The organism is Acinetobacter sp. 1294243, from assembly GCF_000588015.1.
Classification (GTDB): Bacteria; Pseudomonadota; Gammaproteobacteria; order Pseudomonadales; family Moraxellaceae; genus Acinetobacter; species Acinetobacter pittii.
The window spans coordinates 57,672-115,342 of the sequence record NZ_JFXG01000002.1 but is presented as its reverse complement, the minus strand read 5'-3'; the positions used below and the strand labels follow the sequence as shown (position 1 = coordinate 115,342).

Sequence of the window (57,671 nt, the reverse complement as noted above, 5' to 3'; positions counted from 1 at the left end):
GATTGCAAAAGGCGAAGCAACTTCACCACTCGTTTCTAAAGAACGTGCAGTTTACTTACTTGGTACTATGCTAGGTGGTTATAACGTAGCACCACTTGTTGAGCTTCTTGACAATGCTGAACTTGCAGGCTTAGCTGCTGAGGCATTAAAGAAAACTCTTCTTGTATTTGATGCATTCCATGATGTAGCAGATAAAGCAAAAGCTGGTAATGAAGCTGCTAAAGCTGTTTTACAATCTTGGGCTGAAGCAGAATGGTTCACTAGCCGTCCTGACGTTCCAGAAGAAATCAAAATCACTGTGTTCAAAGTAACTGGTGAAACAAACACTGATGACTTGTCTCCAGCTCAAGATGCTTGGAGCCGTCCAGACATTCCATTACACGCAAATGCAATGTTGAAAAACGAGCGTGATGGTATCAACCCTGAAAAACCAGGTGAAGTTGGTCCATTAAGCCAAATTAAAGAACTTATCGCGAAAGGCAATCAAGTTGCTTACGTAGGTGACGTTGTTGGTACAGGTTCAAGCCGTAAGTCTGCAACTAACTCTGTTCTTTGGTTCTTTGGTGATGAACTTCCACACATTCCAAACAAAAAAGACGGTGGTGTGTGCTTAGGTTCTAAGATCGCTCCAATTTTCTTCAATACTATGGAAGATGCAGGTGCATTACCTGTAGAAATCGACGTTGCTAACATGAACATGGGCGACGAAGTAGTATTGAAAATTGACCATGCTGCTGCAAAAGTAACTGCTTTTAAAGATGGTGTACAAATCTCTGAAGCAGATCTTAAAACTCCAGTACTTTTAGACGAAGTACGTGCTGGTGGTCGTATTAACTTGATCATTGGTCGTGGTTTAACTGCTAAAGCACGTGAAGAATTAGGTCTTGCACCTTCTACATTATTCCGTACTCCAGTACAACCTGCTGACACTGGCAAAGGTTTCACACAAGCCCAAAAAATGGTTGGCCGCGCATGTGGTTTACCGGAAGGCCAAGGTATCCGTCCAGGAACTTACTGTGAACCTAAAATGACTACAGTTGGTTCTCAAGATACGACAGGTCCAATGACTCGTGACGAGTTAAAAGACTTAGCATGCTTGGGCTTCTCATCTGACTTGGTAATGCAGTCTTTCTGTCACACTGCTGCGTATCCAAAACCAGTTGACGTAACAACTCACCATACATTACCTGACTTCATCATGAACCGTGGTGGTGTATCTTTACGTCCAGGTGACGGTATTATCCACTCTTGGTTAAACCGTATGTTACTTCCAGATACAGTAGGTACTGGTGGTGACTCACATACTCGTTTCCCAATCGGTATTTCATTCCCAGCGGGTTCTGGTCTTGTTGCATTCGCAGCAGCAACTGGTGTTATGCCACTTGATATGCCTGAATCTGTACTTGTTAAGTTCAAAGGTAAAATGCAACCTGGTATCACTTTACGTGACCTTGTACATGCAATTCCTTACTACGCAATTCAAGCGGGTGATTTAACTGTAGAGAAGAAAGGTAAGAAAAACATCTTCTCTGGTCGTATCCTCGAGATCGATTTATCAGAAATGGAAAATGACTTGACTGTTGAGCAAGCATTCGAACTTTCTGATGCTTCTGCTGAACGTTCTGCTGCAGGCTGTTCAATCACACTTTCTGAAGAGAAAGTTGCTGAATACCTACGTTCTAACATCACGATGTTGAAGTGGATGATCGCAGAAGGTTATGGCGATGCACGTACACTTGCTCGTCGTGCTGAAAACATGCAGAAGTGGTTAGATAACCCAAGCTTGTTAAAAGCTGATGCTGATGCTGAATACTTAAAAGTTTACGAAATCGATCTAGCTGACATCAAAGAACCAATTCTTTGCTGCCCGAACGATCCAGATGACGCGAAACTTCTTTCTGACGTTCAAGGCGACAAGATTGATGAAGTATTCATCGGTTCTTGTATGACTAACATCGGTCACTTCCGTGCAGCTGGTCAGTTACTTGACAAAGTACCTGGTGGTTCATTATCTACTCGTTTATGGTTGGCTCCACCAACTCGTATGGACGAGCACCAATTAATGGAAGAAGGCTTGTATAACATCTATGGCCGTGCTGGTGCACGTACAGAGATGCCAGGCTGTTCATTATGTATGGGTAACCAAGCACGTGTAGCGCCGAACACAACTTGTGTATCGACTTCTACTCGTAACTTCCCGAACCGTTTAGGTCAAGGTGCAAATGTTTACTTAGCGTCTGCTGAGCTTGCATCAGTAGCTGCGGTTCTTGGTAAATTACCAAGCCCAGAAGAATATCAACAGTACGCGTCGCAAATCGACAGCGCTTCTGCTGACATCTACAAATACTTAAACTTCGACAAGATGAGCGAATATACTAAAGAAGCTGATCAAGTTGATACTAAGAAAATCCAAGCTGCTCAATTGACTTAATACGTCGATTTAGTACAAAAAAGGAGCTGATTATTCAGCTCCTTTTTATTTTAAATGAGACTTTGTACATTATTAGACTTAGAAAATAATAAATAGGTCAAATTTTATTTAATGAAAATGTAAAAATAAATATTACTCTAGATATTAAATTGATTTTTGTTTTAAAATAATTAAACGAACTTAAAAATAATTAAAAAAAATATGGGTATTTTATATAGGGAATTTGAGAATGCTAAAGACAATAGTTGAATTTAAATTTGATGATTATCAACTATATGAACAAAAAATACACTCTAATGAAGGAGGAATTTTAGTTCAAAAAACTGAAGACATCGCGCAATATATTTTTAGTATATTGAGAAATAGATATCATTTAAATGTTGAACTATATAGCGAAAATTGGGGATGGCAAATTGAAATTCCATTGCCTGAAATAACGATGTATCTTGGAATAAGTGTCTATGAAGAATATAGCAATGGATTCGCAATTTTTATTTCACCGAATACACCTATTTTAAGAAAGTTTTTATTTCGAAAAATTGATATTACCCATCATATTATGGTGTTGCAAAATTATATAAATATTATCTTAAAATCACATCCGGGAATCTATGATGTGATGTGGTGGAGAGAAAATGAATTCCGATGTGTAGCGGCGAGCTAAAGTAGAAAAATATAAAATTTTAATTACCGAAGCGTGTTAAGGAAAATTTATTAAAGACTATATTGGTGAATAGACAGTGAGAGCTTACTATATCTTCAATATCAAGTGGTCAGATCAATATGCCTAATTCAGTTTGGAAGAGATTACGTAAGTTTTTTTATAATAATCTTCACAACCATGACTATGAAACGACGGTAAGTAAATGCATTAACTATTTTTTAGTTATTTTAATTATTGGTAACGTTGCTGCTGTTTTATTGGAAACAGTAAATGATTTGTACTCAAATTATCGTATTTGGTTTGACTACTTTGAGAATATTTCAATCGCAATTTTTAGTATTGAGTATTTATTAAGGTTGTGGAGTGTTGCAGATCGAGATACGACACAATCCGCATGGAAAACTCGCTTGAATTGGATGAAAAGTGGGGAAGCAATTATTGATTTGATGGCAATTTTGCCAGCTTACCTGAATTTCTTTGTACGAATCGATCTTCGTATGCTTCGGATTTTACGTCTACTTCGTTTATTAAAATTAACACGCTATTTTATCTCACTACAGATATTGTTATGTGTGATTAAACGCGAGAAGGGATCTTTTCAAGCAGTTATCTTTATTTTAATTATCATGATTATTATGACTGCTTCTGGAATTTATGTGGTTGAAAACAAAGCTCAGCCAGAAGCTTTTAGTTCAATACCTAAATCTATGTGGTGGGCAGTGGTTACCTTAACTACAGTGGGGTATGGCGATGTCACTCCTGTAACTAGCCTAGGAAAGTTATTAGGGGCGCTTATTACTATTTTAGGTGTGGGTATTGCAGCATTGCCTGCTGGTATTTTGGCGTCTGGACTTGCAAATGAGCTTAATCAACGGAATCAGAGACTAGAGCAAGAGTTTCGTGAGCTACTTCAAGCACGAGGTATTGATATTTTACATGATGAAATTGAAATAGAGCGGGTTCGTCAAAAAGTAGGATTGCCAAAAGAGCAAGCGCATAACCTGATTATTCAAATTATGCGTGAAAAAGTATTAGAGGAAGAAGAGTCCGTCCGAGAGAAAAAATGTTATTGCCCACACTGTGGTGGAAAGCTAACTGATTAGAAGTAATAAGTTAGCCTTTTCTTTAATTAAGCTTTTTTGCTGGCTTTTTCTACTGCAAATGCGATAAGTAAAATAACCAGACCGGCAAGGCTTAAAACAAAACCTACCCAGATTGGAGCGATCCAACCCATTTGGTGACTGAGTACCCAGCCCCCTAAAAATGCACCTAATGCATTGGCCATATTAAATGCAGAGTGGTTGAGTGAGGCAGCTAAAGTTTGGGCGTCACCTGCGACATCCATTAGACGAGTCTGTAATGCTCCACCTAACCCCATTACCGTGAGACCAATTAAGAATAAAGATGCGATGGCAGTATAGATATTACTCATTAAAAAACTAGCGACAACAAAAGCGATAGCTGAGCTAATTAATACACCCACTATAGTTTTGTTGAGGTTCTTATCTGCAAGCCATCCTGCTGCTAAACCACCAATAACCATACCAATACCCCAGATAGCTAAAGCGATAGGGACGATTTGGATATTAACTTGTGTGTATTCAGTCAAAATTGGTGAAACATAGCTATAAACTGAAAACATGCCTCCAAAACCGATTGCACCTACTGCTAGTGTTAACCACATGTTGATATTTTTAAGGCCAGCTAATTCAGTTTTGATACTGGCGGTAGCCTGAACTGGAATATTGGGTACAAAGAAGCCAACAGCAATTAAAGTGATGAAAGCAATAGTTGCTGAAAACTCAAAACCTGCTCTCCAACCAAAGTTTTGGCCTAACGACGTTGCTAAAGGAACGCCAATGACAGTTGCCACTGTAAGACCCATCATCATTTGGGCAACCGCAGAAGCTCTTTTTGATGGACCAGCTAGTTCTGCTGCAACTAAGGCACCCACACCAAAATATGCTCCGTGTGGTAAACCTGCAATGAAACGTGAGACTAAAACAGTTTCAGGTGTATGAGCTAAAGCAGTACAGGCATTTGCAACACCATAAAACAGCATTAAGCCAAGCAATAAAGTTTTCCTAGGTACTTTAGCTCCAAGAATAGCGATGATAGGAGCACCAATAACTACACCCAATGCATAAGCACTAATAAAGTGACCAGCTTCAGGTACTGTAATATTTAAATTATTTGCAATTTCCTGAATCAGTCCCATTGCGACGAATTCAGTGGTTCCAATACAAAAACCACCTACAGCGAGTGAGAAAATTGCTAAAAAGAGAGAGTAATGTTGAGGTGTGGAAAGAGGAGATTGCGGGGACGCCATAATAAGTTAAAGCAAGACTCAAAAAGAGAAGTATAAGGGAAAAGAGAACAGAATAATAAAAAACTAAAATATTGAGAGAAAGATTACGTATTTCTTTTTAAAGTAAAATTAAATTTATTAATGATAATAAGAATTATTTTTATTTGTGTATACTGTATCCGCTTATATTTTGTCTGAAATTTTTAACTTTGCGTATAACAGGATTTTGTAATAATGAATAGATTTCTAATGACGTCACTTGTATTGATATGTACAACAGGCTTTGCTCATGAACCTTATGTAGCTCCTGTAGCTTATAAAACTGAACAGACTCAAGTACCCGTAATTGCTGGTTATGCGGAAGAAGCATTAAATAGTGAATATGCTTTAAAGGATGCTAAGCTTATTGTAATTACACCTAAAAATGAGCTTAAAACCGTCAATTCAGAAGCCCTGCATAAGTCTGCTACTGTTTTTGATGTAGATTTACCTGAAGAAGGCACATACATTGTTCAAACTCAGGCAAGTTATCCTTTGAAATATGTATACGACCAAAAAGCATGGCATTTATTTTTTGATATGCCAGCTGATAAAGCTCCACCGAAAGCAGAACGTGAATATTTGATTCCGACTGACCTTAAAACAAAAACAATTAAAACAGAACAAGTAACACGTGAGTGGATATTGCAGAGTTATCTTTCTAAAGGAAAAGTTTCAGATATTCAGCTTCCGAATACACCGATTAAAGTTAGTTTCTCTGTACATCCTAACCAGATTAAAGCTGCTCAACCTGTTAAATTAACCATAACTGAAAAAGGACAGCCTTTAGCTTATGCTGAAGTGAATTTAAGAGAAAAGGGTGCAACTGACAAGCAAGTGCAGCAGTTTAAGGCGGGAGGCAACGGTCAAGTCGAACTTACGTTTCCAAAAGTTGGAGAGTACCTAGTAGAAGTAACAGCTCCTCTAAATTTGAAATTAAAACCTAAAGATCAGAGCTATACGATTATTAGCTTAAATGTTTTAGCGCAATAGTTTTTAGTGTTTTAAAAAATAGGTCTTTATTAGGCCTATTTTTAGTTTTCATATTCTTACTCATTAAAAAAACTTCATTAAAACGTTTAATTTCACTTTAGTTTCAGAGGAAACAAAAATTCATTGCAAGTAAAAGATAATGAAATAAAATCCATGTTGAGACAAACTAACTAATTTTATGTTAAAGTGAATAAAATTCATTAATAAAGATTTGTCGAAAGTTTTATGGAAAAGCAAAGATGAGCTTTATCCATTTATAGATAAATCTGTTTTTTAGGCTTGGGCCCATGTTAGAAATACGCCACCTTAAAACTTTAGTTGCTTTACGTGAGCATGGTTCATTAGTTTCCGCAGCTAATGACCTTTGTTTGACGCCATCTGCTATTTCCCATCAATTAAAAGAATTAGATCATTGGTACGGGGTGGAAGTAGTTAATCGTCGAAGTAGACCTGTTAGTTTTTCTAATGTTGGACAGCGTTTATTAAAATTGGCTGATGATGTTTTACCACAAATCCAGATTACACATAGTGATATCACACGCATTGTGCATGGACAGACAGGTAGAATTATTTTTTCATCGGAATGCCATAGTTGCTTTGACTGGTTAATGCCTTTATTAAATCAGTATCGCCAGCAATATCCTGACGTCGATTTAGACTTTGCTACGGGGTTTGAAGCTAATCCACATGAACTCTTACAAAATGCAGAATTTGATTTACTGATTACAGCTGATCCAATTGCGTTAAAAGGAATTGAGTATTTTCCGATTTTTGAATATGAGTCACGGTTAGTCTTATCAAATACTCACCCTTTGGTGCGGGCTGAAAATATTACAGTTCAAGAGTTGGCCGAAGAAGTTTTAATTACTTATCCGGTTGATAAGCACCGTTTAGATATTATGTCTAAACTTTTCATCCCCGCGAATATTCAGCCTAAACAAATACGGACAACAGATTTAACTCAAATGCTTATTCAACTCGTTGCAAGTGGACGAGGTATTGCTGCTTTACCTGATTGGGTAGTCAATGAATATGAACAAAAGGGATGGGTTACTAGTCGTCGTTTAGATTGTGTTTCTCCTACAGGTTTAAGACGAACTTTATATGCAGGCTACCGAACTGAAGAAAAAGAGAAAAGTTATTTTGAAGGCTTTTTAAAGCAGTTGGAAAAGTTCTCTTTAAAACGAAACGCCTATTACTCTGGCTAAAAAATAATTTAGCCTAAGTCTTAAAAAGGTGCTTTATTGCACCTTTTTCATGTTGATTTTTTATTTGCCAATAAATAAAGAGAGTAAGCCTGCTGCAATTAGAGGACCGACTGGTACACCACGGAGTAAGGCGACGCCAGCAACTGTACCAATGAGTAAACCTGCAACCACGTCAGGTTGGCTCGACATTAGTTTTACTCCGCGACCACCTAGCCAGGCGACTAACAGGCCAATTGCGATAGCCATAATAGACTTAACACTAATAAAGGATTTTAAAATACTCTCTCCACTGAGTTTCCCACTGGCAATTGGAGTGAGTACGCCAATGGTTAAAATAAGAATTCCTAAATTAAGACCATGAGCTTGAATATAAGGGAAAAACTCATTTAATGGTGTGATTTTAACGACAATCAACACACCTGCTGCAATAGTTACAGCTGCATTTTGACTTAATAAGCCGCAGACAAGCAGAACGAGTAGAACAACTAAATTAACATCAAATTGGGCAAGCATGGCGAGCGGAGGGCATTATAAATAAATGGAATTGTATAATATTTAAGAGTTGGAATGTGAAAGCTTTAAAAGATACAGCTGATTTCAGCTCTTCTTAATTAAAAATTGAGTGTATATCTCTCAATGATAAGGAGTTTTAATTTTTGGTTACGCTTGGACACAATGTTATATAAATTAACAAGTTAAAAATTATAGTGTTTAAAAATTATGATATAAAAATAGTCATTACTCATGAGTACGGGATATTTTTATGGACATTATAGATATCAAGATCAAAGATCAGTTTGATAAGATTCATGATGCAAAAGCACAACTAAAGAAAAATTTAGTGGAACATGAAAATGAATCTTTAAAGCTAAGCCAACGTATTGAGCATATTATTGTTGATAATGAAATTATTTTGCCTACTACCGAATTATTATTTGAAAGCGAACAGAACGAAAATATTTATCGAGTCGTTGAAGAGTAAGGGTGCGAGCTAGTTCAAGTAGATGAAAACAGTAGCGAGTAGTGTTTAGTAAAAAATGGAAACTACGTTAAAATAACAGCTTAGTTCTAATGAGAAAACTTCATGCTGCTGGAAAAAATTTTACAATCACAAGGGTTTGGTTCTCGTAAATATTGTCAGCAGTTAATAAAAAATGGATCTGTAAGTATTGATGGAGAGGTTGTAAGTGACCTTAAAAAGCAATTCTCTCCAGAAAATTTAGAATTTTCTCTTTTCGGGGAAACTTATCAATATCGAGAAAAAGTTTATCTTGCGCTAAAAAAACCGAAAGGTTTTGAATGTTCACACCAACCTCACCATCATCAAAGCGTGTTTAGCCTTTTACCGGAAATCATGATTCAACGTGGTGTGCAAGCCATTGGCCGTCTAGATCAAGATACAACAGGCTTACTTTTGCTTACCGATGATGGTAAATATCTTCAAGCTTTAACTCATCCCCGTAAGCATGTTCCAAAGGTTTATCATGTTACGACCATAGATCCGGTTACACCTGAGCAAATTGAAATGCTGAGCCAAGGCGTGAGCCTACATCAAGAAAAAGGTGTTTTCTCTGCAACGGATGTAGCGATATTAGAAACGCATCAATTAACCATGACGATTCATCAAGGTGTTTATCATCAAGTAAAAAGAATGATTGCAGCTGTGGGAAATAAAGTAGAAGCATTACATCGCCATCAAGTCGGGCAATTGGTTTTACCTGAACTTGAAGATGGTGAGTGGGTTTATTTATCTGAACAACAAAAACAGCTTGCTCAAAATATCATTTGAGAAAACAATGGAAGGTTTGGAACTCACTATCTCGAATAAATCCCATTTGTTCATATAAGCGATGAGATTCATGATTGTTGCTTTGAGTTTCCAAACTAATCCGCAAAGCATTCTCTTGCTTTGCAAATAAGATTGCTGTATCGATTAGCTGTTTAGCAGAACCTTGACGACGAAAAACGGGCGTAACATATACATCATCTAAAATATAGTAAGTTGAACAAGCAACTGAAGAAAAACCTAAATAGAGTAAAATAAAACCCGTAATTTTATCGTCTTTAATATGAATGAAGAACACACTTTCTCTATTCTCAAAACGTTGTTTTAGGAAGTGAAGTGATTCATTAAAATTAGAAGAGGCCCCATAAAATTGGCGATATTCATCAAATAAAACGGCGAGTTGCTCTAAATCTTCAAAAGTCGCTCGTCTAACGATCATTTGGCACTCCTTGTAACTTATCATTATGTTTTTACAAAGAGAGCATAACGAAAAAAAGAGCTTTTTGACGTTAAAACTTGTTTATAAATGCAACAGTGTTAAGTTTTGTCGCTTTCACCAAGAAGTGCATTCAACTCTTCAAATAAATCTTCATGGTCATCATCTTCAGCTATAGTTGATGAGTTTTGGTTTAATGAAGATGCTTTTGCTTTTCTCAGTTTTAATAATTGTTCCATATTAATATTCTGATTTTCGATAGCAAAAGGAATAGATTTAGTTAATACGACCTGTTTAAAAAAAAGTCGTACTGCTTGGGCAGGGGTAATTCCCAGTTGTTTAAAAACAGCAAAAGCCTGCTTTTTTTCTTGGGAGTCAAGTCGAACCTGATAAACTTCTGTTTTTCGCATGAATAACAAAACCAAATGATTTTAATTTTTAGGAATTTATTTTAAACCATCGCAATGTAATTTCAATGCTTTTTGGCATAAAAAATAATCTTTTTGTCATTACGGTTACATTACAATGTCAATTCAAACTCGGAATTAAAAGACATTCCCTCTTTTGTGAGGGGGTCTGTAAATGAAATATGCTTAGCCAGAAGCTGTAATGGTTCCGAGAAGTCATCTTCAGCTTTGTGCTGAACTACTGGATAAAATGGATCATTTTTAATCGGAATTTCTAAATAATTAAGATGCACTCGAAGTTGGTGCTGTTTCCCCGTTGTAGGAGTTAAGCGATATTTTGCCCAAATCTGATTGTGCTCGATAAGCTCAATATCAGTCTGGGTATTGGCTTTCGCATTTTCTATAACCTGCATAGTATAAAAAGGATGGCCTTTATCTAAATGCAAATATAATGTTTGAGGAAAATTTAAATCTTTTCTATAAGCTGCAATAGCGTGATAAATTTTATTGACTTGGCGCTCTGCAAATAATTGTTGGTATATACCACGCGATTCAACACGTTTGCAAAATAGAACAACACCCGCGGTTTCGCGGTCTAAGCGATGAATAGGGGTTAAAAATTCATTGCCTGTTTGTTTTTTTAGCCGTACTAAAAGCGTTTCTTGAACATATTGTCCTGTCGGGCTAATTGTTAAAAAATGTGGTTTATCGACCACCAGTAAATCATCATTTTCAAATAAAATGTGATGCTCAAAAGGTACATGTGGTTCATATGCAAGAAAGCGATAATAAAAAATATGGGTGTTGCCGACATACGGACTGGTTAAAGTTAATTTATCCCCATTTGCTGCATATATAAGGCCGTCCTGAAATCTTTGTTCCCATTCTTCAGTTTTAATATGTGGAAAGTGACCACAGAGATACTCATAAATCGTTTGAGCATCTGTTTGTACAGGAAGATAGACTTGACTCGCACTTACTCCATCAATCATGGGCGGTAGAAATTCGTTTGGACTAGACATAAAAAAGTGTGAATATTTAAGAAAATTGATATAAAAAAAGCCAACTTCTAGGGCTTAAGTAGGCTTTTAAGGCAGGGCAATGTTATCATATCGATTATTTTGAATCATGTTATGTGTGCTATGTCGTATTCATTGAAATTGGTCTTAAATCATGAAGAAGATACTGAGCGTTTAGCTCAAGCTTTGGCGCAGCATGTTCAGTCGGGTGTAATTTATTTAATTGGGGACCTAGGTGCGGGTAAAACCACACTTACGCGCTATTTCTTACAGGCTTTGGGTCATAAAGGTTCTGTTAAAAGCCCAACTTATACGCTTGTTGAGCCGTATAAAATTAATGATAAAGAAATTTTTCATTTTGATTTATATCGTTTGAATGACCCCTACGAACTTGAATTAATGGGAATCCGTGATTATTTAGATATCACAGATGCGTTATTTCTATTTGAATGGCCTTCTAAAGGTGGTGATGAAATTCCACAAGCGGATATCATCATTGACATTCAGAAGTCAGATGATGAGTTGACTCGTTTAGTAATGTTAACTTTACCAACAGAAAATTTGTATCAGACTTTGCAGGAACAGCTTCATGACTGATGAAAAGCTAACACAACGTCGTATTCATACATTAGACGCAGCGTTAGCGAACCAGATTGCAGCAGGTGAGGTGATTGAGCGTCCTTCTTCTGTGGTCAAAGAATTATTAGAAAACTCAATTGATGCAGGTGCAACTGAGCTGATTGTACGGATTGCTCAAGGTGGTTCGACTTTAATCGAAATCATTGATAATGGGCATGGTATTCATCCGGATGATTTAGCGCTTGCTGTCATGCGTCATGCCACAAGTAAGATTAAAACTGCTGAAGATTTACATGCGATTGTGAGTTTGGGATTCCGTGGGGAAGCCTTAGCTTCGATTGCTGCTGTCTCAAGATTGACTTTGACCAGTAGCCAAGATGAAAGTGGTATCGGCCATCAAGTTGAAGTAAATGGAACAGCATTTGATCATCAAGAGGTACAAGCTGTTGCAGCGCAAAAGGGTACCCATATTCGAGTTCAAGACTTATTTTTTAATGTTCCTGCTCGCCGTAAATTCTTAAAAAAGCCAACTACAGAATTTGGTCATATTGAAGAGATTGTTCGTCGTCTAGCCCTAACACATTTCGATATACGTTTTGTGCTTGAACATAATGATAATATAAGAATTAATTTACCTATAGCGGATAGCGGAGAGCTACGTTTTCAGCGAGTTCAGCAATTATTAGGCTCACAATTTGTTCAAAATGCATATTGGATTGATGCTGAAAGTATTAGTATGCGTTTATCAGGTTGGCTTGGTCATCCTTCAGATGCACGTGCACAGGCTGATATGCAATATGTCTATGTAAATGGTCGTATTGTCAAAGATAAAACGATTTCGCATGCGCTACGCATGGCCTATGACGGTATTTTACATGGTCATCAACATTCATCTTATTTACTTTTTTTAGAAGTTGACCCTGAAAATATTGATGTCAATGTCCATCCTACTAAACATGAGATTCGATTTTTAAATCAAAGAGAGGTGCATGAGTTTGTAAGACATTATGCAAAAGAAACTCTCGCACAATTTCAGACAGCGAGTGCTGATCTAGCTCAAGCGATGAAAGCGGATGAAAGCTCAGATTATTCAGTACAACCTCAGCCCAAATATCAAGAGCAATTTTCATTGCACCGTGCAAATGAAACTTTAAATTCTGACAGTGAAGCACGAACTCAGCCTGCACCGACAGAATTATTAACTGATTTTAACGCTAGTCGTCCGCAAGCTGTTCACTATGCAGATCAAACACCAAAATATAATGGTTCTGCTCAACTAAATAATGCTTTAAAAACTTATTTAGCCCCACTTCGCGACCAACCTACTAGTTTTTCGGTAAATGAGGATATTGAGCCAGTTGCTAAAGTAGATGAATTTCCATTAGGTATCGCAATTGCTCAACTGCATGGAATTTATATTTTAGCGCAGAATACCGAAGGGCTTATTATTGTTGATATGCATGCGGCACATGAACGTATTTTATTACAGCAAATGAAAAACGCTTGGGATAAACCTGAATTTTGGACATCTCAGCAATTGCTTATACCTAAGGTGATTTCCATTAGCCGTATGCAAGCCGTTAGGGTCGAAGAATTAAAACCTCAGCTTGAGCGCTTAGGTTTGGAAATTGATTTATATGGTGATGAGCAAGTTATTGTTCGCGGTGTGCCAGCTATATTACAAAAAGCTGATTTTGAAAATCTTATTCCAGAGCTTTTAAATGATTTAGATCCAAATGATGAAGCACAAGGATTACTTCAAAAAAGAGATGAGTTGTTAGCTGGAATGGCATGTCATGGAGCAGTACGTGCACATCGACAACTCAGTCTTTCAGAAATGAATGCTTTACTTCGTCAAATGGAACAAACCGAATTTGCGAGCCAATGTAACCATGGGCGGCCAACTTGGCGTGCATTTCCATTACCTCAATTAGATAAATTATTTGCTCGAGGAGAGTAGTTTTACATGTCAAATCAATTGCCCGTCATCAATTTAATGGGACCAACTGCGAGCGGAAAAACCGCTTTGGCATGTGAATTATACGAGCGTGGAAATTTTGAGCTAATTTCTGTTGATTCCGCTCTTGTCTATAAAGATATGGATATCGGCACGGCTAAACCAACTCGTGAAGAGCAAGAACTCTATCCTCATCATCTTATTGATATTATTACTCCTCTGGAAGTCTATTCAGCTGCTCAGTTTGTTGAAGATGCATGTAAATTGATTGATGAAATGCATTCACGTGGCAAAACTCCTATTTTAGTAGGAGGGACAATGTTATATTTTAAGGCATTGTTAGAAGGATTATCTGGTAATCTACCAAGTGCTGATGCTCAAGTTCGAGCTGCAATTGAAGAAAAAGCTCTAAATGAAGGATGGCAAGCAGTTTATGATGAGTTGGTTTCTGTAGACCCTGCTGCCGCTATAAAGTTTAATGTAACTGATAAGCAAAGAATTATTCGGGCACTGGAAGTTTATAAAATTACCGGTGAACCAATTACTAAATTGCAGGCAGAACAACCAAAAAACGTACCATATCGATACATATTTCATAACTACGCTTTACTTCCAGATCGGGTAGAATTACATCAACGCATTGAGCAAAGATTAAGCAAAATGTGGGATATCGGTTTTTTGAGTGAAGTTGAAGCTCTAATTGAAAAATACGATTTAGATGAAAATTTACCCTCAGTGCGTTCGGTGGGTTATCGACAAGCACTAGAATTTCTATTAAAAAGTGATCTAAGTCTCAAAAGTAAACGTGAAATGGAGGATAAAGCTTTATTTGCAACACGACAACTTGCCAAACGTCAATATACGTGGTTACGTTCTTTGCAAGAAATACACGATTTTAAAACTTACTTGACGATAAAGCAGGCGAAAGAAGACTTGCGAAACTCTTATGGATAAAGCAAAATTTGCACACTGTCTTTTTATAATTTTTAGTTGAAAAATAAAGATAGTTTTTTTGCGCTGATTTAAAAATTTTTTTTGGAGTTAAAAATGTCTAAAGGTCAAACTTTACAAGATCCGTTCTTAAATTCTCTCCGTAAAGAACGTATCCCTGTTTCTATTTTCCTTGTGAACGGTATTAAATTACAGGGTCATATTGAATCTTTTGACCAATATGTTGTTTTATTAAAAAATACTGTAAGTCAAATGGTTTACAAACACGCGATTTCAACTGTTGTTCCAGCACGTAACCCTCGTCCAGCAGGCGCTCAAGGTACAGGCTTCCCAGCACAAGGCGGCACTCAAGGCGGTTTTGGTGGTCAAGGTAGCGGCTTTGGCGGCGGTCAAGGCGGTGGCTTCGGTGGCGCTCAAGGTGGCTTCGGTGGCGCTCAAGGTGGCTTCGGTGGTCAAGGTGGCTTCGGTGGTCAAGGTGGCTTTGGTGGTCAAGGTGGCTTCGGTGGTCAAGGTGGCTTCGGTGGTCAAGGTGGTTTCGGTGGTCATCAAGGTGGTTTTGCCAACGATTCTAAATTTGAAGATGGTCAAGACGACGAAAATAATCGTTAATTGAAATCTTAAAAAGAAACCAGTCAGACAATGACTGGTTTTTTTATGTGTATTTAAAAGTTGATTCAGAATATTTAACTGGTCATGGAGAATGATTTGCCATGATGACTAATTTTATTTAAATAAATAGGGCTTTAATGAATGCTATTAATATTAGCTGCTGCTTTTAGCAGCGTCTTGGTATCTATCCTATTAAAAAATTTAAAGAGAAAAGGTTATCAACCACTACAAATGATTGCATGGAACTATGCAAGCGCAAGTCTTTTTTGTTTTTGGTGGTTTCAGCCTGATATTCAACATGTTTCAATACAACATACGCCTTGGTGGTTAATCTTTGCTTTAGGAATAATTTTACCTAGTATTTTTTTATGTCTTGCTAAATCATTAGAGTATGCAGGAATTGTGAGAACCGAACTTGCACAGCGTCTTTCAGTTGTTCTTTCTTTACTTGCGGCATATTTCTTTTTTCATGAACAATTTAATACCTTAAAACTGTGGGGTGTAGGCCTAGGGATTTCTGCGGTCTTACTCGTATTATTTGGGCAAATCAATTCTTCAGCAAATCACCAATCTCGAAAAGCGATCTTTGCTCTTTTAAGTGTATGGTGTGGTTATGCAGCAGTAGATATTCTCTTGAAATATACAAGTAGTTTAGGTCTGCAGTTTGCACTCACTTTAAATCTTATTTTTATTACTGCTTTTATATTGTCGATTTCATATTTATTGCTACAGAAGACTCAAAAGTGGCAGTTTAAAAGTACGATAGCTGGATTAATATTAGGAATACTCAATTTTTCAAATATTGCTTTATATGTAAAAGCTCATATTCTTTTAAAAGATTCTCCTGCAATTGTTTTTGCAAGCATGAATATTCTTGTTGTGTTATTGGGAATTTTAAGCGGAGTGATTTTATATAAAGAAAAATTAAAATGGCCTACCATTTTGGGGATTCTTTTAGGAATAAGTGGAGTAGTTTGTTTAGCTAGCGCAATGGCTTGATAGTTCAAGAGAATAGAATCTCTTGAACTATAGAGATTTTTATAAATATGTGAAAATCACTTCATCTGGCAGACGTGATTTAGGAAGCTTAGCATTAAAGTCATTTTCACTGCGGTAGCCTAGAGAAACAATCACAGAGCTTCGTAAGCCTTTTTCAGTTAACCCGAGCTCAGTATTTAGAACTTCTTCATCAAATCCACCCATTGGAGTTGCATCGATGCCTTCTAAGCCAGCAGCAAAGAGTAGCTGTCCTAAAGCAATGAATGTTTGATTTTCCATCCACCCGAATAAATTTTTCTGTTCATTTCGGTAGAACTCGACGTAGCCATGGCGAGTATCTTTTTGACCTAATTTTGCTTTTTCATCTTTAAAACGGCCACTTAAATCATCTTGCTCAAGTAGTTGATTTAAGTACTCAGATGTAATATCCGTTTTTGTACAGAATACAAGTGTATGTGATGACTCAAGCACTTTAGGAGCATTGTAAGCATACTTTCCTGTTAATGCTTTTGCGATTCGTTCTTTAGCTGCAAGATTATCTGCAACTACAAAGTGCCAAGGCTGAATATTTACTGAAGATGGGGTAAAACGTAAAATTTCTAATAATTTCTTAATTTTTTCTTGAGGAATTTTCTTTTCAGAATCATACGCTTTTGTTGTATAGCGACTTTTAACCGTATTTAATAAATCCATACTTTACTCCATATCAGTTTTATAGCAATTGAGAGAATTTAATCTTTGCCATCATACGCTATTTTATTTAAAAACATTTCCTGTGTAGTTTGATAAAGAAATATAATTTCATATAAAGTTTTAGTAATCTATTGAAAATGATTGATTTAATGCCAACAGATGCAAAGAGTAAGCTGCGGGAAATTAGAATTGTGAAAGCCTTTATCATTTTTGCATTTATTTTGAGTCTTTTGATTTTATACATTGAGTATCACAATCATGCACATATAAGCTGGAAATTTGTATTTATTGCCAGTATGTGTGCGATTTACAATTTTGATTTAAATAACAAAATTAAAGAATTGAAAGTTCAAATAAAAAGTGACTAATTTTTAGTTAATAATTCCAGATAATCAATTCAAGCTGTTGCGTATTTGAAGATGGATCAATTTCCAAAATATAAGCTTGATCTTCACGCCAATCGCCAAGAACAATTCGTTGTTTAGCTTCTACTTTATGAAGTGAAGGGCGATGGGTATGCCCATGAATCAGTATATCTGCATCTTCTAAAGCAGAAATAACGGCTTTTTTATTCACATCCATAATTTCATAGCTTTTTTGCTGTTTATCTGCGGAGCTTCTTTTTCGAAAGCCATTAACCAGTTTGGTACGAAAACTCAGTGGTGTACGGCGTAAAAGAGCAACTAAGAGCGGATTTCGAATAATCTTCTTAAATCTTTGATAAGAAATATCATCTGTACATAGGGCATCACCGTGTTCTAAACGGTACTGATGTCCAGCAATATTAAGATAATAAATGTCAGGTAGTAGTACTCCGTTAAATTTATTAAGGAAAACCTGATTTAAGGCAAAATCACGATTACCTACTTGGAAGTAAACCCGATTTCCTTTTTTGTTAAAGTCTTTTAATGCCTCAACAATTTCATCGAGCCATGGTGCTGAGTAATCATCGCCAATCCAAGCGTTAAACCAGTCACCTAAAATATAAAGCTGTGTTTGTTTATTTTGATAATGCACCAATAAATCTAAAAACCCTCGAACAAGTCGAGGGTGTTCAGGTGACAAGTGTAAATCAGAGATAAACAGATAAGTCACAGCTTATTCCTAAAATTATTCAGAAATAATTTTAGCAGATTCGATTACAACATTTTCTAAAGGAACGTCAGCGTGGTAACCACGGTTGCCAGTGCGAACACCTTTGATCGCTTCAACAACATCCATACCTTCAACAACTTTACCAAATACAGCATAACCCCAACCTTGAGCAGTTTTAGAGGTATGGTTTAAGAAAGAGTTATTTTTTACGTTAATGAAGAACTGTGCAGAAGCAGAGTGAGGTGCTTGAGTACGTGCCATAGCAATCGTACCAACATCATTGCTTAAACCGTTGTCAGCTTCGTTTTCGATAGAATCACGAGTTGCTTTTTCTTTGAAGTTTTCATCCATCCCGCCACCTTGGATCATGAAGCCATCAATGACACGGTGGAAAATAACGCCGTCATAAAAACCGTCACGTACATATTCTAAAAAGTTTGCTACTGTTTTTGGTGCTTTTTCAGTATTTAGTTCAAGAACAATACGACCTTTATTGGTGTTTAATTCGACTTGAGGAAAACTCATTACATTAATCTCCTAAACATGGGCTTATGACCATGGGTTTTTGGTTGAGAGAAGCATAAGCAAACTGTAAACTACAAGGCAAGTAAAAAACGTTAAAATCTTTGTGAAAAATGAAGATAGCGTTTAAATTTTTCGAAATTTATCTACAAAGAAGTGATTGATACACTATGAAGCCTAATGATGTTGTCTCGAGCCTGCCTAATAACCCGACACCGAATACTCATGCCTCTGTCGATTCTGCGCAGCAAGAACAACAGGCTGGCTTAGATTTTGTTCGCCAAGTCATTACTGATGATTTGGCTACGGGACGTGCAAAGCAGATCGTAACGCGTTTTCCACCAGAACCAAATGGTTATTTACATATTGGCCATGTAAAAGCGATTTGCTTAAACTTTGGTGTGGCTGAAGAATTTGATGGTTTGTGTAATTTGCGTTTTGACGATACAAACCCGGATGCTGAAGAACAAGAGTATGTTGATGGTATTGCTAACGATGTGAAATGGCTTGGTTTTAACTGGAATGGTGAACCACGCTATGCATCGGGTTATTTTGATCAATTATATGCATGGGCAGTTCAACTTATTGAACAAGGCGATGCATATGTAGATTTACAATCTCCAGAAGAAATTAAGTTAAACCGCGGTAGCTTTGTTGAACCAGGTAAAAACTCTCCATACCGTGATGCTTCTATTGAAGAGAATCTTGCTCGATTTGAAAAAATGCGTAGCGGTGAGTTTAAAGAGGGTGAAGCAGTTTTACGTGCCAAGATTGATATGGCAAGTACAAATGTACATATGCGTGATCCGATTTTATATCGCGTATTACATTCAGAGCATCACCAAACTGGCGATAAATGGAAAATCTACCCAATGTATGACTATGCTCATCCATTGTCTGATGCCATTGAAGGAATTACCCATTCGCTTTGTACATTAGAATTCCAAGATCACCGTCCGTTTTATGACTGGATTGTTGAAAAAGTAAAATCTAAAGCTGTTCCGCATCAATATGAATCTTCACGTTTAAACGTGGATTACACCATCACATCAAAACGTAAATTACGTAAATTGGTGGAAGGTGCGTATGTAAATGGTTGGGATGATCCACGTATGCCAACCGTAGTCGGTATGCGCCGTCGTGGTTTTACTCCTGAAGGTTTACGTGATTTTTGTAAGCGTGTAGGCGTGTCAAAAACTGATGGTATTGTTGATGTTGCAATGCTTGAGTTCTGTATTCGTCAATCTTTAGAAAATACTGCTGCGCGTGGTATGGCTGTTTTAAGTCCACTTAAAGTGACTTTAACTAATTTACCTGAAGATATGGATCTTACGCATGCTCGCCATCCTAATGTTGATATGGGTGATCGTGTGATTCCTTTAACTAAGGAAATCTATATTGATCGTAAAGATTTTGAAGAAGTACCGCCAAAAGGCTTTAAACGTTTAATTCCTGACGGTGAAGTGCGTTTACGCCATGCTTACGTGATTAAATGTGATGAAGTTATTAAAGATGCAAATGGTGAAGTGATTGAATTGAAATGTTCAATTGACCCTGAAACTCTAGGAAAGAATCCGGAAGGCCGTAAAGTTAAAGGCGTGATTCACTGGGTATCTGCGACTAAAGGGATTCCTGCTGAAGTGCGTATTTACGATCGTTTATTTACTGAAGCCGCACCTGATGCAGACGATGACTTCTTGGCAAATCTTAATCCTGAATCATTGAAAGTGGTACAAGCTGTCATTGAGCCAGCTTTGGCACAAGCGAATCCTGAAGATCGTTTCCAATTTGAGCGTGAAGGCTATTTTGTCGCTGATCAATATGATCATTCGCCAGAGAAACCGGTTTTCAACCGTATTCTCGATTTAAAAGATAGCTTCAAGCCTGAGAAAAAGTAAGAGATTGATTATCTCTTACTTTTTCGCAAGACGAACAATATGTTGTGAGTAAAAAGCAGATATAAAAAAGCCCAACTCAGTTGGGCTTTTTTTTAGATGTCTTCTCATATTTTCTTTTTCTTTATGATTAATATCCCTGGCAAATTAGCTTAGGTTGGATTAATCACATAAAAATAAAGAACCAAGATTATAAGGAGAATACATGAAAGCAATAAATAAGTATTGACCGTATTAAAGCTTTTAAGAAATTTCCAGATATCCATAGTAAATCAACGTATATTTTGTGTTACAAATTAATAATACACTGAAAATTTTATTAAATGTTTGTTAAAGGCGAATATAGCACTCTCTTTGTTTGAAAAATAAGCAAGCAATCATACCAAATGGTAAAATTTAATATTCGCGCACATTACAGTCTTTATAGTTTATCCACTATAACCAATTCTTTTTAAGAATCTTTGAATAACCTCAAATGCAGCATGTTCAAGTGCTTGAGCATATTGTAAGTTTTCTTCGCGAAGTTTCTGAATCGAAATCTTGGCATTACGAAGTTCACATGTATGGCCAATTAACCATTTCTCAAAATTTTCTTCTGTTGTTTCAATATGAAACTGCAATGCGAGAATATTATTTCCAACTTCAAATGCTTGATTGGTATAAATCTCTGAACTAGCTAATAACACCGCGTTTTCAGGGAGGTCGAAAGTATCGCCATGCCAATGTAGAACATGGACATTATTAAGCAAAGGAGATAACACCTGATTGGCACGTAGGCTTAAGCTCAGTGGTCCCCAACCAATTTCTTTTTGATGTCCTGCATATACTTTTGCGCCAAGCGCATGGGCAATCAGCTGCGCACCTAAGCAAATACCAAGTGTAGGTTTATCTGCTGCTAAACGTTGTTTGAGTAAAGCAATTTCATCTTTTAAAAATGGATAATCTTCAGTTTCATAAACCCCGATTGGACCACCTAAAATAATAATTAATCCATCGTGTGCAAAAGCAGCAGTTAAATCATCTACACCTGCTTCAAAATAACGGACGCGAAATCCGAGTTGATAAAAGACATCTTCTAATGAACCTAAGTCTTCGAAAGCAAGATGCTGAATGGCATAAATAGTTTTAGGGAAGGCGTTTGTTGTGTTCATACAAATGATTCATAGAAGATCAATAGGTGGAGTATAGCGATAAATATAAAGAAGAAAATATCTGTATAAATCGTCAATACCTGAAAATTGATATTTTTCGTTAAGATAATATTGTTATGCAAAGGATTATCTATTTTCCAATAAATCTCTTTGCATATTCCATTGCTTAAAATAATAGCTTTTGAGTTTCTTCAAAATCTATATTTGAAAGTTGATGCTCATCTTTTAGATTAACTCCTGAGAAACCAAGTTGTTTGGATTTTTTCATGAGTGCCATTAACCGTTGCACTGCAACTGGAATACTTAAGCCTGCTGAACGGACATTGGAAATACAATTACGTTTAGCATCGAGGCAGCCTGAATATGCATTCCATGTGTAGTAAATTCCCATACTATCAGGAGAGCTTAAACCAGGGCGCTCACCGATTAGCATCACAAGCATGGTTGCTTTAAAGATTTCTGCGACTTCATCGCCTAATGCAACCCGACTGCCTGTCGCAATTGTAATTGGTGCAAGGCTCCAGTTTTCTTGCTGAATTTGTTCATTCAGCATTGTAATGAATGAGATAGCATTCGCTTCAATCGCTCTTGCGGAGAGACCGTCACCGACCACAATACAAACATCATACTGTTGCGTGTTTTCTGCATACTTCTTAATTAAGGCTTCTTTTGATTGTTCTGAAAGCTGACGTCCTAAATCTGGACGTTTAAGATAAATTTCCTTATTAGGTGCATTACTTTGTACATGAAGACTTTGCAGCTGCCGTTGCGTTAATTGCTCCGAGAGGTAGGAAACATCCATCTCTTGATAAACCGCATCTTTTGCTTGCGCATGCGACAACTGGAACTCAAGTAAGGCACGTGTTGGAATGCTACAACCCGCACGGCCCAGAGCAATACGGGCATCAGTAAACTGTTTAAGTTTTTCCCACTGATCTTGATGGGTAGAGGATGGATATTCAATATCACGGTTCAGTTTCATGGCGTTCTCCCTAGTTCATGAGCAGACGAGAGAATTGGTCGGGCATGTGGTCTGCCCAACAGATTTGAGAGTTTTGTTGTTTAAAAATACCTTGCTGTTCAAGCCAAGCTGAAAACTCAGGAGCGGGTTTTAAACCGAGGAGTTGTCTTAAATAGAGGGCATCATGGAATGATGTTGTTTGATAGTTGAGCATGACATCGTCTGAACCCGGAATCCCCATTATAAAGTTAATGCCAGCGGCACCAAATAGAGTAAGGAGAACATCCATATCATTTTGGTCGGCATCAGCATGATTGGTATAGCAAATGTCGCAGCCCATTGGCACGCCAAGCAACTTACCGCAGAAGTGATCTTCTAGTCCCGCACGTATAATTTGTTTACCGTTAAAAAGGTATTCAGGACCAATAAAACCAACGACTGTATTCACTAAAAGCGGATTATATTTACGGGCGACTGCATAAGCGCGAGTTTCTAATGTTTGTTGGTCCACTCCGTGATGTGCATTGCTGGATAGGGCACTGCCTTGACCCGTTTCAAAGTACATGACGTTTTGTCCAATGGTTCCGCGCTTGAGTGCAAGTGTGGCTTCATATCCTTCTTGTAGTAAATCGAGTGAAATTCCAAATCCTTCGTTTGCTAGCTGGGTACCAGCGATTGATTGGAACATTAAATCAATTGGCACATTTTTTTCAGCAAGTTGAATGCCTGAGCTGATATGTGTGAGAACACAAGATTGTGTTGGAATCTGATATTCCTGAATGACATGATCAAGTAATTTTAGTAGCTCTGACAAATTATGAAGATTATCTGTGGCGGGGTTAATGCCAATTACGGCATCACCATTGCCATACATTAAACCATCTAAAATACTGGCAGAAATACCGAGCACATCATCGGTCGGGTGATTGGGTTGTAAACGGGTAGAAAGATGACCTTTTAAACCGATTGTGTTGCGAAATTGGGTGACCACTTCGCATTTGCTGGCGACATAAATCAAATCTTGATTGCGCATAATTTTGCTGACTGCAGCCACCATTTCTGGAGTTAAACCTGATGCTAAAGCTTTTAAGCTTTGAGCAGTGGCTTCTTCACCAAGTAACCAATTTCGAAAATCGCCTACTGTAAAGTGTGAAATAGGGGCAAAGGCTGCCAGATCATGTTCATCAATAATTAAACGGGTAATCTCATCAGTTTCATAATCGACCACAACCTCATTTAAAAAAGTTTTAAGCGGTACATCGGCCAAAGTCATTTGTGCCGCAACATGTTCGGTTGCATCTCTGGCAGCTACACCTGCTAACTCATCGCCTGAACGTAACGGTGTAGCTTTTGCCATCAAGGTCTTCAAGTCAGCAAAGTGATACTGTTGATTGGCGACAATATTGCGATAACTCATAGTTGAATCCTTTTTATAGTTCTTGTTCTGCGGCTTTAATATTTGCAAACTCTTCTTCTGGTGTACCTTTCACTAAATGATAACGGCTATAGAATAAAAAGTAAGCAATAAATACGATATAAATAGCGGCAGCAATAAACCAAACTTTCGGATTAACAACAAAGCCTGCGACCACAGCAGCGACTGCTAAAATCAGTGCAATGCTTGAAGTGAAGATTCCTCCAGGAGTTTTATAAGGACGAGGCATGTCGGGTTTAGATAGGCGTAGTTTGATGTGAGATAAAAGAATCAATACATAGGAAATGGTGGCACCAAAAACAGCGATTAAAATGAGTGAATCACCTTCTTTGGTGAGTGAAAGCAAGAACCCGATAATACCTGGAATAATAATTGCGAGATAAGGGGCTTTATTTTTATTGGTTAAAGAGAGTGAAGTAGGTAAGTAACCAGCACGAGAGAGTGCAAAAATTTGACGCGAATAGGCATAGATAATTGAAAAGAAACTCGCGATTAAACCTGCTAAACCAACAAAGTTAACAAAAGTCGCAAGCCAAGTATTAGTGCCATACACTTTAACCAGAGCATCGACGAGGGGAGCGCCAGAGTTTTGTAAAGTACTTGCACCCGCTGCACCTGCACCTAAGAATAAAATGAGCATGGCAAAGGCCGTTAAGATGAGCATTGCTCCGATTAAACTGCGTGGCAGGGATTTTGCTGGATCTTTTGCTTCTTCGGCGGCTAATGGCACACCTTCAACTGCAAGGAAAAACCAGATTGCAAAGGGAACTGCGGCCCAGATGCCTAAATAGCCATGAGGTAGAAAACGACTTGCACCAGCTGCTGTGCCAACTGGAATATCAAATAAATTTTGTGCATTAAAGTGTGGAATCATTGCCATAATAAACACAACCAGGGCAACAGCAGCGACAAGCGTAATTGCGAACATGATTTTTAAGGCTTCGCCGGCACCTTTTAGATGTATGCCCATAAAAATGGCATAGCAGGCGAGGTAAATCACCCAGCCATTAATACCAAATAGAGATTCGCAATAACCGCCAATAAATACGGCAATCGCCGCAGGAGCAATTGCGTATTCAATTAAAATAGCTGTTCCTGTTAAATAGCCTCCAAAAGGACCAAAAGCAGCACGCGCAAAACTATAACCGCCGCCTGCTGTCGGCATCATGGTGGACATTTCTGACATAGAAAGACATAGACATAGGTACATGATTGCAGCGAGTGCAGTGGCAATAAACATCCCACCCCAACCACCTTGGGCTATGCCGAAGTTCCAGCCAGCAAAATCACCCGATATCACATAAGCTACGCCTAAACCAATCAGGAGTAACCAACCAACCGTACCTTGTTTGAGTTGACGCTGAGCAAAATATTCTGCTGACGAGACTTCCGTCTTTGAGGAAATAACGGAAGCTGTTTCTGGTTGATTCATACAATACTCCTGCGAGTGGGTTTGTATGAATCAATGCAAAAGCAATGCCTAAATGAAGCACTTTAGAGAGTAGATGGAGCTTTTTTATTCTAAATGATAAAAATTCAAGCTTAACAATCGGAAATAAAGAAGCCAGCAATCTAAATTACTGGCTTCTTATATAATTAATTATCTTACTTCTTTCTAGTGTTGATAGTTTGGTATCAACTTGGTGCGAAACTTAGAAGAAGCCCATTGGTTTAGTTGAATAACTCACTAACAAGTTTTTAGTTTGTTGATAATGATCTAGCATCATTTTATGGTTTTCACGGCCAATACCAGACTTCTTGTAGCCACCAAATGCAGCATGTGCAGGGTAGATGTTGTAGCAGTTTGTCCAAACACGGCCAGCTTCAATAGCACGACCTGCACGATACGAAATGTGAGCTGAACGTGACCATACACCTGCACCTAAACCATACATGGTGTCATTGGCAATTTTAATTGCATCGTCAAAGTCTTTGAATGTTGTCACAGCAAGTACAGGTCCAAAAATTTCTTCTTGGAAAACTTGCATGCCATTGTGACCTTTAAAAATAGTCGGATCGACATAGTAACCATCGCCTACTTCTTTACGGCCGCTACCGCCAAGTAATAGCTCTGCACCTTCTTCACGACCAGTGTTAATACAACGTAAGATTTTCTCTTGTTGTTGCAAAGATGCTTGTGCGCCAATCATCGTTTCAGTATCAAGTGGATGACCAGTTTTAATACGTTTTACACGCTCGACAGCCATCTCTAAGAACTGATCAGCAATGCTTTCTTGTACTAAAGCACGAGAAGGGCAAGTACATACTTCACCTTGGTTTAAGGCAAACATAGCAAAACCTTCAAGCGTTTTTTCTAAGAAGTCGTCTTCTTTATCCATGATATCTTCGAAGAAAAGGTTTGGTGACTTACCGCCAAGTTCTAAAGTGACTGGAATAATATTTTCAGTCGCATATTGCATTACCATTTGTCCAGTTTGGGTTGAACCTGTGAATGCGATTTTTGCAATACGTGGGTTGGTAGCTAACGGGCGGCCGACTTCTGAACCGAAACCATTGACAATATTAAGTACACCCGGCGGTAAAATGTCTTGGATGAGTTCAGCCACCAACAAAATACCCACTGGAGTTTGTTCAGCTGGCTTAATCACAACACAGTTACCTGCTGCTAAAGCAGGTGCAAGTTTCCATGCTGCCATCAAAATTGGGAAGTTCCATGGAATAATTTGACCAACTACACCGAGTGGTTCATGGAAATGATAAGCAATGGTATCTTCATCAATTTCAGAGATTCCGCCTTCTTGAGCACGAATACATCCAGCGAAATAACGGAAATGGTCGATCGCGAGCGGAAGGTCAGCTGCTAAAGTTTCACGAACTGCTTTACCGTTATCCCAAGTTTCTGCAACCGCAAGCATTTCAAGATTTGCTTCTAAACGATCGGCAATTTTTAAAAGTATATTTGAGCGTACTGTTGGTGATGCTTTATTCCATGTTGCTTTCGCTTTATGTGCTGCATCTAGAGCGAGTTCAATATCTTCGGCACTAGAGCGTGGAATACGTGTGAAAGCTTTTCCATCAACAGGAGATACATTATCAAAATATGCACCCTTTATAGGTGCCACCCATTCACCGCCAATAAAATTTTCATATTGTGATTTAAATTGAACTTTTGAGCCTGGTTGATTTGGATCGATATAGCGCATATAAATATTCCTTTGCTTTTTAGGACTAAAGACTAACAAGAACCCTGTCAGTAGGTACTTTCGTACTTTGTATAATTAGGATATAAAGAAGAAGGTTGGAGAAAGGTTGGAATAGAAATGTGGATATATAAGGAATTTACAAATGTTCACAAAAAAGGATTTATTGCAGCAACGGACGTTGATTGATCAACTGCGCACGCAAAATAGTCTCTCTCCTCAGAACGCTGCCAAACTCGGCCAAAGTATTGCAAGCTCGTGGGAACGATCGGCTTCTGCCGCGATTCCTAAAGAGCGTTTTGCTGCTCCATTAGTCGAGAAAAAAACTGCTTCACAAAATGCTTTAGATATGGCTTTAAGCCAATGTGCCGATGACTTACGTCATATTGCAGAGCAATCTTCAATGGTAATTGCTGTCGGTGATATTGGCAGTACGATTATCTGGACGGCACCAAGTGCTCAAATGCAAAGTGCTGCTGAGCGTGTACATTTCGTACAAGGTGGTCAGTGGCGTGAAGAATTTGTGGGCACCAATGCCTTGGCTTTATCTTTAAAAACTCAACAATCAAGCTGTGTTTTTTCAAATGAACATTATATGGAATCGATTCATGAGTGGGTTTGCTATGCCGCACCGATTATCGATCCATACTCAAAACAAACCCTTGGTGTCGTTGATTTATCAACCACTTGGAAGAACCATAATAGTTTAGGAATTCTGGCCGCTGAACGTTGTGCATCCATTATTCAGTCTGCTTTGTTAGAGCAGCAGCGCCAGCAATTACATATTCGTGCATTTTCGACACCGCAAGTTAAATTTAATGGCAAAAGTTTATTATTAACGCCGCGTCAAATTGAAATTTTAACCATATTGGCACTATGTCCGCATGGTTTAACTTTAGAGCATCTTTATCAGGCGCTCTATGGCGAACGTAAAGTAAGCATGGGCACACTTAAAGCTGAAATGTCTCAACTACGAGATATTTTGGGTGGTTTACTTGGTTCTCGTCCATATCGTTTACTTGTACATGTAGAGGCCGATTTTTTACAAGCGGAACAAGCACTCGATGCGGGATATGCGGCCTCTGCTTTAAAGCTTTACACAGGTGTATTTCTGGCAAAAACTGAAAGTCCGTTTTTGTGTGCATGGCGCGATTGCCTTGAGTCACGCTTGAGCGATGCGATTTTTAAAACTCAAGAAACAGATTTATTACTTAAGCATTTAGCTCATTTCCCTGAAGCAATTGATGCGGTAGAACGCCTTATGGAGCTCTTACCGAGTGAACATCCTGCGCATCAACTGCTGGTGAAATACCTTGACTCACCTAAGCTTAGTTAAGTAATTTTTTGATCCAGCCACTGGAACAATTGTTGATAGACTTGTTCTCGTACTGGCTGGGCCGAAAGGACTAAGTCATGTAATCCATTGTGAATAGAGACAACCGAGACATCACCTTTAATTTTTTTACCATGTTTTTCAATGTCATTAACATCTAAAATCACGTCACTTTGAGTTGCATCTGGTCCCCATTTTTTTGGGTTTTTAGTTTGATGCGAATGCATAATCAGTGCGGGAACGTTCAGTTTAACCCCACGGTGAATCTCTTTTTGTGCCGTATGAATCGCATGTACAAAGCTGAGCTGAACTGTAGGGGCAGAGGTTGGTTTCCAGTCAAGGTTAAACTCCCATTCACCTTTGAGCTGCTTGTGAAGACTGGTGGTGTACCATTTGTTTAATTGGCTTGGAAATTTAACTTTTGGTAGATATTTTCCTACTCGACTGAGCATTGGAATACCAAATTTCTTTTCAACTAGACTTAAATTAAAGTCGTAAAACGGACTATTTGCCCATAGCGCTTTAATAAGAGGATGATCTGGATGATGGGCAGCATAAAGCGTTGCTGTCAAACCACCAGTTGAATGCCCTGCGAGTAAAACCTGAGTGTGTTGCTCTTCGCCAATAATCTGTAATGCTTGAGTAATTTCGGCGTTGTATTCATTTAAATCAAGCACATTATAGAAAATTTGATGAGGCAGCTTTGAGCGGCCATATTTTCTTAAATCAAGTGCATAGAAGTCATAACCATGAGCATTGAATTGCTCAGCCATTTCGGTTTGAAAGAAATAATCTAAAAAACCATGAATATACAGCACGGCTTTTTGAGTAGATTGAGCGGCTTTTTTACGCACTAAGGTTGCTACAACTTTCCCTTCATAATCATCAGGAAAACTAAGTGTGAGCTGTTCGTAACCTGTGCCTAAAATATCTGGAACATAAGTTTGATTAGCTAAAGATGTATTCATTTTTATCGAGCTATTGTAATTAAGACATGCAGAGTATCCTTCAATGAAATGGGTGAATTGTCAATTAGGTTTGGAAAAGGTTGGAGTATAGATTCTAAAAAAAGGGAATACCGCTGGAGCTAAGTATTCCCCAAAAAAGTAAGTCAACGGTCGGAGGGATTTGACTTACTAGAGGGATATGCCATTACATCAGTATTAAAGTGCTGCTTTGAAAATCTCTACAACTTGTGCATGATTTGCTTTACGAGGGTTGGTGAGCATACATGCATCTTTTTGAGCATTATCGGCCATCACCGCAAGGTCTTCAGTTTTTACACCAAGCTCGGTTAAGCCAGATGGAATACCAATTGATGAAGACAGTTTACGAATGGCCTCAATTGCAGCATACGCAGCTTCCATCACTGTTAATCCGTGAGTTCTTACACCCATTAACTCTGCGATTTTTGCGTAACGATCTGGGCAAGCAATTAAGTTAAATTCACAAACGTGTGGTAACAAGATTGCATTACATACACCGTGCGGTAGGTTGTAGAAACCGCCTAACTGGTGCGCCATTGCGTGAACATAACCTAAAGATGCATTGTTAAATGCCATGCCAGCCAAATATTGTGCATAGCTCATCGCATCACGCGCTTCAATGTTTTCACCATTTGCGACAGCAGGTTGTAACCACTGGCTAATCATCGTAATCGCTTTTTCTGCACACGCATCAGTAATTGGGTTTGCCGCCGTAGAAACATATGCTTCAACTGCATGGGTTAATGCATCCATACCTGTTGCAGCGGTTAAACCAGCCGGTTTTGCAATCATGAGTTTCGGATCATCGATCGCGATAAGTGGAGTACAACGCCAGTCAACAATCGCCATTTTTACGTGAGTATCAGTATTGGTAATAATACAGAAACGAGTCATTTCAGATGCCGTACCAGCCGTTGTATTCACTGCAATCAATGGCGTCATTGGTACTTTACTTTTATCGATGCCTTCGTAGTCACGAATATGACCACCACCCGCAGTGACTAAACCAATCCCTTTTGCACAGTCGTGAGATGAACCGCCACCTAAAGACACAATAAAGTCACAGCCATTGTCGTTATAGGCATTTACGCCATTATGAACATTAATATCGGTTGGGTTAGGTTCTGCGCCTGGGAATATATGGCTTGCAACGCCTGCTTCAGTTAAATAGTTTGCGATAAGATCTGCAACACCAAATTTAAATAAGCCTTCATCGGTCACAATTAATGCTTTTTTTGCGCCGAGGTTTTGTGCCTTTGTACCAATTTCTTTAGCACATCCTGGTCCAAAGAGTGATACGCATGGAATATAAAAACCGTTTGTTTGATCTGCAATATTTTTAAAAGCCATGGAGTGATTCCTTCTTCCATAAATCCATTGTTTGTTATTACAGGTGAGCCTCACCATGGCCTTAGTATTGTGATGTGAAGTTTATTTTCCTACCTACCAAAAACCTACCAAATATTATTTTGTTTTTAATTATTGATTTATATGTGCTTTTTAGAAAGTTTGGCACATTCATTTAAATTTTTCGGGAAAATCGTTAAGCTATGGGCTGTTGAAGATGTACATATGAGATTATGAAACAGGAAACTGCGCTTAAACTGCTTAAAGCAGGTGAAAATGTCTTTTTAACCGGTTCGGCTGGTGCAGGGAAAACCTATACACTTAATCAGTACATCCAATACTTAAAAGCACGTAAAGTGCCTGTGGCAATTACGGCATCTACAGGTATTGCAGCAACACATATGAACGGTATGACCATTCATACCTGGGCTGGCATTGGCATTAAAGATCTGTTAACTGACGACGATCTAAAACGCATGAAAGAGCGTAAATATCTCAAGGAACACCTTGAAAATGCGCAAGTTCTTGTAATTGATGAAATCTCGATGCTACATGCGAAGCAGCTCAATCTGGTCAATCAAGTCCTAAAATATTTTAAAGAAAGCGACGAAGCATTCGGTGGTATTCAAGTCATTGTGGCTGGAGATTTCTTCCAGTTGCCGCCTGTAGGACGTAATGGTGAAGCCAATCGTGACAAGTTCTGCTTTATGTCAGATGCATGGGTCGAAGCCAAATTCCGCGTATGTTATTTAACAGAACAACACCGTCAAGATGATGAAATTCTGAATCAGATTTTAAACGCTATTCGCGCGCAAAATATTCAAGCAGATCATTTGCAAGCACTGCGTCAATCACGAGCACATGATATTGGTGAGACCTTTACTCGTCTTTATACACACAATATGGATGTCGATAACATCAACTATCAGCACTTAAATGAAATTGATAATGAAGGGCATCAATTCAATGCTGTTTTAGATGGTAATGAAAAGTTATTAGAAACTTTAAAATCTTCAGTGCGTGCGCCAGAAGAACTCACACTTAAAAAGCATGCCAAAGTCATGTTTGTAAAAAATAACTTTGATATGGGCTATATCAACGGAAGTTTGGGTGAAGTCATCGGCTTTGAGGAAGATGACGAAAATGGCTTACTGCCGAAAGTAAAACTGACTGATGGCACGACTTTGCTGGTTGCTCCTGAAACTTGGTCCGTTGAAAATGAAGCAGGCAAAGTGATTGCAAGTTTTCAGCAAATTCCGCTTCGTTTAGCGTGGGCGATTACTATTCATAAAAGCCAAGGGATGACTTTAGAAGCCGCTGAAATTAACCTCATGAACACCTTTGAAAAAGGTCAGGGTTATGTTGCATTGTCGCGCTTAAAATCTTTAACTGGGTTAAAGCTATTAGGGATTAACGAGCAAGCTTTAGAGTTAGATAGTTTAGCTGTCAAAGCCGATCGCCGTTTCCAAGAGCTTTCAAAAGAAGCCGAAGATAACTTTGCAGATGTAGATTTAACGGCTCAACATAAAGCATTTATTCGTCACTGTGGCGGCACGTTGAATGAAACTGAGATTTCTCGTAATGAGAAGAAACTCGCAAAAGGTGGCAAGCAAAATTATGCTACGGCAACTTTAGATGAGACACGTGTGCTGTTTGAAGAAGGCTATGAGATTGAAGACATCGCGCATGAACGTGGTTTAACCCCAGCGACGATTATTAATCATTTGGCTCGACTGCATAAAGAGCAAAAGCTGGATATTTCGGTTGCCCATCCGGGTGAAGAGGTGGTCGAAGAAATTCGTAAAATTTATAAGAAGCTGAAAAAGCGTCAAAATCCAGATCATTTTTCTGATGATGGTTCGATCAAACTAAGACCAATTGTTGAAGCAACCAGCCCTCGAATGGGATATGATCAGGTCCGATTAGCTTTATTATTTATTGAATAAAGTTTAATTCGCTTAATGACTTATTATATAAATTGAGGTGGCTATGCCGCACGTTGTAGTTGATTATTCAGAAAATTTAACTGGATTAAACGCAAAACAATTACTTGAAGAAATTAATACCACACTGATTGAAACAGAGCTATTTAGTCCAGAAGACATTAAAAGCCGTGCGCGTAAAGATGATGTTTTCCTCATAGGTTTGGGAGCTGATCAAGCCTATATTCATGTAAAAGCCTACATTTTGTCGGGAAGAACGGCTGAACAAAAACAGCTTATGGGTGAGCAGTTATTAGCGGCGCTTAGTAATAAAAAATATCTACAACAAGAGTTTAATAAAGAAATTCAATTGTGCGTTGAGCTTGTCGATATGCCAAGAGAAGATTATTTCAAGCAAGTTGTATAACACTAAAAAGCGCAATTTCGATCAAGAATAGCGATTAGCACTATGTAAAAGTAGTGCTATCGAATGAACAGAAATCTACTTACTTTTAAAGTGAGTCTAGCGTGATACAGGTATAACCTAGATTATGCCTGTATCTCTAAAAGCTTAATATCTGCATATTGCTCAATCAAGTTGTCATCTAGCATGTGGATGTAATCCATAAAGATGGTGCTAAAACTTCCCATAGTTTGCGCTTGATTTGCAGCAAGTTTACCCGCAATCGCAAAATGAACATGAGCAGAAAGAGCAGCAATTGTTGGTGTCGTCACAGCACTATATGCTGCGATTAGCGCACCCAAAGCACAACCAGTTGCTGTGATTTTGGGCTGTAAAGGACTTCCGCCGTTTACTTGAATCACAATGTCTAATTCTTTAGACAAAATATAATCTGACTCACCTGAAATAGCGATACAGTCCGTATGTGCTAATAGTGCATAAGCCTGTTGATAGGCTTGATCACTGCTTAAAGTACTATCCACACCTTTAGATTGAACTTGGTTGCCTGCAAGTGTACTAATTTCTGAAGCATTACCACGAATAATGCTTGGCTTGAACTGTAAAAGCTCGTCTGTCATTTGACTACGCCAAGCTAAAATTGGTCCATAGCCGACTGGATCAAGCACCCATGGAATGCCATTGAGCTGTGCAGTCTTGGCAGATATTTGCATGGCTTGCATTTGCTCTGAAGTAGGTGTGCCCAAATTAATGCTTAAAGCCGATGAAATTTTGGTAAAACTTTCTGCTTCATAAGGATTATCAATCATGGCAGGTGAAGCACCAGAAGCAAGTAAAACATTGGCTGTATAGTTGGCCGCGACGCTATTGGTAATGCATTGCACAAGAGGCGTCTTTGCCTGCATGTTTTGCCAAGCGTCAATTACCTGCTCAATCAAAGTCGATGCTGATGTCATGTTATTATCCTTATTAAGCCAAAGTGGTTGTAGATTTAGTGAGTAAAATAATGATCTTGATGCTTACATCTTTGGCAAATCAAAGAAACATAATCTGCCGCATCATAATCAACACTTAAATCGTTTGAACCACAATGCATACAACGTTTAACTGAATAAAAGTTTAATCGAGGTTCAATTTTTCGCCATGCTTTCCAGACAGGTTGTACAAAGATCTGTTCGTCGTAACCTAAGAAGCGGTTAAGTAAAATATAACTCATTTTACTGTAGGGAATATTGTGAGGACGAGGCAACATTGAGGTTTCCCACTTTTCAGCTAAGGCTCTCTCGCGATATTGCTCTAAGGTTTTCTTTAACAAATTGGTGTTAATAAATTTTTCATTACGCGGCTGTAGGGCTTTCTGTTTATAAAGATATTCGAGCGCGGTTTGAATTAAATAATAAATCTGACCAATTGCCAATGAATCCATTAAACGATAGCAAAAAGTTTGAAAATTAGAGCTTCCTGCAATTTGAATGCCCCAAGTTCGGCAATAGAACTGCATAAACTGAATAATCTCTTGATAGAGCACCTGAAAAAGTACGTCTTTTACTTCATCGGCACTACGAAACGGAATACCAAGACTTAAATTTTCATAAAACCAGTGGCGTAGTTGCTGAGCTACACTAAATAAACTTGGGTCACTATAACCGTCCAAGCGAATATTTAAATAAAAGCACTGAGGTTCATCAGCTTGATCTTGGGCGTTTAAAATTCCATCTTTATGGAGTTGTTTAATCAGATAGTTTTGAAAAATCCAGTTCGGGGTAATAGAATGATATTTAATTTTGTCCCAGTGAATATATTCGTCATGAGCAACATCGTCTCGTGCATAGTCGTCGAGCAGGCTGAGTAAAAAAAGTTTATGCAAAAAACTGAGCTGTTCCAGACTACGTTGAGGTTGCTCTTTTGACTTAAACTGGCGTTGTTCTTGTAGGCGTGTTTGCTGTAAAAGCTTTTTCCGTTGTTTTGTGCATGTTTCACAATGACAAGTCATTTTCGTATCTTTAAATACACGGTGCTGACAATGACTGCATTCATGAAACTGAATGTCTTGCTCAAATTGCTCGGCATCTACCCAGTACATTGAAGCTTGGCAGAGAGGACAATGGCTACTTTCATCTAGCTGTTTCTGTAGAATTTGTAAGGCCATTTCGCTCCGAATGCATAAATTAGTCAGGATAGAGCTATTATACACAGCCACATTGCCGATAGCTGAGATTGTCTTTTTGTTTGGTGCAAAATAGAAAACCTAAAATCTTTATTTTGATTTTAGGTTTTCATAACAGACTAAAAGTTAAGATTAAACAGGGCACGGCAAGCTCTCATCATTCTGTCCAAGCTTTTTGGCATTAATAAGTGCCTGCACTTTTTTACTTGGTAATTTTACTTTACCTAAAGCGTCGTAAGTATTGACGATAGAAGTTACCTCCTGAGCAGTCATTGAAATACCTTCTGCAGATAAAAACACCGCAATCACATGGTGATCGAGACCTGCTGCGTTTAGATCATGAATCGCTTTAATATTTTCTAAACGATGAAAATGTGCTTTTAATTCCATACTGACACCTCTTGTTCTGATTGAAATATTTATATTGGTGTATTAGTGAAGGCAAGAACCATGCCCAAAATGTAAGCTGACTCTAAAAAATGTTAAAAGCTGAAGTTGTTTTATTTTTATTGTATAGATTGATTATATAAGCAACGATTATCGTAAATTTGGTCTAATCTGTGCTAATAAAAGACGATTCTAATTTGAAATGTATAAATGAAGTCCCATTAATTTTATAAAGGTAAACAAACACGGTATGTATGAATGTGTATGATCAAGTTCATAAAATTCGTACTACGGTTTCCGAAAAGTATATAAGGAATAAAGATGAATATTGCGGCGCAGCCTCCAGTTCAGGCAGATCAAACAGTTTATTTAAAAGATTATCAAAAACCTTCATTCTTGGTTGAATCCATTAATCTTGATATTCAAGTATATGACGATAAAACAATTGTTGATTCAACATTAGTCATGAAGCGTCAAACTGCTGGAGACTTGGTATTATTAGGTCGTGATCTTGAGTTGCAATCTATTCAGCTCAATGGTCAAGATCTTAATCCTGCACAATATTCACTCGATAGTGAACAACTGGTGATCACTGATGCACCAGATGAAGTCATTTTACAAACTCAAGTGATTATTCATCCTGAAACCAACACTCAGCTTGAAGGTTTGTATAAAGCAGATGAGTTGTTTGTAACCCAGAATGAACCTGAAGGCTTCCGCAAAATCACGTTCTATCCAGACCGTCCAGATGTACTTTCAGTCTTTACGACACGTGTAGAAGCCGACAAAAAATATCCAGTGTTACTTGCCAATGGTAATTTGCTTGAAACAGGTGAGGTAGGTGAAAACCGCCACTTTGCGATCTGGCAAGACCCGACTAAAAAACCAAGCTACTTGTTTGCTTGTGTTATTGGTGATTTAGCTGTTCTTAAAGACCGCTATACGACGTCTGAAGGGCGCGATGTTGCTTTAGAAATCTATGCAATCGAGAAAGACATTCCAAAATGCCATATCGCAATGGAAGCATTAAAGCATTCAATGCGTTGGGATGAAGAACACTACGGTCGTGCTTATGACCTCGATAACTATATGATTGTTGCTGTTAGCCAGTTCAACATGGGTGCCATGGAAAATAAAGGTTTAAACATCTTTAATACCTCATGCGTGCTTGCCGATGAAGAGTACACAACTGATGCAGCCATTATGCGAGTACAGTCTGTGATTGCGCATGAATATTTCCATAACTGGACAGGTAACCGTATTACTTGCCGTGACTGGTTCCAGCTGTGCTTAAAAGAAGGTTTAACGGTTTTCCGTGACCAGTCTTTCTCTGAAGATTTACAATCTGCTGCAGTTCAACGTATTGATGATGTCGCTGTACTTAAATCGCATCAATTCCCTGAAGATGCTGGTCCATTGTCGCATCCACCACGCCCAGATCACTTTGTAGAAATTAATAACTTCTATACAGCGACAGTCTATGAAAAAGGTGCGGAAATTAACCGCATGATGTCGACCTTACTCGGTAAAGAAAAATACCGTCAAGGAACCGATGAATATTTCCGCCGTCATGATGGACAAGCCGTAACAGTAGAAGACTGGGTTGCTGCATTATCTGCGGGTTCAGGTGTTGATTTATCTGCATTCTTAACTTGGTATAACCAACCAGGTACGCCAAAGCTTGAAGCAAAAGGTGAGTACGATGCAACAGCACAAACTTACCGTTTAAGCTTTAAACAAAGCCTAAAAGCGCATCCGAAATATCCAAACTTAAAAGCTGTTCCAATTCCTGTTGCTTTAGCGCTTTTTAACGCTCAAACAGGGGAACAATATACATTGCACAGTAACAGTCTATTCGTAAATGATGTTAAAGATGGCGTGTACTTGTTTGATCAAGATGAGGCAACTATTGAGTTTACAGGGGTAACTGAGCAACCTGTTGTTTCACTACTACGTAATTTCTCTGCACCTGTAAATCTTGTATTTGATTACAGTGATGAAGAATTAGCATTCTTAATTCAACACGAAACCAACGGCTTTAACCAATGGCAAGCAACGCAAACCTTGCTTGAGCGTATTTTGCTAGAAGACCATTCTGCAGATGCATACATTCAAGCTATTCAAAGTACTTTGCCTGAGTTGGTTGGTCGCGACCCGCTTTTAGCATCACGTTTGTTTGATGTACCAAGTGAAGGTTATTTGGGTAGTCGTATTGATCAGAACTATGTACCAGCCGATATTCATGTAAAACGTGAAGCTTTACTGAATCGTTTGGCACAAGAGTTGGGTGCGTTTTGGAAAGATACCTACCTTACACTTGACCCAGATTTGCAAAAAGAATTCTCTTTAGCGATGGGTGTTCGTGCATTAAAAAATATCATGCTGCTGATGATGGCTCGTCAAGGCGATCAAAGTGCATTTGAATTAGCGCATGTTCAATACCAAAACACAGGCAATATGTCTGAGCGTTTAGGTGCGCTACGTGTATTGGTTTGGCAAAACGCACCTCAAGCTCAAGAGGCACTTGCTGATTTCTATGATCGCTTTAAAGATGAAGCCTTGTCTTTAGACCAGTGGTTTATGATTCAGGCTGCAAACCCAAATGCGACAACAGAAACAATCGAGTACTTAACTCAACATCCTGACTATGATTTAACAACTCCAAATCGTATTCGTGCGGTAAGTGGTGGCTTGTCAAATAATCCTGAAAATACTTGGGGCTTTGGTGTCGCTCACTTTATTAATCTTGCAGAATATCTTGACGAGAAAAACCCGATTTTAGGTTCACGTCTGTTACAGGTGTTATCTCGCTGGTATACGCTTGCAGAGCCTCAGCGAACACAAGTTCAACAAGCTTTAAAAGCATTGCAGCCTAAAGTGAAATCGAAAAATGTTTCTGAAACCTTAAATAGTATGCTGAGCGTTTAATTATTTAAAATTACTAAATAAAGGTCTCTAAAGAGGCCTTTATTTTTTATATCTCATAGCTCTTCAAGTTTTAAAATAAATAAAACTATCCTTGTTATAGTTCATCTGTAGATCAAGTTTTATCATTTTATTTTCATATAAATTATAATCTTGAATACTTTGTTGGAGATAAACTTTTAAGTAATAATATAAAATTACTATTAAAAGTATAGTCAGGAAATAACTAAGTACTTATGTAAATAGAATTTAATTTCATAAAGTTTGATAATTTTTTGACATATTTATTTAAATTTAAATAAATAATTTTTTTTAAAATTTTATTAAATTTATTTAAATCAAAAACTTAAATTTTATAATTATTGTTTTTTTGTATCCGTAAGATAGGTTTAGGTAAATTTGTTTTATTGATTAGAAATTAAAATAATAACGTGAACATGCATTTTATTTATTTTTATGTATTATGTTGGAAAGTAGGATAAAAAAATAAGCTTTAAAAGAGCAGTCAAATAAAAATGATTGTAAGAATAAGGGTTAAATTTTTTATATCTATTAATTCGACAATTTAGTTTAAAAGGTTTTGGCCATGAAAAAGACTTTTATTTATTTATCAGCAGTTGTTGCAGGAGTATTTTCTCTTAATGCAGCAAATGCAGCTACAGCAACAGGTACATTAACTGTTAGAGCAGCAGTAACGAATAGTTGTGTATTGAATACCTCTGCAACTGGCACGACAACAAATGCCGTTTTAGATTTTGGTACATTAAGTTCACTTGCTGGCAATGTTGATGCAGATACCACAACAACTGGTGGTACCTCAATTAAAGTCCTTTGTAATAATACTGTGCCATGGACTTTGTCATTTGATGGTGGTCAGAATGTTTTATCAACCCAACGTCGCATGATCGGCGGGGCGACTAGCAACGAATATATTCCTTACAACCTTTTCTCTGACACAGGACGTGCCACAGCAATTGGTATTGCAACGACTGCCTACAGTGGAACCGGAACGGGTAATGTTCAAACTGTAAATGTATATGGTCGTATTCCTGCAGGAACAACTTTACCAAGTGCAGGTAGCTATGTTGACAGTGTGACTGTAACGGTAACTTATTAATTTGCATAAATTAGAATTACGTTAGCCCTTTTGAAAGGGCTAATACATTAAAAATGTATATTTGAGCAAATCATGAAAAAAAATATTTTTATTATTACGGGATTATTCTTATCTTTATCTAGCTCTATTAACGCCGCAACAATCCGTCTTTCACCTGTAAATGTAGAAATATTAAGTAATCAAAATGCTGCTTCAATTAGTTTATATAACCAGTCAAATGAAAGTGCTGATTTGCAGGTGCGTGTATTTGAATGGAGACAAAATGCTGGTCAAGATCAGTTAATCCCTACGGATGAAATTGTAGTTAGTCCACCATTTTTAAAACTACAACCTAGTGACTCTTATAACTTACGTGTAGTTAGAATTAACCCCGAACCTATTTCTGGTGAAAAAACTTATCGTATTATTATTGATGAGTTACCAAAACCGATTGATAGCCGTAAAGCAGCTCAGGGAGTAAATGTATTACTTCGCTCATCATTACCTGTATTTGTCGTCAATAAAGATGCGATTACCAAACTGAGTTGGAAAATTGATGTTAACCAGAACACACCTTCTTTAAATATTAGCAATATAGGTAACCGACATGCGCTGTTAAATAGTCTAACGCTTGTTGATACAACTGCGAATAAAAGTTATCCGATTAAAGTAAATACTGTGAATGGTTATATTCTTGCGGAGAAGTCGAAAAGTTACTCGATTAGTAACTTTACCTACCAACCAAATCATAAATACAGCGTATCTCTAACAGTTAATGGTAAGAAAACCACACTTTAAGAGGCTTATATGAAATACATTATAGGTGTCTTATGTGTTGCGTATTTTCCTGCATATTCTTTTGCCGAACAGTTATTAGATCATACGAATACTGCAGTTCCCAGTGTTCCTAAATCTGTAGGTAGCAATAGTAAATATACACAAGTAGGAACGAATGAGCAGGAGCAAGATCTTAATTTCATCCAGCTATTTTTAAATATTTCGATTAACTCAAATGCTTCTGAAGATTTGGTTGCTGTAAAGCAATCTAAGGAGGGAAAACTATATATTCGTTCTAGTACCTTAAAAACTTTAAGATTAAAAATGGATGAACATATCCCAGATAACCAGTGGGTGTGTATTAATGATCTAAACGGAATCCAGTTTAAATATCTGGAAAATGAGCAGTCTTTAAACTTAAAAGTTCCGTCGAACATGTTAACGGGTTACTCAGTTGACTTAAATGGCCAGCAGATCACTAGCCCACAATTGCTAAAGATGAAACCCTTAAATGCAGCCATTCTGAACTACAGCCTGTATAACACCATAACCAATGATGAGAACGTTTTCTCAGGTACGGCTGAGGGGATCTTTAATAGCTTAATCGGTAACTTCTCTTCAGGCGTTCTATACAACGGTAGTAATGAAACTAGCTATAGCCATGAAAAGTGGGTGCGCTTAGAAAGTAAGTGGCAATATGTCGACCCTGAAAAGATCAGGATATATACCCTAGGGGACTTTATTTCCAATAGCCCAGACTGGGGCAGTAGTGTCCGTCTTGCCGGTTTTCAGTGGTCGAGTGCTTATAGTCAACGCGGGGATATTGTCACCTCGGCACTCCCGCAATTTTCCGGCTCGGCAGCACTGCCTTCAACCCTAGACTTATACGTCAACCAGCAAAAGATTTATTCAGGGTTAGTCCCATCTGGTCCATTTGATATTAAACAGCTTCCGTTTATTTCGGGAAATGAAGTCACACTGGTGACTACCGATGCAACGGGACAGCAGAGCATTACCAAAAAGCCGTACTATTTTTCATCGAAGATTCTGGCAAAAGGCATTAATGAGTTTTCAGTAGATGTGGGGGTTCCACGCTACAATTATGGACTCTATTCAAATGATTATGACGATGCCACTTTTGCCTCGGGTGCGATCCGATACGGCTACAGTAACTCACTGACCTTAAGCGGTGGCGCAGAGGCTTCAACAGATGGGTTATCGAACCTAGGCACAGGATTTGCCAAAAATGTTTTGGGGATTGGCGTGATCAATGCCGACATTGCAGCGAGCCAGTATAAAGATGAAAACGGTTATTCTGCCTTGCTGGGTTTAGAAGGTCGCATTAGTAAAAATATTTCATTTAACACCAGTTACCGCAAAGTATTTGATAACTATTTTGACCTAGCCCGTGTATCTCAAGTTAGATATTTAAAAGAGAACCAGATTAATCCCGAGTCACAGAACTACCTGAACTACAGCGCACTGGCAGATGAGATTTTTAGGGCAGGGGTTAACTATAATTTTTATGCAGGCTATGGGGTTTATCTAGGTTATAACCAGATTAAATATAGCGACAACTCTTACAAGTTACTGTCTACCAATTTAAGTGGAAGTCTGGACAAGAACTGGGGCTTTTATGCATCAGCGTATAAAGATTATGAAAACCATAAGGACTATGGAGTTTACTTTGCGTTGAGATATACACCGTCCAGTAAAGTGAATGCGATCACGAGTGTATCTAGTGACAGCGGTAGCCTACGGTATCGCCAAGAAATATTCGGTTTGTCAGAACCACAAATTGGTTCATTTGGCTGGGGTGGCTATGTTGAAAGAGATCAGGATGCCAATGAAAACAATGCATCGGTCTATGCCTCTTACCGTGCCCGAGCAGCTTACCTGACAGGGTGATATAACCGATTTGGGGATAATGATCAGGTTGCAGTTTCGGCGACAGGATCACTGGTTGCGGCAGCGGGACGTATCTTTGCGGCCAATGAAATTGGAGAGGGCTACGCAGTTGTGACCAATGCCGGGCCACAAAGCCAAATTATAAATGGCGGTGTTAATCTGGGAGAAACTGACAAGTCTGGAAGGTTTCTGATTCCTAGTCTCATGCCATATCAAGTGAACCATATTTATTTAGATCCATCGTATCTTCCTCTGAATTGGAATGTTAAATCTACAGATCAAAAAACAGTCGTGGGTTACCGTCAAGGAACTTTGGTTGACTTCGGTGCTCATCGGGTCATTTCGGGATTAGTGAAACTTGTTGATCAAAACAATTCACCGTTAATGCCAGGTTATGCCGTTCGAATTAATGGTCAGCAAGATGGGATGGTTGGCTACGATGGTGAAGTATTTATTCCAAATCTTTTAAAGCAAAACAGACTTGAAGTCGATCTTCTAGATCATGGTTCATGCCAAGTTGACTTCACATATAACAGTAATCAGTACTCAACTAAAAAATTGGGACCTTATGTATGTCATTAAATATTATGAATAAGGCTCAAATAGAGAGCTATAAGTTTTTTCCATTGTTTTTAAAATATTTTGTAGGCATTTGCTTATTTTATCTCGTTTATGCATTTTTTAGTCCGGCACATGCAGCTTGTACGGTAAGTGGGACCACAAATAACACTTTTACCTACACAGCAGCAAATATTAATAGTGATGCAACCGTAAACCTTTCAGGAACAATTACTTGTACGAATTTAGGACTTCCCCAGATTTCTAATTTCATGTGTATGAAAACCGTATTTACGGGAACCACAAATGCAATTAACAGTGTTTCATTACCGTATACGGTTACTGCAACTGTAGGTGGAGCTGGGTCTTCTACCACAAATCAAACCTCCAATGTGTGGTATGGCCCAGTAGCAACAGTCGCATCAAATAATATTGTGAGTTACTCGGTAAATATAAAAGTACCAGCTCGAACGGGGTCTCTCATTGCATACCCTCAAGGAACATATACGGCTTCGGTTCGGTTGTATTGGGATATGGATCTTTTGGGTTTGTCATGTGGTGATTTACTTGGTGGCTGGGATTCAGGCGATACATTGCTAACAGCAAACTTTGTGGTCCCAAGCCTGTGCCAATTAAACTCAACCTCAACTGTAGATTTCGGCAATATTAATGATATTGGCACGACTAAGCGTGATTACACAGCGCAAGGGGCAGTGAATACGACCTGTAATTTTGGAACGCCATATAGTATTTATTTAGGGGATGGAAACAACCGTATTGCTGGAGGCTTTAGGCGTATGATCAATAGTAATAATGAATTTATTCCCTATCAGCTATATAAAGATTCTAACTATAGTACGGTATGGGATGCCACGGGAGGCGTAACCAATGTTGGGGGAACAGGGGGAGTCTCAAAAACAGGTACAGGAAGTGCTCAAACGACTACAGTGTATGGAAAAATTCCGCAAGGCACTGCCATCGCAAGTAGACCTGGTGTCTATTCTGATAGTGTTGTCGTTACGGTGACTTATTAATCTTTCAAATTTATATGAGGAGTTCTTTTTATAGCAGAGCTCCCTATAATTCAAAGTATATTGCTTAAAAATTGTTAAGATATAAATAATAAAAATCAAATAATTCTTAGCTTTCGGAACTTATTCGTCATCAAAAACAGTTTGACTTAAAAAAGTATTCTGTATATTTATTGATTAGTTCTAAAAAAGAACTAGATAAAAGGCAATTAAAAATAAAGGTGAATAAATGTCGAATATTATTTTGCATCAATGGGAAATTTCCCCATTCTGTCAAAAAATTTCAAGGGTTTTGAAATTTAAAGGAATTCCATTTGACACAGTTAACTATAACGGCATTCTTGGAGCGAAAGTTCCTCTACTAAGTAAGGTGGGCAAAGTACCTGTCATTGACCATAACGGTCAGAGGATTCAAGACAGCACTCGAATCGCGCGCTATCTAGATGAAGCCTTTCCAGACACACCTCGGCTTTACCCTGAAGATCCAAATCAAAAAGCGCTTGCTGAACTTTGGGAAGATTGGGCAGATGAATCTCTTTATTTTTATGAAGTCTATTTACGCGTAAATGACTCAGAAGCTTTAGAAGAAGCGATTCGCATTAGTAGCATTGGTCGTCCAGCTTATGAAAAGCCCATGGTAAAAGGTTTTATTTTAGCCGAGTTAAAAACGCAGCTATTCTTTCAAGGCTTAGGACGTATGAAAGCTGAAAATGTTGAAGAAGAATTTATCCGACATCTCGACCGTATTGAGCAGGTTTTATCACAAAGTGAATGGTTAGTTGGAAACAGCCAAACCATTGCAGATATAGCTGTAGTTGCTCAACTCGGTGAAGTGATCCGCACCAGTAAAAAATTTAGTAAAGAAATTTTGAATCGTCCGTTTATTGCATTATGGTATAAAAAACAAACAGGGTGAAACGTCTATGACATCAGCAACACCAGATAAGACACAAGATTGTGCAGTTGTTATTGGCGTCGGGGCATCACAAGGTATTGGTGCAGCGGTGTGTCGTCTTTTCGCCAAAGAAGGCTTAAAAGTCTATGTTGCTGGACGTACTTTCCAGAAAATTGAAGCAGTGGCTGCCCAAATCCATTCCAATGGTGGAGATGCTGTAGCGTTTCGTTTAGATGCAGAAGATATACACCAAGTACAGGCCTTGTTTGACACTATTACAAGTCAAAATGAGCGTATTACTGCTGTCATTCATAATGTGGGAGGAAATATTCCTTCCATCTTTTTACGCAGCCCATTGTCGTTTTTTACTCAAATGTGGCAATCCACTTTTTTATCGGCCTATTTAGTTTCTCAAAGCTGTCTAAAAATCTTTAAAGATCAAAATCACGGTACGCTTATTTTTACTGGAGCGAGTGCGTCTCTACGCGGCAAACCTTTTTTCGCAGCTTTTACGATGGGAAAATCTGCCTTAAGAGCTTATGCCTTAAATCTAGCCCAAATCTATAAATCACAAGGCATCCATATTGCTCATGTGATTATTGATGGCATGGTCGATGGCGATAGAGTGAATAAAGCATTATTTGGTCTGGGGCGGTTAGCTCGTCTTACGCGTGGCACTGGCGGACTTAATATTGATGCAATTGCAGAAAATTATTGGATGCTTTACCAACAAACACCTCAGCTCTGGACACATGAGTTGGATTTACGCCCTTATCAAGAAAAATTTTGAGAGACTAAAATGCTAAAAAAAATATTTCAAAAATTTCAAAAAAAGCAGGGCTGTGTTGTAGTGGCTGGTCATGACCTTCAACTGATTGAGCGTGATTTTGTAATTCTAGATAAAAACGCACATTGTCCATTACATCTTTATCAGGTTATACATGATTCAGCCGTGCAAAATATGCAGGTCCATTCTGTAAATGATGGTGTGACAGCAATCCATGTAAACTTGGTGAATGCAGATCACTTAAAATGCTTATTGCGTTATATCTCAAAACACGGGCATACCATTGAACTCTGTGTATTTCAGCCGAGTTTTTCATCTTCGGCTAATATCGAAGCTTTATCTTTAGAAGAGATTGAACATAGTTGGCAGACCACAGGTTTAAGTGCGGTGAGTATCGCTCAAGCTGTCATTAAGCCTATGCTTAAACAACAGCGGGGCACCCTTATTTTTCTTGGCGCACCCTCTAATCACTCGACCCATTACGATGTGTTAAGCCAAAGCATGTTTGCTAGCATTCGAGCTTTATCGCAGTCATTAGCCAGAGAGTTTCAGCCTAAAGGTATTCATGTTGCTTATTGCATGGTTGAAAAGTGGGATGGGCAAGACCAGCACTTTACCTCATCTCTTAAACAAGTATGCCAACACATCTATCAGCAACCTGATTCGGCATGGAGCCAAGAACTCAGCCTATCTTGAAGTTTTACTTTCGCATGTTCTTGAAATACAGTACTGAGTTGAGATGATCATAGAACAATAATTTCGGTAGGTTTTTAAATAGTGAATATAAAGAGTTTTCAGCGAGCTGTTCAAGTAGTGTCGACTTTGGCAGCTTTTATGTGTTTTCCTCCACTCGCGCAAGCTTCACAATACACTCAAACTGCTCGTTTAGTTAACGAGCGTTTAGCTTATATGAAAGATGTAGCAGGTTATAAAGCAGAGCAGCATTTACCTATTGAAGATTTAACTCAAGAAAAGAAAGTTCTCGATCAATCGCTTTCTGAAGCCGAATCTTTTGGCTTAAACAGCGAAACAGTAAAGCCATTTATTGTGACGCAAATGAATGTTGCCAAGGCCATTCAATACCGTTATCGCGCAGATTGGTTATCGAGTCCAGAAAGCAATTGGAAGCCACAAGATTTAGCAGAAGTACGATTAAAAATTAGTTCTCTAAACACTGAACTTCTAAAAAATATTGCCGTTGAACTTAAGAGAAATAACAACAAAGCGCCTCATGGCTGTAGCTATATGTGGCCTGTTCAGCATCTACAACTTAAAGAAGCCGACAAAAAAGCTTTATGTGAGACATTAAATAAAATTAAGTTAAGAGAATGAAAAACAATAATTATTTAACTGTTTTCTAGCCAATATCACATTGACACCCAAAATCTCTCCGATTATCCTTTGCCTGCTGGCCACATTGCCAGTCAGCTTTTGACAGAGCTGGTACAAAAGGCGCACAACAACGTATTGTTTCGTTTTGTGCGTTCTCCTAAGTCACGCCTTTATGGTGAGGCTAGGAGGGGCACGCTTGCGTGCGCTGGTTTCCTTTTGTACCAGTCTGTCAACCCTTCTAGTCTTGCCACCATTATTTGACAGTAATTGGTAAGACTCTTCTAAATCAAAAGGAGTCCGCCGTTATGCGTACTATTTTTTCTTTATTGGCCTCTGCCAAAATCTCTCTATTCATTCCATTTAAACAGTCTTTAAAACGGTTTAATCGGCTTTAGGTTTTCTACATCTTAAGAATCGTTACGACTAAAAAATCATAGCAACAATAAACCTGAGATAGGCGAGCACACCTTTTTTGTGCAGCTTTTACATGCCTGTTTTTAGCGCTCAATTTAAGAGTGACAGCATTTCTATCTCATTTACTTACAAAAAAAAAAATTATTTTAAACGGTATAAAAATGCCAAATTTAGAAGCATCATTTAGAGCACTTCGCGTGCTACATGCGGCAAGAGATTTGTTTAAACAATATGGGTTTTATATTGGGATTGACCGAATTATTGAGGAAGCAAAAATTCCCAAAGCCACTTTTTATAACTACTTTCACTCCAAAGAAAGGCTCATTCAGATGAGCTTAACTTTTCAAACAGATGCATTAAAACATGAGGTGTTTTCAATTATTCATTCGTACCGCGAACTTATGATGTTTGATAAGCTCAAGAAAGTTTACTTTTTACATGCAAACTTAGAGGGTTTTTATCGTTTGCCATTTAAAGCCATTTTTGAAATTGAAAAGATCTATCCAGCAGCTTATAAACTCGTCAGCGACTATCGAAATTGGTTCATAAATGAAATTTATAAGCTGCTTTTAACTGTAAAAGTTACCGCTACAGTTGAAGATGCCTACATGTTTTTGTTTGTGATTGATGGGGCAATGGTCCAGCTTTTAAGTGCAAATAAGATCGATGAAAGAGATAAATTATTAGAATATTTTATGTCGACGCTCGCTTAGATTGGTTAGTACTCTAAGGTTTAACTCTTATAAAAAAGCCCTCCGAAGAGGGCTTTTTATTCAATTTAATTGGGCTTTAAAAATCAAAAGATGTTTGTAGATAGAACGTACGTGGCAGTCCTACATACTTACCGCCAGTAGAGTCTGTTGAGCGAGTAAAATATTGCTTATCAAAGACATTTTTGATTCCACCAGCGATTTTTAAACCTTTAACTTGTGAACTTAAGTCATAAGAGGTACGTAGCGCAAAAGTGGTGTAACCCGGAATATCTCCATATTTACCATCAGCAGTTTCTTCTGTTTGATAGACATTACTATCTGGAAGATCTGGTGAATGCTGCTTAGATTGAGCAAACATATCCGCATTTAAAGACCATTTATCTACTGTGTAACCTAACCCAACATTACCGACATGACGCGAGTAAAACGGTAGATCTTTATCTTTAAATTGACCAGCTTCAGCCACTGCTTTGGTGAAAGTATAGTTGCCATATACTTTTAAGCCTTCCAGTGCATCAGACAATTGACCGAAATCATAGCTAATACCTGTTTCGACACCTTTATGGCTGGTCGCCCCTAAGTCTGTCCAAATCCCGTTATTACCAGCATCGCGAACCAATGAAAGTTCTTTATCAAAGTCTAAATAGAACACGGTAAATTCGGCATTTAAACCATTGCCCAAATATTTGGTGCCAATTTCATAGTTGTTCGACTTTTCAGGATGTAAGCCTTCGGTTGTAGCCGTTGCGGTTGTTCCTTCAAGACGAGCTAATTGACTGTATTGCTGTGGACCGAAAGATACACCAGCGTTTGCAAATATATTCCAATTTTCATTTGCCGAGTACATCACAGATAAACTTGGCAAAAATTCGTCTGAATCAATTTTTGGATAAACAGTATTAGATTGTCCTTTGTTATAACCCGTGAAGTTATTATGGGTTTCAATTGATTCGAAACGAACACCTGGTGTGATGGTCCAACGGCCGAGTTCCATACGGTTGTCGATATATACTGCATGTGCTTTAGTGCCACCTTCGCTGCTACTACGTGGCGCAAAGTCTGGCACTGATGAACCTGCTGCATAAGATGCAGTACGTCCAGCAAATTCAGAGCTTTCTTCTTTTAAATAGCGATAGCCAACCGTTACTTCATTTTGAGTATTACCAAGTTCATAAATGCGAGAGTAACGCGGTTCAATTGCATAGACTTTATAATCGCGTGGAGCAGAATCGAGGCGTTTTTGCCCATTCGCTAGTGTAGTCTCAAGATTACTAGTACGGAAAGAGTCGATGTAGTAACTCAAAACCTCGAAGTTATTTTTTTCATCTTTATGGTTATAACGTAAAGAGACATCTGTACGTCGACCTGCAAAATAGTTCTTTTCACCAGAAGATTGATAAGGGTTTTCAGCATATTGCGCCTGAGTTAAACCCTCTGGCATTTCACCACGACCTTCATAATGATGCAGATTTAAAGCAACCGAGTCTTTATCATTAAATTGATACGCAGACTTTAACATTACGTCATCGATATCAATTTTATTGTTAGCTTCTCGATAACCGTTTCCTTTGGTCCCTGAATATAGAAGGGCAAGACCTAAGCCATTATCTAAAGTTCCACCCACAAATAGATTAGGGCTGAGCTTTACTTGGTCAGTACCAGAAGCATATTCTGAAGTTAGGCTAACAGTTCCGCTAAAATCTTGAGGAATTGATCGAGTAGCAAAGTTAATAATTCCGCCTACGTTTTGAGGCCCAAAACGAACTGATCCCGCACCACGTACAACGTCAACTGACTCAATATTACCAATTGAAACAGGTGCCAAAGATAACTGTGGCTGACCATACGGTGCAAATGAAAGTGGAACGCCGTCTACTAGAACTGTTGAGCGAGGTGATAGGCGAGATGCTAAACCACGAACCCCGATATTGAGAGAAACATCACTACCACCTGTGCCACTACTGTCTTGAGCCTGAACTCCAGGAACTTGCTTTAGAGCTTCGCGCAATGAAGTTGCTGCCGTTTCATCTAAACGCTTACGGTCAACAATAGTTCGAGCGCCAGCATGTTTGTGAACGGTTTCAGCATTAGCTTCTTCTAGCCAGTTACCTTGCGCCTTAATCGTAATGGTCGGTAACGTTGTATCTTCAGCATGTGTAGGAAGTGCGAGATAAGTACAAGCAATTCCGATTGCATAGCTAAGTGTAGAAACTTTGAACTTAAAATTTGGGAGTGAAAGAGGGGTTGAGCGGTCCATGTTGATGTATCGAAATCCTAAACGATAATTATAATCATTATAGCGAAAAAGTAACAAAATTTTATAAATGTAATTTAAGTTTTTTAGAAAAACTAAACATAGCTTTTCACTAATCATTTTCACAGAACAGCCCTCCGAAGAGGGCTTCAAATTTATTTAAAGTTAGGTTGATTTAAGATTTTGTAGACCTTTTCTTTATATACATCATTAGAAATAACACCTTTATCTCGCTGTTGTTTTAGCGATTTAAACTGTTGACCACGAATTTCTCTTTGAATACCCACATTATCATGATGTCTCATGTAGTAAAGGCTACGCTCATGATCACTCATATTCACTGTTTCATCAGTAAACGAAGAAGGCTTTGCTTCATTTTCTTGATATTGTTTTGCAATTTCAAAAAAATCTACGTTTTGGGAATGAGGAGAATTAAATGAATTTTGCTGTTCAGTCAGCTGAGGGTTCTGAGTGTTAGCATTTATTTCAAGCATACTTTTATGCTGATTAAATCTAGGGCGGTTATATTCTTGTTTCGTTTGAAATGTGTTTGTTTCAGCAAAGATGGAAGAAGAAAAAAGCCCAATATTTAAAGATAAAAAAGTTAATAAAAATCTATTCATTTCTTTGGGAGTCCAATTGAAATTGAGTAAATCACTGTATTGTAACATTAAAATTTAATTTTTGAAGGTTTGACTTCAAGAGTGCTTGATCAACTGGTAAATAATAAGATCTGTAGCGGAGCGTAAAAGCCAATTTAAAAAGGCTTTTTACACTCATTTTTTTAAGATTGTTTTGAATATTCTTCTTTCAATTTATCCAGAAAAATAAACAGGTTTTGATTCATTTCTTGATAGTCGTGATTTCGTAATTCTTCACGAGTATTCACAAATTTATAATTGTGAGCATCATTTAACTCGACTTCTGAATGTTGAATCAGTAATTCAACTACTTCTGAAGTTAATTCCATATGACATTGTAGGCCATAAACTAATTTTGAATATTCAATAATCTGTCTTGGGCACCCTGCGCTAAAAGCAATAATTTTTGCATTGGAAGTTAAGCCTGGCATGTCGTTATGCCAATGGCCAACTTCGGTCATTTTTCCTAAGTGTGAAAACTTAGAATGTGTTATTCCATATTCTGTAAGCATAATTGGAAACTTACCAATTTCTCGCTCAGGGCTATGTTCAAATTTGGCACCTAAAGCTTCACCGATCAATTGAGACCCTAGGCATACCCCAATGACCACTTTATTTGCTTCAATTGCTTTTTTAATCATTGCTTGTTCAGCTAATGAATTAAAGTGAGGGCACATATCTAATGTAGTATCGGGACTTTGTGGGCCACCCATTACAATAAGAAAGTCGATATCTTCAACAGAAGTTGGCAAAACTTCATTTAAATACCCTCTTGAATAGGTAATTTTGAAGTTATTCATTTTGCCCCAAATTTCATATGCGCCGGGCGCTTCAAAATCTTCATGAATAATAAAATGTAGCCGCATAACAATCCTTAAAATCTAAACGTAAAATAGGTAGATCATTGGTTAAAAATCAAGGAAATATTAAAACTAGAATAGGGCCTTTAATACATCCAGTTTTAAAAACTTATATGGGCCAGATTTATTTGTTTTTTATAGAAGTTGAAATTGATTATTTCTTTTTAAATACATTCAATAAATTTATTGTTAAGTTAAACTAAATTATTCTGGTGTGACAATAGCAGTTCAATTTGTTAAATTGTGTAGCTTTTATCAAAGTGGACAAAATTTATGAAGACATTTTTAGTTATATCTTTATTGGGTTTTGGGCTGATTGGTTGTGCTTCATCTCCATATAATTCTCAAGAAAATTATTTGAATAAACCTCCAATAGTTCCAGAGAATAAAGCTTTTAATAGTTTTAAAACACCTGAACATGGGATTTTCACTGATCGAGATGTCTATAATATAAATATATCAGAAAATTCGAATCTAAATTTTCGTTATGAAGTTCCTTTTTAAAGAAAAATAAAATATTAACTAAAAAGGACGGAGCAAAGGTGGCTTAACACCTTTGCTAACTCATAATAATCAATGATTAATAAAACCTTTTGGGTGGTTTTTTAAATTTTAAACTGTTAAATTTTAGTTATTGAAAACAAGGTATTTTAAATGAAAAACTTCACTATTGTTGCTTCTTTATTTTTATTGGTTGGGTGTGCCACAGGTCACAAACAAGTCACTCCTATGCAAGTGGCTGATAATAAAATTATTTCAGAGGCTGAAAAATATAAAAAACAATATCAAAAGAAAATTTATAAAACCTGGGATATTCCCAAGTCTTCTACAGGTATGAGTGCAAGTGTTAAAGTCTTTTTAATGGATACTGGCGAAATTGAGCAAATTATCTTTTTAGATAAAGAAGAGCAAAAATTTAAAACAAGTATTGAAAAAGCTATCTGGCGTTCTAGTCCATTTGTTTTACCCTCTAATCCAGAGGTAAGAAAGCAAGCAAGAAAATTCAATATTAAGTTTCAGGTAAAATAAATCAGTTATGTTTGAATACTAAGAGCAGATTTATAATTTTGAGTAAGTTAAATCTGCTCTTTAGATATTTATAGTATTGATATAGTAGGTTTTAGCTATATTGAACTGATCTTTAAGAGCTAAATTCAAAAGTAGAATGCTAACATTTCAATGTAGTCAGAAAATAAGACATTTTATTTATATATTAAAAAAATATAAAAATTTGTTACATTAATATCAAAAGGTAACATAAACAGAACTTTAAAAGAATGAAAAATTATTATAGAAAATAAATAATTTCGTAAGAGTTGTAAGTAAAAATATGAGTGAAGTAAAGAAGCCTCATACTGAAAGTAAAGCAACGAAAGTTGTAGCGTGGTGTCTAATTATATTTGGAATTGTTTTAGGAATAGCCTTTATTTTGTCATATGGGCAAGTTGAAACTAGAAATGATAATTTAGATATTATTCGAGTGTGGTCTACACAAATGGTCACAGTTGGTCTTTTTATTATATTTAATGGTTTGCTGTTCGGTTATTTACTTTTAAAAATTAGTAGTATTTTGAACCACCTTGAAAATAATAAAAACTAGAATTTCTTTGAATAAATTCAGTTCAAATATTAAATAGAGCTAAGATTTTATTTAAAGCACTTCTCGATAATATGAAAAATTGAAAGAAAATTTTTCAAAATCTTCTTATATATAGATTATTTATGTTAATTACTTCACATTTTTAAATGTTTTTGATGTTTAATTGACGATTAAATTTCAAAAACCTTGTATTTCTTACATTTAGTTTATGAGTTTTACCCTATCTTACATAAAAAAATAATAGTTTAAAGAAGTATATAAATATACGCATGAGAAGATAGGAGGTTAAGATGCCAAAATATCTAGCAATAGCAGATAAGGTTTATAAAAAAATTAAAAATGACAACTTGTTTTCTGATGATGTAATAGAAAATTTAAATTGTTTGGTTGGGCTTATTCGTAATGCGATAAAAGGTACTGAATTCAAATTAAAGTATAATTTTATTAATTTTGAAGACTGCTTAACCAAGCCCATCGAGCAATGCTCGGTAAAAATTGATTTTAGTCTTATGCCTAAGTGTGATAATGAAGGTGAGTTTATTTTATGGCTTGCAGGATTTATTGAAAGAATCACTGAGGGAGGGAAAGCCAAATTTCCTCCTATTTCTCAGTTGGTCCCTCAAGGCTTTAGTATGGGAAATGAAAATATTCCAGTAACTACTTTACCTGTAAAAGAAGAAAATGCAGAAATGATTGTTAATTATTTTAAATCAGATGATTATATTAAAAATAATAAACTACCTTCTTAAAATATATAAAAGTTATAAGCCAATTATCTCTAACAATTTAGAGCTTAGTAACCGCCTTCGAGGGCGGTTTTCTTTGTTATATGTATCTTAAAGTGTCTGTTACATAAATGATGATTGTTTCATGTTGAATGTATCTGTTAATTATTTGAGCATGGTATGAGACAAGTGAAGTAAAGGATAAATCTCATGATAGATGAAGAAAAACCATTAAATTTTGATGATGATGAAGAGCCTCTTGATTTTGCAGATGAAGAATTTATCGATGATAAAAAAGAGGATGAGTTGTATAACAGTATTACCAAAGATGGCTCTAGTGTCGATCCGGCAGATGATGGTGAGCGACATATTCGACCTGAAGATGGCGATCCCATAGAAGTCGAAGAATAATCTATAGCCCAATTTTATATTGGGCATTTTAATTTCTAGCGTATTTGGTTGAACAACAACAAACTCTAGATATTATTCAAAAATTATCATTAATGACTTAAAAAACATGAAAGTTAAGCAATGAGTCTAGAGATATGAGGCTATATATTTATTAAATTCTTATTCTCAGCCAGAAGTAAAACTATGAGTAATTATATTTATAAATTTGCCAACCAAATCAAATATAACGCTGTACCACCAATTAATGACGTTTTGCTCGCTTTTAGAACATTGAAAGCAATACCATGTGGATTAACGTTGTTGTCAAAAGTTGTTAGCCGTGTTGCTCCATATTTTCAAACAGTAAATCCAATTATTCAAAAACTAGATGCTGACGTGTGTGAAGCTTTCATCAAAAAGAATAAATCAGTCGAAAATCACATAGGAACAGTTCACGTTATTGCCATATGTAATGGATTAGAATTTGTTATGGGTGTACTAACCGAAGCATCTATTCCTCAACATTTAAGATGGTTACCTAAAGGCATGAATGTAAATTATGTCGCCAAAGCCGATTCTGATATTAAAGTCGTCGCAACAATTGATGAAGAATGGAAAGTTGGCGATATGCAAATAAAAGTAAATGCCTATAGAGCAGATGGACAGCCTGTAGTTCAAGGGTATATTACACTTTGGGTTACAGAGAAAAAGTAAGATGAAAGAGGATTAGATGCAAAAAATATTGGATTATCTTTGCAAGCTTTTTACTACCAAGTCTCGGTCACGTGCCGCTACAAATAATCCGATTGCTACCGCAACAGACAATGGCGATGAGGAAATTGGTTTTGTGGTAGATGAGATGTCTCTGAGTCAGGAAGGGGTAAACCATATTTGTAATTTTGAAGGATTAAGACTCAGTGCTTATGATGATGGCGTAGGTGTCTGGAGCATTGGTTATGGCACAACCAGATACCCAAACGGTTTGAGCGTTCAAAAAGGTGACACATGTACTCTTGAGCAGGCCAAAGCATATATGCAGCATGATTTGAAAATATTTGAGCGTGCAGTCAATGGCGCTGTAAAAGTTCCTTTAAAGCAAAATCAATTCGACGCATTAGTCTCACTAAGTTATAACATCGGGGCAGGAGCCTTTAAAAAATCGACCTTATTAAAAAAATTAAATTCAGGCGATTACAAAGGGGCCGCAAACCAATTTGATGTATGGGTAAACGCAGGCGGTAAGCGTTTGGCTGGATTGGTTAGACGCCGCGCTATTGAAAAGAAATTGTTTTTAGGATCATAGTCTTTTAATTCTTTATAGGGTTTGATCAGAAAAGCCGTTCTGATCTTTAATAAAATCTAGGCATAAAAAAAGCCTGATGCTACGAATCAGGCTTCAGTATTCATCCACAATAGGAGTTGATGAACAAGACCAATCTAACAGACCTGTTCAGTAAAGGCAAACCGAGGCTTGAATTGCTGAGTCAGATCAAAGTAATTTTTCCAAATTACACGCATTAAAAAAGCCCTTGCTCGAAAGCGAAGGGCTTAGTCATTCATTGATCTACCAATGAACTATATAAGGCTCATCTCATACTAAGGTCAGTATATCTGAAATTGGAGCAACTGAGAAGAAAACCTTATAAATACCTTTTTCATTCTATTTAAAATTAATTTATTTGGGCGTATAGCAAGTTACATCATTGGTAAATCAATACACAAAACTTGCACTTTGCATTTTTAAGGGTGTGGTATTTGTGTAGGCTCTGATTGGCTTAGGAAATAAAACAGTAGCTATCTTTTAACGGTTCAATATAAAGTTTGAACATGTTGAAGACATCAGGAGCTAGATATAAGCAAGGAAGTAAATATGAACTTAATTAGATTAGAAGAACTTTCATTGATGAGTAATGCGGTTTTAACACCTCAATTAAACAATTGGCCAAGTATACAATCATCAAATACGGGTACTACATACGCTAATAAGAATACAAACAGTTTTTCTGAACAATCTGATAAAAAATTTTATAAAGAATGGCGAAAACAACAAAAGAAAATACTTAAAAATATTCCGAGTAATGCTGTTTTACTCAGCATTAAAGAGATGGTATAGTTAGACACGAGACAAGTTTATAAAGATATAAATTACAAGGATAAGCTGTTAGCTAAATAACTTTACGTAGGTACACTTGTTAGTCATAACTTATTCTAGAGATATTAATAATAAGCAAATTACATAAGGTAAGACAAACAAATAGAAAATAATAAAAAGGGCAATTCTGTAGAGGTAATTTTTATGGTTAATCTTCATCAGAAATCACTTTTTGATGTTCTGACTCAACATCAAGCTTATCTATATCGAGCATCTTCAAGATCGGTTAATGAACTTCTTAATTTATTTAATTCCGAAACAGTTAATATGCTTACCAAACTAAGTAAGCTGTTAGATGAGCTAAATGAAAAGGAAAAAACCGCATTGGCGGGGGGGGTTTACTCAACAGCCCCCTTAAAAGAAAAACGTGCACTGATTTCTCAGTGGTTTAATACTACTAACGATATGCTCATTGAAACTTTTACCATCTCTGCTGTGGCATTGGCTGTCTATGAAGTCAGATATATGTCAAAAATTTTTGGTGGTAAACATAACGAGTTAAAAGGTGAACAGCTCTATAAAGCTGCTAAACGTGTTCCTTTAGCAGGTGGAGCATTGGTGGATGAGTTACTTTCTACAATTGCAGAGGTTGCCCGTCAAAGAGCTGAGTATGCAATTCGGGATGGCCTCAATACTGGAGCGACGAATCAACAAATTATTCAAAGGATTCTAGGGACTAAACGCCTTAAATATGAAGATGGACTACTAAATAGCTCTAAGATTGATATTGAACGAACTGTGCGTACGATTC

Annotated in this window: 56 protein-coding genes and 1 pseudogene (2 of these 57 cut by a window edge); 36 read left to right on the top strand and 21 right to left on the bottom strand. The window is 37.5% G+C overall.

Annotation, left to right across the window (positions count from 1 at the left end; genetic code table 11):
* The 3 genes from J655_RS08220 to J655_RS08210 form a co-directional block, all read left to right on the top strand.
* Positions 1-2,431: the 3' portion of a bifunctional aconitate hydratase 2/2-methylisocitrate dehydratase gene (locus J655_RS08220; protein WP_005068571.1), read on the top strand. The gene continues 209 nt to the left of window position 1, outside the view; only the last 2,431 of its 2,640 coding nucleotides appear in the window; its start codon lies beyond the left edge, outside the window; its stop codon occupies positions 2,429-2,431.
* 229 nt (positions 2,432-2,660) lie between these two features.
* On the top strand, positions 2,661-3,095 hold the full coding sequence (locus tag J655_RS08215) for a hypothetical protein (RefSeq protein ID WP_032052250.1): 435 nt from the start codon (positions 2,661-2,663) through the stop codon (positions 3,093-3,095).
* A gap of 119 nt (positions 3,096-3,214) precedes the next feature.
* Positions 3,215-4,198 carry an ion transporter gene (locus J655_RS08210; protein WP_032004739.1) on the top strand — a complete coding sequence of 328 codons (984 nt, stop codon included), beginning with the start codon at positions 3,215-3,217 and terminating at the stop codon, positions 4,196-4,198.
* Positions 4,199-4,224: 26 nt separating this feature from the next.
* Here the strand turns inward: J655_RS08210 and J655_RS08205 are convergent, their stop codons facing one another.
* Positions 4,225-5,424 carry an MFS transporter gene (locus J655_RS08205; protein WP_032052249.1) on the bottom strand — a complete coding sequence of 400 codons (1,200 nt, stop codon included), beginning with the start codon at positions 5,422-5,424 and terminating at the stop codon, positions 4,225-4,227.
* A 213-nt stretch (positions 5,425-5,637) separates the two neighbouring features.
* On the opposite strand from J655_RS08205, the gene J655_RS08200 reads away from it, so the two are divergent.
* A complete protein-coding gene (locus J655_RS08200; protein WP_032052248.1) occupies positions 5,638-6,435 on the top strand; it encodes a DUF4198 domain-containing protein in 798 nt (265 codons plus the stop codon).
* A gap of 287 nt (positions 6,436-6,722) precedes the next feature.
* A complete protein-coding gene (locus J655_RS08195) occupies positions 6,723-7,643 on the top strand; it encodes a LysR family transcriptional regulator (RefSeq protein ID WP_032052247.1) in 921 nt (306 codons plus the stop codon).
* 60 nt (positions 7,644-7,703) lie between these two features.
* On the opposite strand, the gene J655_RS08190 is transcribed toward J655_RS08195, so the two are convergent.
* Positions 7,704-8,156: a DUF441 domain-containing protein gene (locus tag J655_RS08190; protein WP_017480868.1), complete on the bottom strand. Its 453-nt coding sequence runs from the start codon at positions 8,154-8,156 to the stop codon at positions 7,704-7,706.
* 250 nt (positions 8,157-8,406) lie between these two features.
* On the opposite strand from J655_RS08190, the gene J655_RS08185 reads away from it, so the two are divergent.
* Positions 8,407-8,625, top strand: coding sequence for a hypothetical protein (locus tag J655_RS08185; RefSeq protein WP_002122273.1), 219 nt, complete (start codon positions 8,407-8,409; stop codon positions 8,623-8,625).
* 102 nt (positions 8,626-8,727) lie between these two features.
* Positions 8,728-9,432, top strand: a complete 705-nt coding sequence (locus J655_RS08180) for a pseudouridine synthase (RefSeq protein WP_017480869.1) — start codon at positions 8,728-8,730, stop codon at positions 9,430-9,432.
* On the opposite strand, the gene J655_RS08175 is transcribed toward J655_RS08180, so the two are convergent.
* From J655_RS08175 to J655_RS08165, 3 genes are all read right to left on the bottom strand, one after another.
* On the bottom strand, positions 9,425-9,868 hold the full coding sequence (locus J655_RS08175) for a GNAT family N-acetyltransferase (RefSeq protein ID WP_002122286.1): 444 nt from the start codon (positions 9,866-9,868) through the stop codon (positions 9,425-9,427). The genes J655_RS08180 and J655_RS08175 overlap by 8 nt on opposite strands.
* A 98-nt stretch (positions 9,869-9,966) precedes the next feature.
* Positions 9,967-10,275: a type II toxin-antitoxin system RelB/DinJ family antitoxin gene (locus J655_RS08170; protein ID WP_005068595.1), complete on the bottom strand. Its 309-nt coding sequence runs from the start codon at positions 10,273-10,275 to the stop codon at positions 9,967-9,969.
* A 110-nt stretch (positions 10,276-10,385) separates the two neighbouring features.
* Positions 10,386-11,294: a pseudouridine synthase gene (locus J655_RS08165; RefSeq protein ID WP_032052246.1), complete on the bottom strand. Its 909-nt coding sequence runs from the start codon at positions 11,292-11,294 to the stop codon at positions 10,386-10,388.
* Between the two features lie 120 nt (positions 11,295-11,414).
* Between J655_RS08165 and tsaE the strand changes: the two genes are divergently transcribed.
* The 5 genes from tsaE to J655_RS08140 all read left to right on the top strand — a co-directional run bounded on the left by tsaE (position 11,415) and on the right by J655_RS08140 (position 16,386).
* Positions 11,415-11,888, top strand: a complete 474-nt coding sequence (gene tsaE, locus J655_RS08160; protein ID WP_032005511.1) for a tRNA (adenosine(37)-N6)-threonylcarbamoyltransferase complex ATPase subunit type 1 TsaE — start codon at positions 11,415-11,417, stop codon at positions 11,886-11,888.
* The gene (mutL, locus tag J655_RS08155; RefSeq protein WP_032005513.1) at positions 11,881-13,830 is read left to right on the top strand and encodes a DNA mismatch repair endonuclease MutL; all 1,950 of its coding nucleotides are present in this window, start codon (positions 11,881-11,883) and stop codon (positions 13,828-13,830) included. The genes tsaE and mutL overlap by 8 nt, the downstream gene beginning before the upstream one ends.
* Before the next feature lie 6 nt (positions 13,831-13,836).
* Entirely contained in the window at positions 13,837-14,781 is a 945-nt protein-coding gene (gene miaA, locus J655_RS08150) for a tRNA (adenosine(37)-N6)-dimethylallyltransferase MiaA (protein ID WP_032005515.1), read from the top strand.
* A gap of 93 nt (positions 14,782-14,874) precedes the next feature.
* Entirely contained in the window at positions 14,875-15,387 is a 513-nt protein-coding gene (hfq, locus tag J655_RS08145) for an RNA chaperone Hfq (RefSeq protein WP_032052245.1), read from the top strand.
* Positions 15,388-15,528: 141 nt separating this feature from the next.
* The gene (locus J655_RS08140; protein ID WP_032052244.1) at positions 15,529-16,386 is read left to right on the top strand and encodes a DMT family transporter; all 858 of its coding nucleotides are present in this window, start codon (positions 15,529-15,531) and stop codon (positions 16,384-16,386) included.
* Between the two features lie 39 nt (positions 16,387-16,425).
* Here the strand turns inward: J655_RS08140 and nfsB are convergent, their stop codons facing one another.
* Positions 16,426-17,079, bottom strand: a complete 654-nt coding sequence (gene nfsB / locus J655_RS08135; protein ID WP_014207095.1) for an oxygen-insensitive NAD(P)H nitroreductase — start codon at positions 17,077-17,079, stop codon at positions 16,426-16,428.
* 137 nt (positions 17,080-17,216) lie between these two features.
* On the opposite strand from nfsB, the gene J655_RS0104255 reads away from it, so the two are divergent.
* Positions 17,217-17,447: a hypothetical protein gene (locus tag J655_RS0104255; RefSeq protein ID WP_032005518.1), complete on the top strand. Its 231-nt coding sequence runs from the start codon at positions 17,217-17,219 to the stop codon at positions 17,445-17,447.
* 7 nt (positions 17,448-17,454) lie between these two features.
* On the opposite strand, the gene J655_RS08130 is transcribed toward J655_RS0104255, so the two are convergent.
* Together J655_RS08130 and J655_RS08125 are read right to left on the bottom strand one after the other, a co-directional pair.
* Positions 17,455-18,174, bottom strand: coding sequence for a UDP-2,3-diacylglucosamine diphosphatase (locus tag J655_RS08130; protein WP_032005520.1), 720 nt, complete (start codon positions 18,172-18,174; stop codon positions 17,455-17,457).
* Positions 18,175-18,189: 15 nt separating this feature from the next.
* Positions 18,190-18,699, bottom strand: coding sequence for a peptidylprolyl isomerase (locus tag J655_RS08125; RefSeq protein ID WP_002122280.1), 510 nt, complete (start codon positions 18,697-18,699; stop codon positions 18,190-18,192).
* 167 nt (positions 18,700-18,866) lie between these two features.
* On the opposite strand from J655_RS08125, the gene J655_RS08120 reads away from it, so the two are divergent.
* Positions 18,867-20,594, top strand: coding sequence for a glutamine--tRNA ligase/YqeY domain fusion protein (locus tag J655_RS08120; RefSeq protein WP_017385407.1), 1,728 nt, complete (start codon positions 18,867-18,869; stop codon positions 20,592-20,594).
* A gap of 425 nt (positions 20,595-21,019) precedes the next feature.
* Here the strand turns inward: J655_RS08120 and J655_RS08115 are convergent, their stop codons facing one another.
* The 5 genes from J655_RS08115 to J655_RS08095 all read right to left on the bottom strand — a co-directional run bounded on the left by J655_RS08115 (position 21,020) and on the right by J655_RS08095 (position 27,302).
* Positions 21,020-21,742 carry a glutamine amidotransferase gene (locus J655_RS08115; protein ID WP_032005522.1) on the bottom strand — a complete coding sequence of 241 codons (723 nt, stop codon included), beginning with the start codon at positions 21,740-21,742 and terminating at the stop codon, positions 21,020-21,022.
* A 166-nt stretch (positions 21,743-21,908) separates the two neighbouring features.
* On the bottom strand, positions 21,909-22,724 hold the full coding sequence (eutC, locus tag J655_RS08110; RefSeq protein ID WP_032005524.1) for an ethanolamine ammonia-lyase subunit EutC: 816 nt from the start codon (positions 22,722-22,724) through the stop codon (positions 21,909-21,911).
* 10 nt (positions 22,725-22,734) lie between these two features.
* Positions 22,735-24,120, bottom strand: coding sequence for an ethanolamine ammonia-lyase subunit EutB (locus J655_RS08105; protein ID WP_005046422.1), 1,386 nt, complete (start codon positions 24,118-24,120; stop codon positions 22,735-22,737).
* 13 nt (positions 24,121-24,133) lie between these two features.
* Positions 24,134-25,570: an ethanolamine permease gene (gene eat, locus J655_RS08100; protein WP_032042657.1), complete on the bottom strand. Its 1,437-nt coding sequence runs from the start codon at positions 25,568-25,570 to the stop codon at positions 24,134-24,136.
* A gap of 220 nt (positions 25,571-25,790) precedes the next feature.
* Positions 25,791-27,302, bottom strand: coding sequence for an aldehyde dehydrogenase family protein (locus J655_RS08095; RefSeq protein ID WP_002119354.1), 1,512 nt, complete (start codon positions 27,300-27,302; stop codon positions 25,791-25,793).
* A 142-nt stretch (positions 27,303-27,444) separates the two neighbouring features.
* On the opposite strand from J655_RS08095, the gene J655_RS08090 reads away from it, so the two are divergent.
* The gene (locus J655_RS08090) at positions 27,445-28,635 is read left to right on the top strand and encodes a helix-turn-helix domain-containing protein (RefSeq protein ID WP_032005526.1); all 1,191 of its coding nucleotides are present in this window, start codon (positions 27,445-27,447) and stop codon (positions 28,633-28,635) included.
* On the opposite strand, the gene J655_RS08085 is transcribed toward J655_RS08090, so the two are convergent.
* Complete coding sequence (locus J655_RS08085; RefSeq protein WP_032005528.1) at positions 28,632-29,600, bottom strand: alpha/beta hydrolase; 969 nt, start codon at positions 29,598-29,600, stop codon at positions 28,632-28,634. The two genes, J655_RS08090 and J655_RS08085, sit on opposite strands and share 4 nt — an antisense overlap.
* A gap of 195 nt (positions 29,601-29,795) precedes the next feature.
* Entirely contained in the window at positions 29,796-30,968 is a 1,173-nt protein-coding gene (gene mdh / locus J655_RS08080; protein WP_032005529.1) for an iron-dependent methanol dehydrogenase, read from the bottom strand.
* 230 nt (positions 30,969-31,198) lie between these two features.
* Here mdh and J655_RS08075 point away from each other — a divergent pair, with 230 nt between their 5' ends.
* Both J655_RS08075 and J655_RS08070 read left to right on the top strand, forming a co-directional pair.
* Positions 31,199-32,911 (top strand): AAA family ATPase, encoded by a 1,713-nt coding sequence (locus J655_RS08075; protein WP_005073697.1) that lies wholly within the window; start codon positions 31,199-31,201, stop codon positions 32,909-32,911.
* Between the two features lie 43 nt (positions 32,912-32,954).
* Entirely contained in the window at positions 32,955-33,314 is a 360-nt protein-coding gene (locus tag J655_RS08070) for a 5-carboxymethyl-2-hydroxymuconate Delta-isomerase (RefSeq protein ID WP_017480884.1), read from the top strand.
* 122 nt (positions 33,315-33,436) lie between these two features.
* Here the strand turns inward: J655_RS08070 and thiM are convergent, their stop codons facing one another.
* From thiM to J655_RS08055, 3 genes are all read right to left on the bottom strand, one after another.
* Positions 33,437-34,264 carry a hydroxyethylthiazole kinase gene (gene thiM, locus J655_RS08065; protein WP_017480885.1) on the bottom strand — a complete coding sequence of 276 codons (828 nt, stop codon included), beginning with the start codon at positions 34,262-34,264 and terminating at the stop codon, positions 33,437-33,439.
* A 35-nt stretch (positions 34,265-34,299) separates the two neighbouring features.
* A complete protein-coding gene (locus J655_RS08060; protein ID WP_017480886.1) occupies positions 34,300-35,457 on the bottom strand; it encodes a hypothetical protein in 1,158 nt (385 codons plus the stop codon).
* Between the two features lie 150 nt (positions 35,458-35,607).
* Positions 35,608-35,865, bottom strand: coding sequence for a hypothetical protein (locus J655_RS08055; RefSeq protein ID WP_002119338.1), 258 nt, complete (start codon positions 35,863-35,865; stop codon positions 35,608-35,610).
* Positions 35,866-36,183: 318 nt separating this feature from the next.
* Here J655_RS08055 and pepN point away from each other — a divergent pair, with 318 nt between their 5' ends.
* From pepN to J655_RS08010, 10 genes and pseudogenes are all read left to right on the top strand, one after another.
* Positions 36,184-38,790, top strand: a complete 2,607-nt coding sequence (gene pepN, locus J655_RS08050) for an aminopeptidase N (RefSeq protein WP_032005534.1) — start codon at positions 36,184-36,186, stop codon at positions 38,788-38,790.
* Positions 38,791-39,367: 577 nt separating this feature from the next.
* Entirely contained in the window at positions 39,368-39,904 is a 537-nt protein-coding gene (locus tag J655_RS08045; RefSeq protein WP_197970769.1) for a spore coat U domain-containing protein, read from the top strand.
* Positions 39,905-39,976: 72 nt separating this feature from the next.
* Complete coding sequence (locus tag J655_RS08040; protein WP_032052243.1) at positions 39,977-40,681, top strand: molecular chaperone; 705 nt, start codon at positions 39,977-39,979, stop codon at positions 40,679-40,681.
* 9 nt (positions 40,682-40,690) lie between these two features.
* Positions 40,691-43,150, top strand: a pseudogene (locus tag J655_RS0104250) (fimbria/pilus outer membrane usher protein).
* Positions 43,141-44,160: a spore coat U domain-containing protein gene (locus tag J655_RS08035; RefSeq protein WP_032052242.1), complete on the top strand. Its 1,020-nt coding sequence runs from the start codon at positions 43,141-43,143 to the stop codon at positions 44,158-44,160. The pseudogene J655_RS0104250 and the gene J655_RS08035 overlap by 10 nt, the downstream one beginning before the upstream one ends.
* Before the next feature lie 226 nt (positions 44,161-44,386).
* The gene (locus tag J655_RS08030) at positions 44,387-45,073 is read left to right on the top strand and encodes a glutathione S-transferase family protein (protein ID WP_014207075.1); all 687 of its coding nucleotides are present in this window, start codon (positions 44,387-44,389) and stop codon (positions 45,071-45,073) included.
* Positions 45,074-45,080: 7 nt separating this feature from the next.
* Entirely contained in the window at positions 45,081-45,842 is a 762-nt protein-coding gene (locus J655_RS08025; protein ID WP_032052241.1) for an SDR family NAD(P)-dependent oxidoreductase, read from the top strand.
* Positions 45,843-45,851: 9 nt separating this feature from the next.
* Positions 45,852-46,535, top strand: coding sequence for an SDR family NAD(P)-dependent oxidoreductase (locus J655_RS08020; protein ID WP_032052240.1), 684 nt, complete (start codon positions 45,852-45,854; stop codon positions 46,533-46,535).
* 78 nt (positions 46,536-46,613) lie between these two features.
* Entirely contained in the window at positions 46,614-47,171 is a 558-nt protein-coding gene (locus J655_RS08015) for a chorismate mutase (protein ID WP_032052239.1), read from the top strand.
* A 575-nt stretch (positions 47,172-47,746) separates the two neighbouring features.
* Positions 47,747-48,298: a TetR/AcrR family transcriptional regulator gene (locus J655_RS08010; RefSeq protein ID WP_032052238.1), complete on the top strand. Its 552-nt coding sequence runs from the start codon at positions 47,747-47,749 to the stop codon at positions 48,296-48,298.
* A 76-nt stretch (positions 48,299-48,374) separates the two neighbouring features.
* On the opposite strand, the gene J655_RS08005 is transcribed toward J655_RS08010, so the two are convergent.
* From J655_RS08005 to J655_RS07995, 3 genes are all read right to left on the bottom strand, one after another.
* Positions 48,375-50,555 carry a TonB-dependent receptor family protein gene (locus J655_RS08005; RefSeq protein WP_032052237.1) on the bottom strand — a complete coding sequence of 727 codons (2,181 nt, stop codon included), beginning with the start codon at positions 50,553-50,555 and terminating at the stop codon, positions 48,375-48,377.
* Positions 50,556-50,707: 152 nt separating this feature from the next.
* Positions 50,708-51,223: a hypothetical protein gene (locus tag J655_RS08000; protein WP_032007659.1), complete on the bottom strand. Its 516-nt coding sequence runs from the start codon at positions 51,221-51,223 to the stop codon at positions 50,708-50,710.
* A gap of 113 nt (positions 51,224-51,336) precedes the next feature.
* Entirely contained in the window at positions 51,337-52,059 is a 723-nt protein-coding gene (locus tag J655_RS07995; RefSeq protein ID WP_032007660.1) for a type 1 glutamine amidotransferase, read from the bottom strand.
* 267 nt (positions 52,060-52,326) lie between these two features.
* On the opposite strand from J655_RS07995, the gene J655_RS07990 reads away from it, so the two are divergent.
* The 9 genes from J655_RS07990 to J655_RS07955 form a co-directional block, all read left to right on the top strand.
* Positions 52,327-52,557: a hypothetical protein gene (locus J655_RS07990; protein ID WP_005068685.1), complete on the top strand. Its 231-nt coding sequence runs from the start codon at positions 52,327-52,329 to the stop codon at positions 52,555-52,557.
* Positions 52,558-52,707: 150 nt separating this feature from the next.
* Positions 52,708-53,082, top strand: a complete 375-nt coding sequence (locus J655_RS07985; RefSeq protein WP_032042453.1) for a TonB C-terminal domain-containing protein — start codon at positions 52,708-52,710, stop codon at positions 53,080-53,082.
* Between the two features lie 301 nt (positions 53,083-53,383).
* Positions 53,384-53,653, top strand: a complete 270-nt coding sequence (locus tag J655_RS07980) for a hypothetical protein (RefSeq protein WP_032042454.1) — start codon at positions 53,384-53,386, stop codon at positions 53,651-53,653.
* A gap of 290 nt (positions 53,654-53,943) precedes the next feature.
* The gene (locus J655_RS07975) at positions 53,944-54,402 is read left to right on the top strand and encodes a hypothetical protein (RefSeq protein ID WP_032007438.1); all 459 of its coding nucleotides are present in this window, start codon (positions 53,944-53,946) and stop codon (positions 54,400-54,402) included.
* A 186-nt stretch (positions 54,403-54,588) separates the two neighbouring features.
* Positions 54,589-54,789 carry a hypothetical protein gene (locus J655_RS07970; RefSeq protein WP_002114613.1) on the top strand — a complete coding sequence of 67 codons (201 nt, stop codon included), beginning with the start codon at positions 54,589-54,591 and terminating at the stop codon, positions 54,787-54,789.
* 183 nt (positions 54,790-54,972) lie between these two features.
* Positions 54,973-55,482, top strand: coding sequence for a hotdog fold domain-containing protein (locus J655_RS07965; protein ID WP_032007437.1), 510 nt, complete (start codon positions 54,973-54,975; stop codon positions 55,480-55,482).
* Between the two features lie 16 nt (positions 55,483-55,498).
* Positions 55,499-56,071 carry a lysozyme gene (locus J655_RS0104245; protein WP_032052236.1) on the top strand — a complete coding sequence of 191 codons (573 nt, stop codon included), beginning with the start codon at positions 55,499-55,501 and terminating at the stop codon, positions 56,069-56,071.
* A gap of 567 nt (positions 56,072-56,638) precedes the next feature.
* Entirely contained in the window at positions 56,639-56,881 is a 243-nt protein-coding gene (locus J655_RS07960; protein WP_032007434.1) for a hypothetical protein, read from the top strand.
* Between the two features lie 183 nt (positions 56,882-57,064).
* Positions 57,065-57,671, top strand: partial view of a minor capsid protein gene (locus J655_RS07955; protein ID WP_032052235.1) — the 5' portion only. It continues 500 nt past the right edge of the window; the window shows 607 of its 1,107 coding nt (coding positions 1-607); its start codon is at positions 57,065-57,067; the stop codon falls past the right edge of the window.

What these genes read in the sequence shown, in the direction of transcription:
- J655_RS08215 (WP_032052250.1), top strand. Translation starts at nt 2,661, where the DNA reads ATGCTAAAGACAATAGTTGAATTTAAATTTGATGATTATCAACTATAT.
- J655_RS08210 (WP_032004739.1), top strand. Translation starts at nt 3,215, where the DNA reads ATGCCTAATTCAGTTTGGAAGAGATTACGTAAGTTTTTTTATAATAAT.
- J655_RS08205 (WP_032052249.1), bottom strand. Translation starts at nt 5,424, where the DNA reads ATGGCGTCCCCGCAATCTCCTCTTTCCACACCTCAACATTACTCTCTC.
- J655_RS08200 (WP_032052248.1), top strand. Translation starts at nt 5,638, where the DNA reads ATGAATAGATTTCTAATGACGTCACTTGTATTGATATGTACAACAGGC.
- J655_RS08195 (WP_032052247.1), top strand. Translation starts at nt 6,723, where the DNA reads ATGTTAGAAATACGCCACCTTAAAACTTTAGTTGCTTTACGTGAGCAT.
- J655_RS08190 (WP_017480868.1), bottom strand. Translation starts at nt 8,156, where the DNA reads ATGCTTGCCCAATTTGATGTTAATTTAGTTGTTCTACTCGTTCTGCTT.
- J655_RS08185 (WP_002122273.1), top strand. Translation starts at nt 8,407, where the DNA reads ATGGACATTATAGATATCAAGATCAAAGATCAGTTTGATAAGATTCAT.
- J655_RS08180 (WP_017480869.1), top strand. Translation starts at nt 8,728, where the DNA reads ATGCTGCTGGAAAAAATTTTACAATCACAAGGGTTTGGTTCTCGTAAA.
- J655_RS08175 (WP_002122286.1), bottom strand. Translation starts at nt 9,868, where the DNA reads ATGATCGTTAGACGAGCGACTTTTGAAGATTTAGAGCAACTCGCCGTT.
- J655_RS08170 (WP_005068595.1), bottom strand. Translation starts at nt 10,275, where the DNA reads ATGCGAAAAACAGAAGTTTATCAGGTTCGACTTGACTCCCAAGAAAAA.
- J655_RS08165 (WP_032052246.1), bottom strand. Translation starts at nt 11,294, where the DNA reads ATGTCTAGTCCAAACGAATTTCTACCGCCCATGATTGATGGAGTAAGT.
- tsaE (WP_032005511.1), top strand. Translation starts at nt 11,415, where the DNA reads ATGTCGTATTCATTGAAATTGGTCTTAAATCATGAAGAAGATACTGAG.
- mutL (WP_032005513.1), top strand. Translation starts at nt 11,881, where the DNA reads ATGACTGATGAAAAGCTAACACAACGTCGTATTCATACATTAGACGCA.
- miaA (WP_032005515.1), top strand. Translation starts at nt 13,837, where the DNA reads ATGTCAAATCAATTGCCCGTCATCAATTTAATGGGACCAACTGCGAGC.
- hfq (WP_032052245.1), top strand. Translation starts at nt 14,875, where the DNA reads ATGTCTAAAGGTCAAACTTTACAAGATCCGTTCTTAAATTCTCTCCGT.
- J655_RS08140 (WP_032052244.1), top strand. Translation starts at nt 15,529, where the DNA reads ATGCTATTAATATTAGCTGCTGCTTTTAGCAGCGTCTTGGTATCTATC.
- nfsB (WP_014207095.1), bottom strand. Translation starts at nt 17,079, where the DNA reads ATGGATTTATTAAATACGGTTAAAAGTCGCTATACAACAAAAGCGTAT.
- J655_RS0104255 (WP_032005518.1), top strand. Translation starts at nt 17,217, where the DNA reads ATGATTGATTTAATGCCAACAGATGCAAAGAGTAAGCTGCGGGAAATT.
- J655_RS08125 (WP_002122280.1), bottom strand. Translation starts at nt 18,699, where the DNA reads ATGAGTTTTCCTCAAGTCGAATTAAACACCAATAAAGGTCGTATTGTT.
- J655_RS08120 (WP_017385407.1), top strand. Translation starts at nt 18,867, where the DNA reads ATGAAGCCTAATGATGTTGTCTCGAGCCTGCCTAATAACCCGACACCG.
- J655_RS08115 (WP_032005522.1), bottom strand. Translation starts at nt 21,742, where the DNA reads ATGAACACAACAAACGCCTTCCCTAAAACTATTTATGCCATTCAGCAT.
- eutC (WP_032005524.1), bottom strand. Translation starts at nt 22,724, where the DNA reads ATGAAACTGAACCGTGATATTGAATATCCATCCTCTACCCATCAAGAT.
- J655_RS08105 (WP_005046422.1), bottom strand. Translation starts at nt 24,120, where the DNA reads ATGAGTTATCGCAATATTGTCGCCAATCAACAGTATCACTTTGCTGAC.
- eat (WP_032042657.1), bottom strand. Translation starts at nt 25,570, where the DNA reads ATGAATCAACCAGAAACAGCTTCCGTTATTTCCTCAAAGACGGAAGTC.
- J655_RS08095 (WP_002119354.1), bottom strand. Translation starts at nt 27,302, where the DNA reads ATGCGCTATATCGATCCAAATCAACCAGGCTCAAAAGTTCAATTTAAA.
- J655_RS08090 (WP_032005526.1), top strand. Translation starts at nt 27,445, where the DNA reads ATGTTCACAAAAAAGGATTTATTGCAGCAACGGACGTTGATTGATCAA.
- J655_RS08085 (WP_032005528.1), bottom strand. Translation starts at nt 29,600, where the DNA reads ATGAATACATCTTTAGCTAATCAAACTTATGTTCCAGATATTTTAGGC.
- mdh (WP_032005529.1), bottom strand. Translation starts at nt 30,968, where the DNA reads ATGGCTTTTAAAAATATTGCAGATCAAACAAACGGTTTTTATATTCCA.
- J655_RS08075 (WP_005073697.1), top strand. Translation starts at nt 31,199, where the DNA reads ATGAAACAGGAAACTGCGCTTAAACTGCTTAAAGCAGGTGAAAATGTC.
- J655_RS08070 (WP_017480884.1), top strand. Translation starts at nt 32,955, where the DNA reads ATGCCGCACGTTGTAGTTGATTATTCAGAAAATTTAACTGGATTAAAC.
- thiM (WP_017480885.1), bottom strand. Translation starts at nt 34,264, where the DNA reads ATGACATCAGCATCGACTTTGATTGAGCAGGTAATTGACGCTTGGCAA.
- J655_RS08060 (WP_017480886.1), bottom strand. Translation starts at nt 35,457, where the DNA reads ATGGCCTTACAAATTCTACAGAAACAGCTAGATGAAAGTAGCCATTGT.
- J655_RS08055 (WP_002119338.1), bottom strand. Translation starts at nt 35,865, where the DNA reads ATGGAATTAAAAGCACATTTTCATCGTTTAGAAAATATTAAAGCGATT.
- pepN (WP_032005534.1), top strand. Translation starts at nt 36,184, where the DNA reads ATGAATATTGCGGCGCAGCCTCCAGTTCAGGCAGATCAAACAGTTTAT.
- J655_RS08040 (WP_032052243.1), top strand. Translation starts at nt 39,977, where the DNA reads ATGAAAAAAAATATTTTTATTATTACGGGATTATTCTTATCTTTATCT.
- J655_RS08035 (WP_032052242.1), top strand. Translation starts at nt 43,141, where the DNA reads ATGTCATTAAATATTATGAATAAGGCTCAAATAGAGAGCTATAAGTTT.
- J655_RS08030 (WP_014207075.1), top strand. Translation starts at nt 44,387, where the DNA reads ATGTCGAATATTATTTTGCATCAATGGGAAATTTCCCCATTCTGTCAA.
- J655_RS08025 (WP_032052241.1), top strand. Translation starts at nt 45,081, where the DNA reads ATGACATCAGCAACACCAGATAAGACACAAGATTGTGCAGTTGTTATT.
- J655_RS08020 (WP_032052240.1), top strand. Translation starts at nt 45,852, where the DNA reads ATGCTAAAAAAAATATTTCAAAAATTTCAAAAAAAGCAGGGCTGTGTT.
- J655_RS08010 (WP_032052238.1), top strand. Translation starts at nt 47,747, where the DNA reads ATGCCAAATTTAGAAGCATCATTTAGAGCACTTCGCGTGCTACATGCG.
- J655_RS08005 (WP_032052237.1), bottom strand. Translation starts at nt 50,555, where the DNA reads ATGGACCGCTCAACCCCTCTTTCACTCCCAAATTTTAAGTTCAAAGTT.
- J655_RS08000 (WP_032007659.1), bottom strand. Translation starts at nt 51,223, where the DNA reads ATGTTACAATACAGTGATTTACTCAATTTCAATTGGACTCCCAAAGAA.
- J655_RS07995 (WP_032007660.1), bottom strand. Translation starts at nt 52,059, where the DNA reads ATGCGGCTACATTTTATTATTCATGAAGATTTTGAAGCGCCCGGCGCA.
- J655_RS07990 (WP_005068685.1), top strand. Translation starts at nt 52,327, where the DNA reads ATGAAGACATTTTTAGTTATATCTTTATTGGGTTTTGGGCTGATTGGT.
- J655_RS07985 (WP_032042453.1), top strand. Translation starts at nt 52,708, where the DNA reads ATGAAAAACTTCACTATTGTTGCTTCTTTATTTTTATTGGTTGGGTGT.
- J655_RS07980 (WP_032042454.1), top strand. Translation starts at nt 53,384, where the DNA reads ATGAGTGAAGTAAAGAAGCCTCATACTGAAAGTAAAGCAACGAAAGTT.
- J655_RS07975 (WP_032007438.1), top strand. Translation starts at nt 53,944, where the DNA reads ATGCCAAAATATCTAGCAATAGCAGATAAGGTTTATAAAAAAATTAAA.
- J655_RS07970 (WP_002114613.1), top strand. Translation starts at nt 54,589, where the DNA reads ATGATAGATGAAGAAAAACCATTAAATTTTGATGATGATGAAGAGCCT.
- J655_RS07965 (WP_032007437.1), top strand. Translation starts at nt 54,973, where the DNA reads ATGAGTAATTATATTTATAAATTTGCCAACCAAATCAAATATAACGCT.
- J655_RS0104245 (WP_032052236.1), top strand. Translation starts at nt 55,499, where the DNA reads ATGCAAAAAATATTGGATTATCTTTGCAAGCTTTTTACTACCAAGTCT.
- J655_RS07960 (WP_032007434.1), top strand. Translation starts at nt 56,639, where the DNA reads ATGAACTTAATTAGATTAGAAGAACTTTCATTGATGAGTAATGCGGTT.